This window comes from Bacteroides galacturonicus (assembly GCF_003096855.1).
Classification (GTDB): domain Bacteria; phylum Bacillota; class Clostridia; order Lachnospirales; family Lachnospiraceae; genus Lachnospira; species Lachnospira rogosae.
Map to the genome: position 1 here is coordinate 1 of NZ_QEOA01000006.1, position 57,671 is coordinate 57,671.

A 57,671-nucleotide genomic window follows, 5' to 3' on the forward strand; every position below is an offset into this window, starting at 1 on the left:
CTTCATAATAAGATTCAGAACGGGAAGACAGGAACACATTTATTTCCTTTAAAAAGTGCCTGAATTTAGAAATATCAAAATAAAAATTTTTAAAATCTGTATAGGTTTATTAAAGTACGCCAATTTTTGGAACATCCCATTCATTTTAATAAATAGTAACTTAAAAATCGTATTTTTATAGGAAAAAGAGGCTGGTACTTTAACGATTTTCAATCGTTAAAGCGACAGCCACTTTTTGTTATCCGAGAAGTGCGAGGCACTTCTCGAAACCCAACTGCTTCGAAGTTTGGGTTCGATTTCTCAGAGTGCTAAAGCACTCTTCGGTCGTGTCAGAGCAGAGGTCCACCGGACCTCTTAACACCCGTCTCGCGTGACGTACGGGAGGGATTATCAATAAGTCCTAAAACAAAAGTTAGTTCACTACCTCTAATATTCCTTGTGCATCGGCACGGGCCAGGGCATCTAGCTGGGAGTCGGTGCTGAAATGAGTTCTGTAGTCGTTCTCGTTGCTTAGGAATGAGTGTTCTATTATAATTGTTGGTATTCCGGCATATGTGCCGTTGTATATAAGTCCATAATAATCTGCTGGTGAACCGTCTGGGTAGAGTTCATTTACTGTGTTGGTACGCTGTAATATGCCATTAGTGTATTCTGTGTTCCAGTCATCTGCTATTGGAATTCCTATATTGTTAAGATTGCGGATAATTGCATTGGCAAGCATATTTTCTTTATCATATATGCTTGCAAATCTTGAATCAGATGGCTGATATCGGCTACAGCTCATTAATACCATACAGCCTCTTGGATTAGTATTATCCTGGCTTTTGCTGTTAATATGAACCGATATAACATAATCGGCGTTATTGCCTTTAGCATAGTCTATTCTTCCCCCTATGCTCACATCTGCATCAGAAGTACGTGTCATAATGACATTAAGATTATCATTCTGTTCAAGATACCACTGAAGCTTTTTTGCTATTACAAGATTAATATCTTTCTCTTTAATGAGTACACCATCATATGTTTCTTTCGTTCCCTCATTACTTCCACCGTGTCCTGCATCTATACATATAGTTGTCTTGTGCTGTGCTTCCTGAATATTTTCCTGTGTATCATCATCTTCTGCTCCACCTGATACATAAGAAAATGTGTCATTATATACAGGCTGCTGGCTGTTATCATCTACATTGTTACCATTTTCTGTATAATTATCCGTATCATAATCCGAATTATCATTACTTATACTTTCATCACCGCTGTTATTTTCATCTTCAATATCTGCATTATTTTCGTTATCCGTTACAGCAGATGTGTTATCGGCTTCGCTGGTGTTCTGGTTCTCATCTGAATTAACAGACAGATCATCTGCATTTACATTCTGCATACTATCTGTATCACTATTATTTACCGCAACAACTGCCGTATCTGCTTCATTATTAGAATCATCAGACTTACCGTCTGTCCTTCCGCACGCTGTCAGGCTCAATGTCAATATACTTACTAATAACGCTGTATTTATCACTTTTATTATATTCTTTAAATTATTGTTTCTCATTTTACTCCATTCCTATGTATTTAATGTGTATATGATATACCTTTCATTTAATAATATCTATACCTCAATTTTATTTTTAAATTTACTTTTCAATTTTGTTTCAAATTTTGTTTCAAATTTCATTTCTATATTTTATAGTGTTCTGATAATGTATTTTCAATAATATAATTTCAATAATAAAATATACCATTTTACATATCTTTTCACACACATATTATTAATATATCCCCTGTTTATGTGCCCTCATTTGTATACACATTCTCACATTTGTTGCGTCATTTTGCATTAATTTTAATATTTTTTAGTTTTTTACTTGTATATTATTCACAAAGTGTTAAAATATAAACATAAATTCAACGTGAATGGAGGTAAATATTATTATGGCACAGAGATTTATTCTTAACGGTACATCTTACCACGGAAAGGGAGCTATCAAGGAGATAGCTACAGAGGCTATTTCAAGGGGATTTAAGAAAGCATTTGTATGCTCTGACCCTGACCTTATCAAATTTGGTGTAACTAAGAAAGTTCTTGATGTATTAGACGAGAACGGACTGGCTTATGAGGTTTATTCAGACATCAAGCCTAATCCAACAGTAGAGAATGTTAAGACAGGTGTACAGGCATTTAAAGATGCTGGTACAGATTATCTTATCGCAATCGGCGGTGGTTCTTCAATGGATACAGCCAAGGCTATTGGTATTATCATTAACAACCCTGAATTCAGTGATGTTATAAGCCTTGAAGGTGTTGCTCCTACTAAGAAACCTGCCGTTCCTATTATTGCAGTTCCAACTACTGCTGGTACAGCCGCAGAAGTTACTATCAACTACGTTATCACAGATACAAGCAAGAACCGTAAAATGGTATGCGTTGACCCACACGATATCCCTGTCGTAGCTGTTGTTGACCCTGATATGATGTCTAGTATGCCTAAGGGGCTTACAGCCGCAACTGGTATGGATGCTTTAACACACGCTATTGAAGGTTACATAACTGCTGGTGCCTGGGAATTATCTGATATGTTCCATCTTAAAGCTATTGAAATCATTTCTAAGAGCCTTAGAGGTGCTGTTGAGAACACACCTGAGGGACGTGAAGGTATGGCACTTGGACAGTATATAGCAGGTATGGGCTTCTCTAATGTAGGTCTTGGTATTGTCCATTCCATGGCTCACCCACTTGGTGCCCTCTATGATACACCACACGGTGTTGCTAACGCTATTATCCTTCCAACAGTTATGGAATACAATGCTCCAGCAACTGGTGAGAAATATCGTGACATTGCCAAAGCTATGGGTGTCAAAGGCACAGATGATATGACACAGGAAGAATACAGAAAAGCTGCTGTAGATGCTGTAAGAAAGTTATCACAGGACGTAGGTATCCCAGCTAACTTAAAGGATATTGTCAAGGAAGAAGATATTCCATTCCTTGCACAGTCAGCTTATGATGATGCATGCAGACCTGGTAATCCAAGAGAAACAAGTGTTGAAGAGATAACAGAGCTTTACAAGAGCCTTATTTAACAGACAACTACTTAAATTATTGTTTATCATATTTTACACCTCTAAAAAAGAACCCCGCTATACCGGCAGGGTTCTTTTACTATTTACTATTTTAGTGTTATATAACGAAACATAGGTTATAGGACAAAACGCATTAACAGCTTAATCCCACTCATCAAGCAGTCCCTTAAATACATTTAATGCAGACTGTACAACTTCACGTTTTTCCATATCTATTCGGCATAGCTTAAGCAGGTCAATAGGGTGAAGACTGCTGCCACCTGAAAGGAACTTTTTATACCCCTCTTTAACAGCTTTATCTCCCTTTAATATTCCATCAGCTATCGCAATAGCAGCAGAATATCCTGTTGCATACTGATATACATAAAATGGAGTATAAAAATGTGGTATTCTCGCCCACTCGTATGCTATCTCATCATCAATAACACACTCACTTCCAAAATACTTTTCATTAAGCTTTCTGTATACATCACACAGATTATCAGAAGTAAGGACATTGCCTTCTTCGACCATTTTATGGGCTGTCATCTCGAATTCAGCAAACATCGTCTGTCTGAACAATGTACCCTTAAACTGCTCAAAATAATGGTTAAGAAGATACTTTCTTCTCTTATCATCTTTATCATTCTTACAGCTTTCCAACAGATAATTCATAAGAAGTGCTTCATTACAGGTTGAGGCAACTTCTGCAACGAATATCTTGTAACCGGCATATATATATGGCTGGTTGGAATTAGAATAATATGTGTGCATTGCATGACCCATTTCGTGAATAATTGTAAACACATCATCTAATGTTCCTGAGAAATTAAGGAATACATAAGGGTGAGTTCCATATGCTCCCCACGAGAATGCTCCCGTTCTCTTTCCTTTATTCTCATATACATCAACCCAGCCTGTTTCAAAGCCTTCTTTAACCTTAGCAACATACTCCTCGCCCATAGGTGCTAAAGCTTCAAGAACCATCTGTCTGGCTTCATCATAGGTAACCTTCCACTCATAGTCCGCTACCATCGGAGCATATATATCATAAAAATGAAGCTCATCAACTCCTAAAGCTTTCTTTCTTATATCAACATACCTGTGCATAAGATTAAGATTGTCATCTACAGTATTAATGAGATTCTTGTATACATCTACAGGAATAAATGAATCAGACAGATACATATGTAATGTTGATTCATATTTTCTTGCTTCAGCCTTAAATACTGCCTGTTTTACGTTGCCATAAAAGCAGGCTGCAAGCGTATTGATGTGCTGCTTATATTCCTTATAAAGACACTCAAAGGCTTCTTTTCTTACACTTCTTTGCTGGCTCTGCATATATTTTACATATGTTCCATTAGTCAGCTCAACCTTATTCCCAGATTCATCAATTATACTGCCAAAATGGACATCTGCATTGTTAAACTTAGAAAATATCTCATTAGGAACAGACATTACCTGCGATGCCTTTGCAAGAAGAACCTCTTCCTTCTCCGAAAGAGAATGTTCTTTCTGGCTTAACATATCGTCAATCATATGCTTATACAACTTAAGCCTGTCATCTTTTAAATATTCATAGAGAACATTTTCATCCATACTTAATATTGCAGGCTCAACAAATGCGTACTTCTCAGCACATTTAGCTTCTGCCGTCTGTGCCCTGCCTGACATATCCTGATACACCGAATTAGCTGTATCCTCATAATATCTCATAAATGCGTATACATATAATCTCTCAACAAGATAATCAGTATCATTCAATTCCTTTAATACATTATAAAGATTATCAGCCGACTCAGTTAAAACAGACTGATATTCACAAGGCTCGCCTGCCTGTTTAATAAGCTTATGGTAATCTTCTTCCCACGCATTATCTGATGAGTAGATGTCATTAACTGCCCATTTGAACTCATTATCAATCTCACTTCTTAAAGGTGCTGCCATTATTCTGCCTCCGGTACATAAGCTGACACTGCTATTGCCAATGAACCATATCCTATATGGCACGCAACACTGAGTGACAATGGGTCCATATGGAAATCATACTGAGGAAATGCTTCTTTTACAGCCTCAGCCCATTCCCTGGCTTCTTCTTCATTACCAGTATATGCAACTTCCATATGAAGCTTTCCTTGTTGTGCATAATCTTTAAATCTGTTATCACAGTCATCCTTCATAGCCTTAAGCATAATCTTCTTGGCTGATGACTTTCCTCTTGCCTTGGCAAATGCATCAAGCTTCTCACCCTGTATCTGTAATACAGGATTGAGCTTTAACATAGTTCCAATAGCTGCCGCCGCAGGTGTTATTCTTCCACCCTTCTTAAGATACTTAAGTGTTTCAAGAGTTATATATATGCTTGAGTCCATTTTGTGAGCTTCAAGTATATCCTTAATTTCCTCGGCATTCTTACCCTTATCTGCCAGAGCCTTTGCATCCATAACTGACTGGCGCATAGTAACTGATATACGCTGGTTATTAACAACCTGCACCTTTCCATCATAATCACCTGCAACCATAGTTGCTGTCTGGCAGGTACCACTAAGACCGCTTGACATAGGTATAAATACAACCTCATCATTGTCCTTTAACAATTCATCAAAATAGTCCTGTAATGTTCCTATTGATGGCTGTGATGTAGATATATCTGCATCATTTTTAAGCTTTTCATAGAATTCTTCCTGTGTAAGATTAATATCTTCAAGGTATTCCACTCCATCAATAAAAAAAGGCATAGGTATAACTGTAACACCCATATCCTTAGACTGTGCCTGTGTAATACCGCTATTGCTGTCTGTTAATATTGCTACTTTACTCATAATATGACCTTCCTATTATTTACTGTAATTGCTACCAATCATCACTAATATATATAGCAATTACTCTCTATCTACCCGTAGTATAAAAATGATTATCAACTCTTATTGTACATTATCTTTTAGTTTGCTACAATGATTTTTACATAAAATTTGCAACAGATTACCAATTTTACTTAAATCAGGGGGATTTAATATATGAACGCACACGCCAATACTACTTCATTCGCCAATACAGATATTATTATAGAAAATGTCTTCTCTTATGATGATGTTTTAAAGCTTTCCGAATTATGCAATTATGAACCATTCTGTGATGAACCTGAGGCTGAAGACTTAATACAACTTGCGGCTTTTACAAAGGATAGCCACTGCCTTGTCGGGTTTATTTCGTGTTTAAACCCTATTATTAACTGCAACACTGATGACTCCGATGACATAGACACTCACAATAATTCAGATACTATTAAACCGAGTATATATGATGATATGGTAATTGAATTTACCGCTATGACTGCCACTGACTACAGGCAGCAGCACATTTTCACAGCAATGTTTTATGCACTTATGTGCACCGTTAATGCTTTAATATCAGACAGCAACATAAAATACATCACCGCCATTGACGATAAAACCGCGAACAGCATTATCAGCCACAAGCATAATCCTGCTTGTAATATTTCCGGCAATATCAATATAGCATATGCCTGCAGCGAATATCTTATGGAACTTTCAATTAAACATATAACTAATAACTTTTCCACTGTCCTTCCGGACACTATTGAGTTATTAAAATATGATGATGAATATCAGCTTTTATCAAGTGCCTCTGATGAGCTTATATCATCAATATCATTTGAACATTTTAACACACATATATGTATACACGATGTATGGACTGACCCTGATATGCGCAGATGTGGCTATGCCAGATTATTATTAACAGAGCTTATTCAGGATTGGAAAAATGACAGCTTAAACAACAGCCACGATAATACTATAATTCCTCTTATACTTCACGTTTCAGGCAGTAATATGCCCGCTGTCAGGCTTTATAAGTCAAGCGGATTTGTTGTAAGGGAAGAACTAAAGTATTATAACGTAAAATAAGTCCTACAAGCAAAAGGTGTGGATAATGTAACTAACAATTCAGGCTTTAGCCCTGAATACTGCGGTTGTTACATTATCCACACCTTTAATAATTTAATCTGTTCTCTTCGTGCTATCCCATTTATTATCTTGCCGCTATAACATCTGACATATCATACATTCCTGCACTCTTACCTGCAAGGAACTTAGCTGCTTCTATAGCACCCTTTGCAAATACTGACTTAGAATATGCTGTGTGTGTGAATTCAATAACTTCATCTTCACCAGCGAATATTACATCATGTACTCCTACTATTGTTCCACCACGCACTGCGCTGATACCGATTTCTTTAGGATCTCTCTTTACTCTTTCCTGACTTCTGTCATATTTATAGTAATAATCATCACCAAGAACTTCCTTGATTGAATCTGCTAATGCAAGTGCTGTTCCACTTGGAGCATCTACCTTCTTGTTATGATGTCTTTCTACTATCTCAACATCGAAGCCTGCTGGTGCAAGAATCTTAGTTGCATCCTGTAAAAGCTTCATAAGCATATTAATGCCAAGTGACATATTAGCAGACTTAAGCACTGCAACTTTGCAGGCTGTCTTTCTTACGTGTTCAATCTGCTCATCTGTAAGTCCTGTTGTACATACTACAACCGGAATCTGCTTCTTTTCACAATAATCAAGAAGTGCATCCTCTGCCTTTGCTGCTGCAAAGTCAATTATGACATCTGCTTCTACATCACAGTCATTAACTGATGCAAATACAGGATAATCATTATGTCCATCGTCAAATGGATCAATTCCTGCTACTATCTTACATTCATCATCTTTGCTTACAAGGTCTGTAATAACTCTTCCCATATGTCCATTACAGCCATGCATAATAATTCTTGTCATTATCATAGCCTCCATACATTATTTTCTTTATTATTTCAATGTTTATGTTCGCACACTTCTTTTATCTGCCAAATTATAGATTCTTACACTACTTTATAAGTCCGTAATTCTTAAGTGCTGTCTTTAACTTATTAAGGTTAGCTTCTTCCATTTCGCAAAGAGGCATTCTGAGTGGTCCTACTTCCATACCCATAAGATTAAGAGCTGTCTTAACTGGAATAGGATTAACCTCACTGAATAAAGCATCTACAAGCTCAAGTGCCTCAAACTGTAACTGACGGCTCTTTTCAATATTACCGGCAAAGAACTCAGCACATATGTCGTGTGTCTGCTTTGGTGCAACATTTGATAATACAGATATAACACCCTTAGCACCAATAGACATAAGCGGTACGATAAGTCCGTCTTCACCTGAATACATATCAAGACAGCCTTCTGCTAACATCATTGTCTTAGATTCCTGTGAAAGATTGCCTGTTGCAGCCTTAATGGCTACGATATTATCTACTTCCCTGGCAAGCTTTACTGCTGTCTCTGGCTGAATGTTGCAGCCTGTTCTGCTTGGTACATTATACATAATAATTGGAAGGTCAATTGATCTGGCAACTGCTGTGTAATGCTCTATAAGTCCCTTCTGTGTAGCCTTATTATAGTAAGGTGTTACAACAAGACATCCGTCAACGCCTGCCGCCTGTGCTTCCTTTGAAAGTTCAACAGCTGTCTTAGTACAGTTAGAACCTGTTCCTGCAACAACAGGAACTCTCTTTTTAACATAATCAGCAGTAAATCTTATAGCTTCGATATGCTCTTTTTCTGTCATAGTTGCAGACTCACCAGTTGTTCCACAGATAACAATCGCATCTGTTGAATTATTAATCTGATAATCAAGAAGCTCTGCAAGCTTATCATAGTTGATTTCTCCATTGGCTTTCATTGGTGTGACAATAGCGACACCTGCACCTGTAAATATTGACATAACTCCTCCATTCCAACGCTTATCCGTTGTATTAATATTAATTATTTCAATTCTATTCCTGTATTGTCTAACAGAGTACAACGTTTAAATAACTCTTTTACAATAAAACAGACCGATCTAATGACAGACCGGCCTAATTAAGAATTCATTATACAAATATCATTATATAAATCTTCGCGTAGCCCTCCATCATAAGGCATCAATGCCCATAATGACAGTCATAAGATTATTAACCTTATGCCCAGCATATAACTTCCCTGAATTATATGCTTCGGCACTTTCCCCTTTCGCTGCACATCATATGCTTGGGGACATCCGTACAGTTACTATTGAATCGTGCGACCTCTACTTTGTAGAATTAAAAGTTAATTTGACTATATCACTTGCGTAGTTCATTGTCAATATCAACACATTCTTATTTATATGATGTCAGGTGTAAATAGCCATAAACTATTCGTGACTACGCAATATTTTATTCTTCTTCAACTAAATCAATCTTGCTGACAGAAACCTCATAGGCTACTCTCTTCTCAACTGACTCCTCATCAACCTTTTTGGTGTATTCTCTTGACTGTACTCTTCCACATATCTGAAGGTGGCTTCCTACTTCAAGTCCGCCTGCAAATCTTGCATTTCTTCCCCACGCAATACATGGTATGTAATCAGACTTGCCATATGGTCTGTTGACAGCTACAAGAATATCAGCTATCTCTCTTCCTAATGGAGTCTTTCTATATATAGGTGGCTTACATACATAGCCATCAAGGAATATCTGATTAGACTTTGACTGCTCCTCTGGAATATCTTCATCTTCTATAAAGCGTAATTCTCTTACAAATATTGAAAGAACGAGCTTATTCTTAACACCTTCGTGTCTGTTATAAGAACGGAACTGTCCAGATACCTCTATCTTCATTCCCCTGTAATCTTTAGTTACATCAATAAGTCTTTCACTTATCATAAGTGGAATTATATCCACCATATCACTGAGACGGTTGACAGATACATTTGCAATATAAAAGCCCTCTCCAAATACCTCGTGGCTAAATGTAAATTCTGATACCACTTCTCCGATGATACATACCCTGTTGTTTTCAATTACCTTATCAAGCATAAGTATTTCTCCCTTCTTTGACCGATATTATTGTGCCTCGGTCCTGTGCTTTATTTATTGTTCTCAATATGTATATGTTCTAACTTGCTGTAATATTACAAAAATATTTTGAAAAAGTTGTGTACAAATTATAATATTTTTGAAAACATTATAAAAATACTGTGTTTTACTGTATTTACACAAATTGTATTTTTTTACGAACATAGAAGTATACCGGTATACTTCTATTAAAATATATGTTATAGTCTTACTAGCATAATCGCAATTATTAAATATTAATATGTATATATATGTGCAATCTGCTATAAAATATATTTGATATTTTTTAATATTTTTACCATATATACTATTGTATTTTGATAGCTTTGTGATAGAATATAAAAGTTGCTAACCATAACCATTCAATGTATAATATATATTGCTGGTAAATATGTAACAGTGATTGAACATTTTGACTTATATATGAAAGGAAAACATAATGAAAACTAAACGCGAAGATATTCGTAATATCGCTATTATCGCCCACGTTGACCATGGTAAGACAACTCTTGTAGATGAACTTTTGAAACAGAGTGGTACTTTCCGTGCTAATCAGGAAGTTGCTGAACGTGTAATGGATTCTAACGATATAGAACGTGAAAGAGGTATTACTATACTTTCAAAGAATACTGCCATTCACTATAAAGATACTAAGATTAATATTATTGATACTCCAGGACATGCTGATTTCGGTGGAGAAGTTGAGCGAGTTTTAAAGATGGTTAATGGTGTTGTTCTTGTCGTTGATGCTTTTGAAGGCGTTATGCCTCAGACTAAGTTCGTTCTTCAGAAGGCACTTGATCTTAATCTTGCAGTTATCGTATGTATTAATAAGATTGATCGTCCAGAAGCCAGACCTAATGAAGTTATCGATGAAATTCTTGAATTATTCATCGACCTTGATGCAAGCGATGAACAGCTTGATTGTCCATTCATATTCGCATCAGCTAAGTCTGGTTATGCTATGGCTGACCTTGATGACGAAAGAAAGGACATGCAGCCTTTATTTGACTGCATAGTTAATAATATACCAGCACCAGAGGGTGATCCTGATGCTGATACACAGATGCTTATATCTACTATTGATTATAATGAATTCGTTGGACGTATCGGTGTAGGTAAGATTGAGAATGGTAAGATTAAGGTTAATCAGGAAGTAGCTATTGTTAACCACCACGACCCATCTTTAAGAAAGAGAGTACGTGTAACTAAGCTTTACACATTCAACGGACTTAATAAGGTAGAAGTTAATGAGGCAGGCTTCGGTGATATCGTTGCCGTATCTGGTATTGCTGACCTTAAGATTGGTGATACACTCTGTTCTGTAGAGAACCCTGTTGCTATCCCATTCCAGAAGATTTCAGAGCCTACTCTTTCTATGGACTTTATGGTTAATGACAGCCCACTCGCTGGTAAAGAGGGTAAGTTCGTAACTTCAAGACATATCCGCGACAGACTTTTCAAGGAACTTAATACTGATGTAAGTTTAAGAGTAGAAGAGAATCCTGGTTCTGAGAACTCATTTAAGGTATCAGGACGTGGTGAACTTCATTTATCTGTTCTTATTGAGAATATGAGACGTGAAGGCTATGAATTTGCTGTAAGTAAAGCTGAGGTTCTCTACCACACTGATGAACGTGGCAAGAAGCTTGAACCTATGGAGCTTGCATATATTGATGTTCCAGAAGAATTCTCTGGTTCTGTAATCCAGAAGCTCAGCCAGAGAAAGGGAGAACTACTTGGAATGACACCTATTAATGGTGGTTACACAAGATTACAGTTCTCTATTCCATCCCGTGGTCTTATTGGCTACAGAGGTGAATTCCTTACTGACACTAAGGGTAATGGTATTATTAACACTTCATTTGAAGGTTATGAAGAATACAAGGGTGATATATCTTACAGAAAGACTGGCTCACTTATAGCTTACGAAGATGGTGAAGCTGTTACTTATGGTCTATTCAATGCACAGGACAGAGGTACTCTTTTCATCGGACCTGGTGAAAAGGTGTATGCTGGTATGATTATCGGTGAGAACCCAAGAACTGAGGATATTGAAGTTAATGTCTGCAAGACAAAGCACCTTACTAACACTCGTTCTTCAAGTGCTGATGAAGCTTTAAGACTTGTACCACCTAAGATATTAAGTCTTGAACAGGCTCTTGATTATATTGACACAGATGAGCTTCTTGAAGTAACACCAACTCATCTTAGAATCCGTAAAAAGATTCTTGATTCTACAGCAAGATACAGAGCTAATAAGAAGTAATTACATTTAATCAGAATTCTTCTTATTAATATATAACAACCAATTAACAATTTATAATTATCAATGGAGGTCTACTATGGATAGCGATTTAGGAGCAAAAGTTAAAAAATTAAGAATTTCACAGGGTTTAACACAGGAAGACGTTGCTAAGGCACTTGATGTAACTCCAGGTTATATCAGTAACGTAGAAAATGGACGTAATCTTATGACATTAAGAATGCTTTCATACTATGCAGAGCTTACAGGCGTTTCTCTTGACTACCTTGCAGGAAGTGTTGATAAGAACTACCAGAGCACAGCTCTTGATAATGAAATTATGCAGTTAGTATCTAAATTAGATTCTGAGACTAAGGAAAAGTTAATCTCAACATTAAGAATCTGGATTAATAACTAATAAGATAAGTTGATATAATATATGTTCTTCGTCAAGTTAAGGACTTTGAATATCACATATAAAAGAAACCTGGTGCTAATAAATGGCATCAGGTTTCTTTTTACATATTGGCTGATAATTTATGCTGTGACTTCGTTAAAAATGCAGGCAGACCCCCTCTGTGCTTTCGGGTTAGACAGACATTATGACTGTATCTTCTTCATCTGATAGAACTCACCCTTGAGGTTCATTAATTCATCGTATGTTCCATATTCTACACAGTGGCCATCAGCTATTACGGCTATTTTGTCAGCGTCTTTTATTGTTGAAAGACGGTGGGCTACTATAAAGGTTGTTCTATCTTTGGTAAGGTTATTGAGAGCCTCCTGTATAAGTTTTTCTGATATACTGTCTAAGGCTGATGTGGCCTCATCTAACACTATAACCTTAGGATTTCGTATAAGTGCTCTTGCTATTGATATACGCTGCCGCTGACCTCCTGAAAGCTTTCCACCGTGCTCTCCTACCATCGTATCAAGTCCGTCTGGAAGTGAATTGATTAAATCTGTAAGATTAGCGGCTTTAACTATTTCATCAAGCGTTGCCTCATCAACGTTATCAACACCATATGTAATATTATCCCTTATTGTCCCTGAAAATAATATTGATGTCTGTGGAACAACCGCAAGATGCTTTCTATATGAGCGAAGGTCAATATCCTTCATATTGTGTCCGTCTATAAGCACTTCTCCGCTGTTAACCTGATTAAAACCTATTACTAGGTTAAGAATTGTCGATTTACCAGCTCCGGATTCACCAACAAGTGCAATTGTTTCGCCTTTATCCACATGAAGATTAAGGTTATGCAGAACTGGCCTGTCGATATTATTATATCTGAATGTTACATCTTTAAAATCGAACTCACCATATATGTCCTTAATTATTTCCTTACCTTCATTCTGTTCTATGTCATCTTCTAATAATACTTCACCTATTGAATTAACCGATTCAATACCTTTGGCTATTGTAGGAATAAGAGACATAAGTGATGATACCTGACTTACGATTGTAGCAAAATAGCTCTGGTAAAGTGTTATATCTCCCGGCATTACAGTTCCTTTAATTGCAAGAAAGCCTGTGAATCCAAGACATACTACCTGAAATATCTGAAATATCGCCCAGCCTACTGAACCAAATAATGATTGTATTACATCAAGTCTGTAGCCTTTTTCTGCAACAGCGAATAATTGTCCACTCATTTTCTGAACTTCTTCCTCCTCAAGTGCATGTGCCCTCGTGACAGGAATAAGCTCAACCATCTCCATTACCCTTGCAGAAGTTTCTTCCATCTCTTTTCGGAATTCATTATTACGCTTCTTCATTACATTCCTGAAAAATACCATTGTCGCAGCGGCAATTGGTGTTGTGAGCAGAAAGAATATGAATACTACAAGGCTCTTATTAATGGTTACTATAAGTGCTATAGCTATATTAAGTGCTATATTAAGTATGCTAAGAAACATCTGCGTTGACAGTGTTTCCACCGCTTCGACATCTCGCATAATCTTGGATTGCAGACGTCCTGACTGCGTTTCCTTATGATAAGATATAGATAACTGCTGCAGCTTTCTTACAAGTGCCCTTCTTAAGCCTGTCTCTGCATATCTTGTTGCTAATGATTTGTATCTTGTATACATATAATTCATAGGAATATTAAGTGCTACAAGAACAATCATAATCATCGCCTGTATAATTATGTTCTGATAAGTTTCTGGCGAACCACTCGTTATATCATTAATAATATTCGCTGTGACAATAGGCAGTACCCATACAGGTGCATGCTTTATAAAGAAGAATATAACAGCAAGAAAGAACTTATGATAGTTGCCTTTATAAAGACCTAACAATATCTGCATAGGGTGACCTTTATGCTTTTTATAACATTCTATAAACCAGCTCTCGACATCTATTCCCTTTGGTGCTCTTAAATTCAATATACTCACCCCGCTTTCATCGTTATAAAAAGGAATGTGCCGCGGCACATTCCCCTATTTATAGTTGTAATCATATGATGATAAAGTCATAAGTTCCAAATCCTATTACGCAGGTATTAACGACTTTCTGAACTTTTGACTCTGACATCTTATTATTTCTTAATTATATTATCTACATTTTCTGCGACAATTTCTTCACCGTCACAGCCTGTAACCTTAACATTATCAAGAATAAGTGTGTTGATATTACTTACAATCATACCTTGTCTGCTTGCTTCATCACAGCCTAACATCATAGCTGCAACACCTGACTTGGCATTATCTGCGTATGTAATATTAATATTCTCAAATGTAAGTTCTTCTATTTTGCTTTCTGGAAGTCCGCATATATAAGTACCTGCAACGTGGCAGTTCTTAGCATTGATATTCTTAAATGTGAACTTCTTAATTGAAGGTGTTCTATCATCTACAGGAAGCGGCTTCTTAGAACCCACATATTCTGTCTTACCATCCGGGTCACAGAAATAGAAGCTGTTAACTACAAATGGTGTCATAACATTATCCATATCTATATTCTCGAAAGAAATGTCATCAAGAACTGAAAGCTTTCCTCTTCCTCGTCTTGTCTTAACTCTTAAGCCTCTGTCTGTGTTCATAAACAGGCAGTCTTTGATATGCACGTCCATAACACCTGCGGCAATCTCGCTTCCTACTGTTACAGCTCCGTGTCCATCTCTCATACAGCACTGTCTTACTATCATATTGGTTGTTGGAACATTGTACTTCTGTGCCATATAGATTTTGCCTGATTTAATAGCAATACAATCATCTCCAACTGAAATATATGTACCAAGTACAAGTACGTCCTCACAGCTTTCTGGATCAAGACCATCTGTGTTGTGTGAGTCTGCTGGTGCTTTAATCTTTACATCTATAAATTTAAGGTGGTTACTAAAATATGGGTGAATAGTCCAGCAAGGTGAATTCTGTACTGTTATGCCCTGCATAGTAACATTTTCACAATGATTTATAAAGAAAAGGTTAGGTCTCCACGCTATATTACGCACTTTGCAGTTCTTCCACCAGTTATCGTGTGTTGTACCACCATCAATAGTACCCTCACCTGTTATAACAATATTTTTAACATTAAGACCACATATTATTGCCGAGAAAGAGTCTACCGGATTACCTTCCCATGAAGCCAGATTGTATTCTGACTTCTCATCATATGACTCAATAAGACCTGGTAATATAGGGAACTTATCTCTGTCTGTGAATGCAAGTAATGTAGCACCCTTGGCAAGCTCAAGTGTAAGGTCATCTTTTAAGAAAATGCTTGATATTCTGTAAGTTCCTTCTGGAACATATACTCTGCAATTCTTCTTAGAAGCCATAATTGCACACTGGATTGCATTGGTATCATCGTGCTCACCATCACCATATGCACCGAAATCCCTTACATTAAGTGTTACAAATTCATAATCTGTATGAAGCTCGACAGGGCCATATTCTTTACCGTCATATACCGCTGTTATCTCATAATCTGTATCTGGCTTGAAGCCATATAAAGATGTAACCTGCTTGTCTGTATGTGTGAATAATTCCCCATTAACATATATGTCATATTCTTTCTTAGAATAATACTTTCCTGCTTCTGTTAATTCTACAACTGCATTTCTGCTTGTATTAGTTACTAATACTAACTCCATAATGCTCCTCCCTTGCCACGGCCATAATCCTGATATTCTCTGTTGCGTACTGTCTCGCTGTATACTAATGCCGCCTTGCTTACTACATTCTTATCGGTATCGTCATCAGTGAATATCTCACCTGACATTACCTTATCACACACGCCTAACACAATGCCTTCGTATTTCTCTGTGTGAAGTGCCTTCATTCTACATCCCTTTAATACAGCGTAGGCAAACATAAGCTCTGACTCTTCATCAAAATCATCAAAGTCATCATAATCTCTCCCTGTTTCAAGAACAGCCTTAACTGATGCCTTGAAATAGTCCTGCATCTTTCTGTAGATTTCATATATCATCTGGTCCATAACTTCCATTGTATCAACAAGTGAAGCTGCATATACAGATAATACCTTAACCTTGGCTGTTGTATCTGATGAATACTTAGTGTCTGCAAAAAGCTCATCATTCATAGCGTTATACTGTCCGATAACGTCATTATACTGCTCTTTTCCACCGTCCTTAGTTTCATATGCCATATAAAATGGTTCATATGAATATGCCTTACATAAGCATTTCTTATCATCTGCATCTTTAAAATAACCAGCTTCATTTCTTTCAAAATCCCTAAAACCAGCCGCAAGCTTTACAGCTTCATTCTTATATTTATCATCACCTGTAAAATCTGATGCTGTATAGAACGCATTACCAATCATAAAATGCTTAAGGCTATTCTTATCGAGGCTGTCTATAACACCACTCTCTATAACCTTATCAAGTGCTTCTGTTAATGCTTTAACTGCACTATCTTCTCTTAATGCCTTACATAATGAAGAAAGTGCGTTAAGTCTTAATCCAAGAGCGTACACATCGTTACTGCTGATTAATTCATCAACCTGTGATAACTTTGCATACATATTCTTTTCCAATTCTGAATTTCTGTTAATTATCATTGCAATCTCCTTACTATATATTAAGATGAGCACTATGGTGCTCATTATTTCATAATTCACGATACTTTACAACGTTTATAAAGTTTCGTCAGAAACTTTTAAGATGAGCACCTTGGTGCTCATTATTCCGTAATTCACGATACTTTTCAACACTTATAAAGTTTCGCAAGAAACTTTTAAGATGAGCACCTTGGTGCTCATTATTTCGTAATTCACGATACTTTTCAACACTTATAAAGTTTCGCAAGAAACTTTTAAGATGAGCACCTTGGTGCTCATTATTTTATGCTTTATATCTGAAATAATCAAATGCCGCATAATAATCATCTGTTCCGTGTCTTCCCTCGCTATCAGTATACTGGCTTCCATAATCTCCAGCGTAAGCATACATTCCAATCATTGCACCTGTAAAACGCTTACCCTTACGAATTCCTTCATCACACAGATAATAGACATTATCCAGACTAACAACTTTATTATAGTCTTTATCATTATAACTATATGAAAATGTCCTTCTTAAATTGTTCGTATCTATCTTAAGGTATATGTCTTTATTATTGTTATCAACACATACACCATCGTGTGTAATGACCTCGTCACCAATCTTCTCGACTACATTAAGCATAAGTCTTGGTGTTTCCTCTAACGTAGCAAATACACCGAATTTTATATAGGTGTTCTCATCATAATAACAAGTCATACCGCAGTTCTGACCCGGATATAATTCTGGCATACAAAGCTTACATACAGCACTAAATCTGAAATGTTTCTGTCTTCTTAAAAGTATATTCTTAGCTTTCATAGTATCAAGGTCATACTTGCTTCCCTTGATATGAACCTGAGAGTCTTTTAACTTAATGCCGTCCATCTCCGGCACTCTTGGGAACCACCATTCATTACTCAGATATGAATTATTAAAATCATCATCTGACTCATCTTCCCATATCATCTCTGGCAGATCAGGCTTTACCTGTAATGCACTAGGACCTTTAAGGTTATTGACTATCGGCCAGCCGTCCATAGTCCAGCTTATAGGGTCAAGAGCAGTTTCTCTTCCTAAAATGCTGTATCCATCGCCAATCTTTCTTCCACACAGATACACCATATACCAGTCACCATTCTGTGTCTGTACCGGCTTTCCGTGACCACACCTCTGTATTATCTCATCAGGGTTGTTCTGTCTCATAATAGGATTGTATGGGCAGGGTTCATATATTCCTTTAAGCTCCCTGCTTCTGGATACCGTTATTCTGTGTCCCGGTCCTGTTCCACCCTCTGCTTCAAACAGATAATAATATCCATCCTTCTTTAAAAGATGAGGTCCTTCCGGTGCTCTCTTATTATCTCCATAGAACAAAAGCTCTGCTTTGGATATCTGTTTAGTAGCATCCTCATTAAGCTCAAATATTCTTGCTCCCCTGTTAAGGAGCATATATCTTCTTCCATCATCATCATTAAATATAGATGGGTCAATACCATCTTCATCTATAATGGCAGGCTTGCTGTATGGTCCTTCCGGCTTATCTGAACTTACAACTATCTGCTTTCTGTATACATTACCTGTATCATTAAGTCTGTATGTAGCTGTTATATAAAATCTTCCCTTATAATAAGATATATCGGGAGCCCAGTAACCTCGTCCTCCTTCAAGGTCATCAAGAGCCGCCCACTCTGGTTCTGTAATAGCATAACCTATTATCTTCCAGTGAATAAGGTCTTTAGAATGCGATACTGGTATACAAGGATAGAATATAAATGAAGAATTAACCATATAATAATCATCTTCAACCCTGACAATTGATGGGTCAGGATACATACCTGTCCTTATTGGATTGTGATACATCTCACTTAACTTATGACCAACAACACTCTCAAAATATTCTTCTAACTCTATAAAATGATTCTGATGAGCAACCTCAAAAGGTGTCTGTAAATTAATATCTCCAGACAAAGGTGACATTCCAACTCTCTCAACCAGATACCTGCAAGTAGGTACGCTTCCTGACATAGCCGCATAATGAAGCATATTCTTATTATTATCATCGTGAATATTCATACTTGCCCTTGAATATTCAACTATATACTTCACAAGCTCAAGGTTACCCGTCTTAGCGGCAAGTAATGCCATAAGTACTCCATGTTCGTCCTTCTCATCTATAAGATTAGGCTCATTCTCAAGTATAGTCTTAACTTCTGCAATATTTTCAAGATATATCGAATCTGCTAACTTTCTCAATTCTCCACCACCTTAACGTGTTTTATATAGACAATTCCTAAATATGTCCTAATTTTAACATATAGATATATGTATTTCTACATAAAAAATGCCAATACAACAAAAAAAGACGGAAATGATATTAGCATTTCCGTCTTTTTTAATAATTATAATAATTAATCTCAACAATCAGATAATAGTTGATTAATAACTATTCTTATATTCCTGATATTACTCCTTAACGGCACCTACATTAACACCCTGTACAAAGTACTGCTGGCAGAATGGGTAGATAATCATGAAAGGTAATATAGCAACGATTGTAGCCGCATTAGAGATTGTGTTAGGGTCTACTGAATCGTCGTTAGGAATATTACTATCCATAACCATGTTACGAAGTTTAATCTGGAAGTTGTATAACTTATCTGTTCTGATATAAATCTTGAAGTTAGTATAATCATTCCAGAATGTTACGGCAAACATAAGACCGATTGAAGCAAGGGCAGCCTTAGAAAGTGGTAACACAATCTTAAAGAATATACCCATTGGTGAACAACCATCAATCTGAGCAGCCTCAAACAATGATTCTGGAATACCTTCAAAGAAGTTTCTCATAAGTACAAGGTTATATACGTTGATAGACATTGGTAAAATTACTGCCCACAATGTATCAAGTAAGTGTAAGTTCTGCATAACTAAGTACTTAGGAACCATACCACCATCGAAAATCATTGTGAATAATAACATATATGCGAAGAAGTTTCTTCCTGGCATTTCCCACTGAATGAGTACATAACCACCGAGTGTAGCAAGTAATAATCCCATAAATGTACCAGCTAATGTTGTGATAACTGATACAAGGAATGGACGATAAAGAGAAGCTCTTGAAATAATCGCACCATATCCACCTAATGAGAATGTACTTGGCCACCATCTAAAACTTGTTGCTGAATGAGCATCAAATGAATCTACAATAACCTTCCACATAGGGAAAAGAATTAACAATGAAACCAATATAAAGAAGATTACATTGACTATTGGGAAGATCTTAAATTTTTTCTTTTTCTTTTTATAAACTAACTGTTCTTCACTCATCGTCTAACCTCCTATACAATTCCACGTCCACGGACTTTTTTACTTGCGTAGTTACAACCAAGTACGAGGATCATACCTACAAATGACTTGAATAAACCTACGGCTGTTGTATAACCATAATCAGAGAATGAAGCCGAGAATGTCTTATTGTAAATGTATGTCTGTAATACCTGAGAAACATCATATGTACCAGCACTCTGTGTAACGAATACTGATTCAAAAAGGTTCATAACCTTAGCAAGGTTAAGAATAAATACTGTGATGATTGTGTTAGCTAAAGCAGGAAGAGTTATATATATAAGTCTCTTAAATCTGTTAGCACCATCAATCTGAGCAGCCTCATAAAGATCTGGGCTGATACCTGATAATGTAGCAAGGAAAAGAATAGTTCCCCATCCTGTATCCTTCCAGATATTCATTACGAAGAATGTACCTGTCCAATACTTAGAGCTACCAAGGAAATCAATTGGAGAATTGATAAGTCCCATATTAATTAAAGCACCATTAACAACACCTGTGCTGTTAACAGAAAGAATTACTTTGAATACAGCAGCAACAACTACCCATGACATAAAGTGAGGTAAGTATACAATTGTCTGTACTGTCTTCTTAAATGCCATATTAGTAATCTCGTTAAGAAGAAGTGAGATAATAACTGCGGCACCTGTATTAAGTATTAACTTAACAATTGATAATACAAGTGTATTTCTGAATGCTGCCCAGAAGAATGTATCAAATTTTAACATTGTCTGGAAGTGGAATACACCAATATAATAAGGGTTAGCTAATACATATGAAGTAAAGGCGTAACGACATCCTAACATTGGCCAGTAGAAGAATAATAATACCATTACTAATACTGGCAGGAACATAAGATAAAATCCTCTGTAGTAGAACATCTTCTGCCCAATATTCTGATTTAATGTGTTAGATAAATACTTTGTATCAACACCGAGGTCTTTCTTGAATATCTTAACGACATCCCAGAACACACCAACAATAGCAACTATAAGGCCGATGATTATAACATATACACCTGAACCTACTGAATAAGAATTACCATTATAACCATTAGATAATAAATCTGAAATGTTATGGTATACATACTTTAACGCACCAGTCTTAGTCTTTCCATCAGCACTAGTAAACTGGAATGCAAACATTGAAATAAATGCAACAGCTGTAGCTGCCACAGATGTAATAATAGATAACTTTTCTTTCTTAGCAACAACTAATAAAATACCAGCAACAAGTATTAACATAAATATGTACCACATTGCAATGACGCTGATATTCATAAAGCCGAATGAATATGCCTTAGGTGTATAACCATCCATAAGAGTTTCGTTAGACTTTGCAAATGGAAGTAATCCGCCTATTAACATAATAACCATACCGATAATAGCTAAATATCTGGTATTACCAGCTGGCTTACCATTAAGTGCTCCACACTTAGGGCAAATCTTTGCCTTCTTAGGAAGCTCTGTTCCACAAGACTTACACTGCATCTTTATACCCTTCTTTCCTAATATTATAGTAACAATTGCTTATATCAAGCAAAATTCGTGCCAGAAGACCAGGTCTACTGGCACGAAATATAAAGTGATGTTTAAAACATCTTTTAACACATATTAAGTAGCATTAATTCTTTCCAGCGAACTGTGTATTTAATGACTTAAGAGCCGCATCTACCTTAGAACCAACAGTCTTTGTGTATTCCTGCATACCCTGATCAACTGTCCATTCACCTCTTGCAACGTTATCAATTACTGTGTATCTTTCTGTATTGATATCACCAACAAGCTTACCAACTTCTTCTGTCATAGCAGGTGAATCTACAAGTGTAGAATGTTCAAAGAACATATCTGAGCAAGATGTAACATTTTCTGGCTGTTCAGCCTTTCCTGGATCCTTACCGTTTGTGAAGTTAGCAAGAACTAAGTTGCAGTCAAGATGAGCCTTAGCATAAAGTGTCTTAGGGTTAGTCTTCTTACCAAGGAACTTGAATGAACCATCAGCCTGCTCTTCATAGTAGTAACCCTTAGGACCATATTCCCAAAGTGTCTGGATATCTCCACCATCTAACATTGTATCGATGAAGTACTTGAAGATTCCTTCAGCCTTACCTGTCTCAGCAGCGTGAGATGTAATACACCATGATGGTGCAAGTCTTTCTGCGTATGAACCAAGTTCCTTGATTGGAAGAAGTGGAATCATTGAATCATCAAGACCAGCTGTCTTTAAGTATCCGCTTAATGTTTCAGCCCACTGTCCAGCCCAGTATGTAAATACACCTGATTCTGTCTTAGGATCTGATGACTTAAAGTCGTTACGTGCTGTCTGAGTTGTCTTTGTGCTTGTTTCCTTATTGATAAGACCATCGTTAACAGCGTTCTGAATTCTCTGAAGAGCATCCTTCATCTCCTTCTGAGAGAAACCATCTACATATTCACCCTTCGCCTGGTCATAGTAGAAAGTAAACTGAGCATTCTGATAGAATTCTGGAAGGTAGTTAGTATAAGGTGCTTCCTTTGAATAGAAACCTGGAGCAGAAATTACATAATCAACTCCTCTAGCTTCCTTCATCTTCTTAAGCATTGTGTAGAACTCATCATATGAGAGCTGCTTGCTTGTTAAATCTGCCTTAGAATAACCAGCCTGAGTAGCCCAAGCTTCCTTTACATATGTAACACATCCGTTACCACGAGCAGGAACGAATCCGTAGAGAGCCTTCTCACCATCAACGCCTCTTACATAGTTAGCCTGCATAATCTTCTCTGCATCTGAGATAAGTCTTCCAGAAGACTTTGTTGCTGAATTATTCCAAGCATCTGTCATATCCCAAAGAAGACCCTGGCTTGCATAAAGTGCTAAATAATCAGATGAAAGAATGATAACATCTGGCATTGCACTTGCATCAAGCATTGAGTTAGCAACTGCATCATAGTATGAGTTGTGGTCAGGACGTGTAATTTCAAAATCAAGACCTGTTAATGACATAAGCTGTTCATCAAACTTCTCGCCCCATTCTTCTAATGTAGGAACTGTACCATCAACCATAATTGTGAAATGTTCTGGCTTTTCTACGCTTGCCCAATCTACAGTTTCTTTTGTGCCGTTTGAAGCATTGTTATTGCCACATGCTACAAGACCCATTACTGATGTAAGAGTTAAACCTACAGCAGTAAGCTTTTTAATTGTCTTTCTCATAACCTTGTAAACCTCCCTTAATTGGTTCTTGTGGGGCAACCCCACTTAATATGTTTTTTGACATTGATATATTACCATTTTTGTACTATTTTAACAAGACTATTTTTAACAATTCTTGTATTTTTTTTAATTTTTTTATGAACCCCAGTATTTATGCGGCTTCCCAACACTATATTTTTGAACAATTTATTAACAAAGCGCCCTTTATATATTCATTCTGTATAATTTTACATCTATTAAAAATAGATGTTTTATGTAAATTTTGCACTATTATTAAGATAATTTTAGCATTTTTTTACATCACTTTAACAATCAAATGTAATTTTTATCTAAAAACCATACTTAAATTGTGCTTATTTACCAGTGTTAATTATTTGTTCACAATTCGTCCATTTGTTACAATCATATAATTGTACGATATGTTATAAAAATATTATATTTCCAGCCATATTTCTGCAAAATTTAACATTTTCTTTATCATTAAGAACTACATTACCCGCAAACGTGTCCATCAGCTTCTTTTCAAATGTGTCACAAACTGACATTTCTGCCGCAAGTTTAATTGTGACATTTGCACCAAAGTCAGTATCAATGATATCCACATTATTATCATTACATATATACTGCAATTTGCCATATGCGTTATAATCAGTCGTTATGACAGCAGTTATTCCGTCACACACCTGTGCTATGTCCGAATTCTTAATCCCTTCTTTAGCAGCAGCCTGATATGCTCTTATAAGTCCACCTGTTCCAAGAAGCACGCCGCCAAAATATCTTGTTACAACTAAGAGGCAGTCTGTAAGCCCATATGAATTAAGTATATCAAGCATCGGCTTTCCTGCTGTCCCCTGCGGTTCTCCATCATCACTAAATCTCTGTATCTGCCCCTTATCGCCTGTTACATAAGCATAGCAGTTATGTCTTGCATCCCAGTATTTCTTCTTTACTGCAGTGATATACTCCTCTGCTTCTTCTTCGCTTTTTATTTTAAAAATGTGGCAGATGAAACGCGACTTCTTCTCCTCTATTTCTCCACTGCCGTTCTTTAAAATTATATTCATAACTCCTCCGATTGCCTGTCATTCATTTCTATGGTACAATAAGGTATCCGTGTTACGGATTATCACTTTAAATCCTTATTGGATTTTGTACCTTGCATTTGGTAAATAATATCATAGTTTTACCATTTATAACAATATGGAGGATTTACAATTATGAATTATGGTGGAAACGGCATAAGACGAAAGAAAAAGCTCCTTAATTCATCAGCAACGAAGTTTAGGACTAAGTTTAACATTTTCTTTATCAAACTACTTCTTGTTGGTGCAATTGCAGTTGTAATAAGCGGCTCATGCCTTATATTCGGTGCTGCACAGGGCATAATTGAGAGTGCACCTGATATATCGTCAATCAATGTTTCACCCGAAGGTTACGCAACTAAGATATACGATAACAATGGTGAAGAAATACAGACGCTTGCAACAACCGGAGCTAACAGAATATACGCTTCCCTTGACCAGATTCCAGTATATCTTCAGCACGCATTTGTTGCTATTGAAGATGAAAGATTCTACAAGCATAACGGAATTGACCTTCAGGGTATTATGAGAGCTGCCATGATTACTGTATCCGATGGCGAGATGTCACAGGGTGCCAGTACAATCACACAGCAGTTACTTAAGAATAATGTATTTAATGCTTACAATGAATCTACTATGGAGAAGATTAAAAGAAAGGTTCAGGAACAATATCTTGCTATCAAGCTAGAAACTGTTATGGACAAAGACAGCATTTTAGAGAACTATCTTAATACAATTAACCTAGGCAATGGTTATTATGGTGTACAGGCGGCTGCTAACGGATACTTTAATAAAGATGTATCCGAGCTTACTTTAAGCGAATGTGCCGTACTTGCTTCTATTACCAAGAACCCTTCAAGACTTAACCCTTTGAAGAATCCTGATGATAATAAGGAAAGACAGCTTGCCGTGCTTAATAATATGTTAAAGCAGGAATACATCTCTACTAATGAATACAGCGAGGCTGTTGCAGATGATGTATATGCAAGACTTGAAGGTATTGATGTATCAGCTGCTTCTTCTTCATCTAATTATTCTTATTTTGTAGATGAAGTTATCAACCAGCTTATAGATGACCTTATGCAGCAGAAGGGTTATTCTAAACAGCAGGCTACAAGTATGATATATTCTGGCGGTTTATCTGTATACACTACTCAGGATATGTCTATGCAGAACATTGCAGATTCAATACTTAATGACCCAGACTACTATCCATCCAATACAGATTTTACTATTAATTATAATCTCACAGTAAAAGAGGCAGATGGAACATTTTCATATTATTCACAGAATAATATGGAGAAATGGTTTAAAGAAAATGTTGATTCTTCTTTCAGCCTTACATTAAGAAATGAAACTACTGCTCAGGGCTATATTGACCAGTACAGGGAAGCTATGACAGCTAATGGCGGAACTGTTACTTATGAGAAGTCCTATTTTGTTATACAGCCTCAGATTTCTTTCTCTATAATAGAACAGTCAACAGGCTATGTTAAAGTTCTTGTCGGCGGACGTGGAGATAAGGCTACTGACCGAGGCTTAAACAGAGCTACAGATGATGTAACAAGACAGCCGGGTTCTTCTATCAAGCCGCTTGTTGCTTATGGACCAGGACTTGATACTGGTGCTATCACTCTTGCTTCTGCTATCGATGATGCACCTTACTATTATTCAGGAACAGATGCACGACTTGTAAAGAACTACACAGAAGGACAGTATCTTGGATATATGACAGTGCGTGAAGCACTCACACGTTCACAGAATGTACCTGCTGTAAAGGTTCTTACACAGATAACACCAAGCGTTGGTTTCAGCTACCTTGAAAAGTTCGGACTTTCAACTTTGGTATCTACCAAGAATGCAATTAACGGAAACCACGATGTTGTGCAGTCACTTGCGCTTGGTGGTATGACAAAGGGTGTATGTAATATAGATATGACAGCCGCCTATGCGGCAATCGCCAACAAAGGAACATATACTAAGCCAATATATTACACTAAGGTATTAGACAGAGAAGGTAATGTAATTATTGACAACTCAATACCAGAAACACACAGAGTCTTAAAAGAGTCATCTGCATGGCTTCTTACAAGCGGTATGGAATCTGTTGTTAATTCAGGTACCGCTACAAGAGCCAAGTTATCTAACCAGCCGGTTGCTGGTAAGACTGGTACTACACAGTTTGATACTGATATATGGTTCTGTGGATTTACACCTTACTACACTGCTTCTATATGGGTAGGTTATGATGATAACTCTAAGCGTGTTGACTCAGTCAACCATACCGGTATATGGAAAGCTATTATGCAGGAAATCCACGAAAATCTTCCTACCGGAAGCTTCACACAGCCAGATGATATTGTACAGGTTGCTGTATGCTCTAAGTCAGGCAAGCTCCCTGTTGAAGGTTTATGTGATGCTGACCCTAGAGGAAGCTGTATAATCACTGAATATTTTGCGGCTGACAACCAGCCTACAGAAACCTGTGATACTCACGTTAAGGTTAATATATGTAATGACTCAGGTCTTGTTGCTAACGCAGGCTGTACTAATGTTTCAACTAACATTTATGTTAAGAAGTCATCAACTAACACTTTAGGTGGTGAGGATACTTCTGGTTATACAACTGCTGATGCACAATATGCGATAACTGATGAGAAGCTAAGCAGGCTTTGTACGCTTCACTCAACAGCCGCACCTGTAACACCATCAACAACTACTAACAATAACAGTAACAATAACAGTAACAACAGCCAGTCAACAACTACAAAGCAGAACACGACCCCGCAGAACACAACAGCTACAACCACCACACAGAACGCTTCTAATTCGCAGTCAACAACTGCAAAGCAGAACACAACCGCTTCTACTACAGGAAGCAGTAATTAATCTGTCGGTAACAATAGCTTGTAACTGTCAGCCAGCTGATTATTTAGTTATTTAATTAGTTATTGCGTTAATTAGTTCGTTAATATTCATAACGATATGCAATATAAAAAAGCCCCTGCTTACTATATTTATAAGATCCTTCCTAAATGCCCTATAGCCTTTATGCAAGTGCTATAAGCAAACCCTATAAATTAATAAGCAGGGGCTTTTTATATATCGCTGTAAATTTTATTTCTTTTTCATCTTAGGCTCGAATATCCACGAGGCAATATAGCCGAATACAAGTGCCGCTGACACTCCCACCGCACAGGCTGTAAAGCCACCTTTGAACAATCCCAAGAAGCCCGAGTTATCAACAGCCATTTTCATTCCCTTCCATAGTACATTTCCAAAGCCTGTCAACGGAACGCTCGCTCCCGCTCCTGCAAACTGCACAAGTGGTTCATATAATCCTACCGCACCAAGAACCGCACCCGTGGTTACAAGTATAACCATTATTCTTCCTGGCATAAGCCTGGTCTTTTCCATTAAAATCTGTGTCAGAACGCATATAATTCCGCCTACAACAAATGCTTTCAAATAATCCATTTTAACTCCCAGCTCCTTTCTTTTACTGACATATAACAATCCTGTTATGCACTTTTAACTTATATCTGCCGCAATGCTGTGTTATGCACATTATACAGCCTCAAGCACAACGCCGTGTGCTATTCCCGGTATTGACTTACCTTCATTAAAGCTTACCTGCGATAACAATGCCCCTGTTGGAACAAATAATACCCTTTTTAATTCACGTTTTCTTAACTTGTCCAATACAAGAGTATCAAGAACTATCGCACTGCACCCACAACCACTTCCACCTGACTGGGTATCCTGCTCATTTTTATCAAATACTTCTATTCCGCAGTCCGTGTATATATCACTTATGTCTATTCCTTTCTCTTTAAGAAGTGTAAGAAGTATCTCTTTACCTGTATACCCCAAGTCACCGGTTATAATCATATCGTAATACCCTTTAGTCACTTCAAAATCCTTATAGTTGGCTTCTATAAGGTCTGCCGCTGCAGGTGCCATACAAGCTCCCATATTCATAGAGTCCTTAACACCATAATCAACTATTTTTCCTGTAGTTATACCCGATATAATTACATTTGCATAGCCGTTATCAACAATCCGGCATACATCTCCATCACATTTTGTTATCACTGGGGAATTAGATACAAGATACGCTCCTGCACCTGTAACCGTCCACGTTGAACTCATTGGCCTCTGGTTACCATATAATAATGGAAATCTGAACTGCTTCTCAGCACTTGCAAAATGGCTTGAAGCTATCGCCGCCACATTATCCGCGAAACCAGCATTAACACACATAGCCGCAAGCGATAATGACTCACCCATAGTTGAACACGCACCATAAAGTCCAAAAAGCGGCACATCATACGTCTTTAATCCAAAAGATGTCGCTATAAGCTGACCTAACAAGTCACCTGCATATATATATCTTATGTCCTCTGGCATCATTCCTGTCTTTTCTAACAGCTTCTCAAATGCAAGGCTCTGTATCCTGCTCTCTGCCTCCTCCCAGCTTTCACCACCAAATAAATCATCTTGCGAAACGACATCAAAGCAGCAGCCCAGCGGTCCTTTCTTTTCCTTAGTTCCCGCCACTGTAGCTCCTGCTTTGATGTATACATTATTATCAAATTTAATACTCTGTTTACCTGCAATCATACGCTACCTCTTAATATTTATTCATAATCAATCATCAATAGGTAGTATCTGCTTTATCAGGTAATTTATTCATTATTGTATTATTTCCCCAGCATTATCCGTTAATTATTCTATATTAATATTATCATATGAGTGTCAAAAGTAAATTCTGCCACTCACTGATGTATCCAGTTAAAATTACTTAACTCTTAATATATCAAGTGTATGTGCTGCCGCTCCGATTAAATCCTGTCTTTCGCACGTTGCAAGATGATACTTCACGAATTCTGCGAATTCTTCTTCTGTAAGCTTATTAAGATATGGTCTTATATAGTTAGCCGGTCCATCTGGTGATAATATTTTAATTCTCTCAAGCCCTGCCGCCTCATTAAGACTGTTAATATCTTCTATTCTCATATAATCATAGAGGTTCTCCTCACTTGATACAGTGTGATAATCCTCTGTCAGTCTGTTCCCATTAAGACATTCATTAATATGTCCTTCTTTAAACGCATATGTAATAACACTATATTCATTCATAAGATATGCCACAAGTATAATTCCACCCGGCTTGACAACTCTCTTTGCTTCATTAAGTGCCTTAAGCTTATCCTCAAATGTAAACAAATGGTACATAGGTCCAAAAAGCAGTGCCATATCAAATGTATTATCTTCAAAACGCTTAAGCTTAAGTGCATTGCCCTGATATGCCTTGACATTTGAATTCTTAGCCTTTAGAAGTCCAAGATTATGCTTTACTAGTTCCACCGCAGTGACATCGTACCCTTCCTCAGATAATGGAACGCTGTATCTTCCTGTTCCTGCACCTATATCAAGTATCTTTATATCACTGGCAATATCCATAGCCGCCTTAATATCATCAAGGCAGTTATGGATATATTTCATAGATGTTATAAATTCAACCCTTCCGTGACGTGAATCCAGACGTTTCTCCTCATTGAATTTATTATAATGCTGTTCTAATTCGGTCATTGCCATTTCCTTAGTACCTCCAAATAGTTAATCACATAAGACTTATTATCCAGTATATCAGACCTATAATCCAGCTGAAAAATATTCCATACAATATAACCGGTCCTGCTATCGTAAATATTTTACAGCCAATACCAAATACCTGTCCCTCTTTCTTATATTCAATCGCAGGAGAAGCTATACTGTTCGCAAATCCTGTAATCGGAACAAGTGCACCAGCTCCTCCAAAAGACGTGATAAGCGGATATATTCCAAAGCCTGTAAATATAACACTTAAAGCAACAAGTATAAGCGTTGTATAACTTGCTGCATCATCTGCTGTCATTCCTGTCATCTTCATAAAATTCATAATAAGCTGGCCTATTGTACATATAATTCCACCTGTTATAAATGCCTTAAAGCAGTTGTATACACACCCCGCCTTTTTCGTGACATTTTCAACATACTGGTTATAGCTTTTATTTCTTTTTTCAACATCCTGAACCATAATAATCCTCATTCCTACATATGCTTTATTAGTGACATATGTTGATATTAATAATCATATATTCCGCCTGTCTTATTGCATTATATTACTATTAACATATGTTTCTATTAGCATTACCATAAACTTAAGAATTATTCATAAATAATAATACATATCATATATGTTAAGGCATGTTATTCCCTCGCCCACATTAGGGTGCTTCTTTGTGTACAACTGGTCTGCAACAAATATCATCATAAGTGCCACACATAATGGTATAATAATCTGAAGCTTTATCTTTCTGAAATAATTATCAAGCAATGGTGCTACAAAATACACTATAGCCATTCCACCAATACCAAAGGCTAACAGGCCTTCCGCACATATACGCCCGTGAAGATTAAGGAAAAATCCTGTGTAGTCCCACCACTTCTGTCCGTTATGTGTAAGTTCCAGCACAAGTCCTGTAAAATACTCAACAACTCCACACAGAATAATCGCCAGCACGAACTCAACAGCCGGCTTTTCCCTGAACTTTTTAAGAAGCAGAAGTATCAAAAGACCGCCAACTCCGTATATTGGAAGCCAGGGACCGTGGAGCACGCCTCTGTTAGCAAATGAATGATACAGCATTAAGTGTGATGAAACTTCCCAGAACCACCCTATAAATGACATTACAAAGAATATAAGTATAAGCGATGGGATTGAGTAATTACGCATATATACCGTACTTTCAAAATTAGCTCTATGCTCCTTTAATGTAAACAGCCTTGAAGGATACATATTACCAAGTATCTCCTGTTTACATCTGTCAGCTTTTATCTGTTCCGCCTTGGCATCCTCGAACTTCTTTTCCTCACTCGTATTAAAAAGAATTACGCCGAACCAGTCAGCAAGAAACTTTCTTAATCTCCTGAAATACCTGATGTCAGATTTCATAATATTATCATCAAATCTTTCCTCTGGAGAGTCTTCATTCATATATAGATATATGTCTGCGTAAGCTGCCTGCAATTCTTCTTCGTCTGCCCGCTCATACAGATATACATCGCTTAGCATTTCCGCGCCTTCTATATTATTCTTAATAGCATTTTCTCTTATAAGAACATACAATTCTGTAAAAAATGCTGTCTTATATGGATTGGAATATAATACCCCCACAAGACCCATAGATATAAAGCTTAATATATTCCAGCCAATAAATGATAACTGGTAGCAGAAACATTTCCACTTATAGCCGTTCATCATTCTTCTTGATAAGGTTATTGCATCATTAGCCTTTATGTCTGGATTTTCGGCTATTATATATGGCACAAGCATATATGACAGCGGCTTAATAAAAGCCCCTGCTATTGTAAGCGACCATAATATGGTATACAAGTCTTTAACTAACATTGTAAAGGCTACACGCATCCACCTTTTTACTCTCATAAGAAACATAAATTTGCCGACCCCTACACTTTTATATGTCCGGCTTTCAAGAAATATTCTTCTTGATATAACAACATAAGACATTTTCACGACATATCTTATTCCAAAATAAAATATAAGTGCCAGACATAAAAGCAGGATAACAACAAGATGTCTTGAACCCGTAATTCCGTATACAACATCAACTATAGTAAATACAACCGCACCTGATGATACGTTATTAACAACTGATGATAATATTCCCGAAGTTCTCCCCAGTATGTCCCCTGCATTATCCTTTGCTTTGTCGATAAGTGTCTGCGACTGCTCTTTGCCCTGTTCCTCATTGTTCATAATAACTGATACAATTGCATCAAGCATTGCACTTTTCGTCCTGTTATCAATATCTGATGTAACAAGCGTAACGCCCTGTGATTCGTTCGTATCTGTATTATTAATGTCTGTCATCTGCATTTTAAAGAAACTGAAAGTTTCCGTAAATTCACTTCCAACAAACGCTGCTATAAGACACACAACAACCAATATCCAGAAATGCTTTTTTAATGTTCTCTTAGCTGCTTTTGCAAGCTCTTTTCTCGTAATCATATTATTTCTTCCTGTCTGTTTAGTATTTAAGGTACTAAATAGTATACCAAATGTCCCACCATCTTTCCAATAGCAATAAACAAAACTACAAAGCCAAGACATTTTTTAAGCTTAACCCTGTGTGCTAATATAGGCAGTACCTTGACTGTTTCTGCAAGACATATTAAAAATGTACCTATAAATATTCCAGATACCGCACCATACAATATAACACCTGCCACGCCAAGCTTAATCGGCAGTTCAAATATATACCATATATTCCCAATCCCTGCACCAAATATAATCATTTCCTCATAAAGCATTATTGATTCTGTTGTGTTGGTCACATCTGCGTATCTGTTAATAAGACCTATGCTTGATATTAGGGCGAACAGTCCTGTAGCCGTAACACCTCCGGCACTTAACCCGATAAGTATGATAAATAATATTTTAATCAGCATTTTGTTGCCCCCGGATAATTGTTTCTTACGCATCTTGGCATACACTCTACAGAGTCAATCATAGCCTGATTTTCATCTTTGACATACTGGTTCATAGACACCTCTATAGGGGTTGGTGCTTTACTCATCTTCTTTCCAGCAAAATGGTCATAAAATACTGCTATCCCGGCAAACAACCCTATTGCATAAGCTATCTCACACACATTGTATTCCATAAGCCAGTCCACACCTGACATCCGGTATACTTTTTCAAATATCTCTATTGTGCTGACATCATTATTATACGCCATTATCGCATAAGCACTTCCTATAAATATTATTATGCACACGATAATCTTAAGAATAACAGATAACCACACCGGCTGCTGGTTCTTTCTGTAATCGATTATAAAATCACTCTCGCCTATATTATTAACGTCAAGTGTATCATCAAGCTGCTGTATCGCTGATATAACCTGCATTGAGCTTATACATATCCTGTCCTTTTTAGTCCTGTAAAATGTTGCCAGCTTTATGCTTTTTATCTTAGGAAGCAGCTTTTTTTCAGCATACACTTCTGCCACATCAGACAGATACACATCCTGCTTGTCTGTTTTAGTAAGCTGTCTTATCTTTAAATATACTGTTTTTGACATAGTAACCTCCATTTCACAGCATTTTATGCTGATTAAATAATGCTGTTAGAAGTATTGCCAATATTGCCCATATTATTCTATATCTATCTGGCTTCGCATACGGTTTAATATTTTCTTTTCGAGACGTGATACCTGAACCTGTGATATTCCTAATACCCTGGCGGCCTGTGTCTGTGTCATATCCTCATAATATCTCATTCTTATAAGCTTCCTGTCCCTCTCGCACAGGCTGTCCACAAGCTCATTAATCATTATATTATCAATAATGCTGTCGCTTCCGCCATCCTTGCCCTCTAACTTATCTATAAGACATACCTCATTGCCATCCTTCTGGTATATTGTCTTATAGATTGACTCCACGCAGTCGCCAGCCTCCATTGTAACGATTATATCCTCTGTCGCTATTCCTGTTTCCCTGGACAGCTCCTCAATAGTCGGCTCGCGGTTAAGAATACCCTTTAACTTCTGGGAAGCCATAAAACATTTGTATCCATTTTCCTTAATACTCCGGCTTATCTTTATTATGCCGTCATCTCTAAGAAATCTTTTAATCTCACCCGTAATCATAGGAACTGCATAAGTTGAGAACTTCACATCATAGTCCATATTAAAATTGTCTATTGCCTTTATAAGCCCAATACAGCCTATCTGGTACAAATCCTCCATCTCTGCACCCCGCCCTGTAAATCTTTTAACTATGCTCCACACAAGTCCGCTGTTATCAATAACAAGCTTCTCCCTTGCTGATTTATCATTGTTGTGTGCTTTAATGATCAATTCTTTAGTATGATCGCAAGCATACACATCCATTCTACCTGTTACTTTCTCCTATTCTTTTCTTCATAATTACAGTTGTACCCACATTTTTTCTTGAATACACATTAAGCTCGTCCATAAATGCTTCCATAAATGAAAAGCCCATTCCTGACCTTTCAAGCTCTGGCTTTGTTGTATACAAAGGCTCCATTGCTTTATGGACATTTTCTATTCCTACGCCCTCATCTTTTATCTTTATAATAATCTCCCTATCCTCTAAAGAAAGTGTCATATATACCTTGCCGCCTTTTCCCTCATAGCCGTGCACAATACTGTTGGTAACTGCCTCTGATACTGCTGTTTTTATATCTGATATTTCCTCTAAGGTCGGGTCTAATCTTGTCACAAAAGCTGCAGCAACCACTCTTGCAAAACTCTCATTCTCTGATATTGCATCAAATATTACATCCACATTATTCTCCTGCATTTTACATCCCCCTCTTATTCTGCTTTCTGACGGCATCGCACAGATTATCATATATATCTACTATTTTATGAAGTCCAGATATAAGCAGTATTCTTTTAATGCTCTCATTAATTCCGACAACACATATATCACCTATATCACGTATCTTCTTATATCTTCCCATTATAAGCCCTATTCCAGCACTATCCATAAAATCAACCTTGGAAAAGTCTATAATAACCCTGTCCACTCCCCTTTTATCGATTATATCGTCTATTACCTCTCTCATCTCATCTGCCAGATGATGGTCAAGTTCTGCATTAAGGCTTATAACAAGATTATTCCCGCTGACCATATATATGTAATCGGTTCTTTTAATATCCTCTGCTGTATCATAGCTGTCTAATTCACTGTCTAATCCATTATTAAGAAGCTGTGTATCATCTCTCATAACTATCCTCCTATCCTCTATTCAGGGTATCGGCACCCTTGTGCTAAGCGTAACATATAATTATATCAGAATTTCCTGTTACACAAAAATATCCCTGACGGACTAATTTCCGTCAGGGATTTATCGTGTGGTAATTAATGTGATGTCACATAATCATTAGCTTCTTTATAATATCCACTTGTCTTAAAGTCATTTACAATGTACTGATAGTACTTCTTAGCATTGTCTGTCTGTGAAAGTGCGACATAACATTTAGCCGCATAATAAGCTGCATCTACCTTAGTGGCGTCGCACTTAAATGCCTTAACATAATCATCAACTGCTGTAGCATAATCTGACTTATAGTATGAAGTCTGAGCCTTGCTGTAGAACTCATTAGCTGCCTGTGCCATAACAGCAGTCGAAATTGTATTATATAAAGTCTTGGCTGAGTCTGATGGAAGTGCACTTACATCAACGTCAATAAGCTTCTCAGCAGCTTCTGTCCTTTTATTGGCTATATAAGCATTAGCAGACTCAATAACTGATATTAAAAGCTTATTGCCACCGCCAGTTCCATTAAGTTCACTTAACTGCTGTTCAAGTGATTCTTTCTCTGCCTTTACAGTCTTTAATTCACTTTCCATACTGTTAAGCTCTACATTGCCTGATGAAAGCTGTTCACTGTATTCTGCCAGACTTCTGTTATAATCTTCTGTTATACCCTTGTATCTTGATGGCATTACTAAGAACCATATAAGTGCCGCACCAATCACAACACCTACAAGCACATTGACTATTGTAATAGCACCATTGCTTGGTTCTTTGTATGATGACCTTGGAAGTATTACATCATTACCATTAAGAGGCTTGCTTTCTTCTTCCTTTACCTTCTTCTTAGGTAAGAAGCTTCCAGATATATCATTATCTTTAATATTCTGGCTCTGGTTTATCTGTTCAAGGTACTTACTTGCAAGAGTATTATTCCTGTCTATCTTAAGCACTGAATTCAGGAGCTTTCTTGCTCTTTGATATTCATTATCTTTAATATATATAAGCGCAAGCAACAGATGTGCCTTTATAAAATGCGGATTAGATATAACAATCTTCTTTAACTGTATTACTGCCATATCTGTATTCTTATCCTTGGCATACTGAAGCGATACGTTATATTTCTTAATAGCATTAGTAACTGATTCAAACTTATTCTGATTAGACTGGATTTTCTTTATATAACTCTCTGCAACATTATCGTCCGGGGCAAGGTTCTTGCTCATTACCCACTGTGATAATGCCTCAACCACTTCTCCCATCTCACAATATATAAGTCCGAGAAGATTTCTTGCATTAATATTATATTTGTTAATCATAAGACTTACTTTTAAAGTTTCTATTGCTCCTGATAAATCCCTCACACGGGCTTTCTCAAGACCTTTGTTGTAATATATATCTGAAACCCTGGCAGTCTTTTTGTATATAGAGACATCTGTACCACACTTGGCACATGTGTCATTTGCTGAAAGGACACAGCCACATTTGTAACATCTCATAATTACTTCTCACTCTTTCCTTCGATAATCTTGTTAATTAAATCTGTTATATCTGGTACATCATTCTTGTATATTGCATCTTCTGCATCCTCAACTTCCAGACTTGGCTGGAACTTCTGGATTTCCTCATCAAAATCTAACATATCTATTCTCCAATCTTTATATTATTCCAAAACTTTCCTTATATCTGCTACAAGATAAAGTGAACCTGTACAGAATACCATCGGCTCATTCTTTAATGCAAGAACCGCCTCTTTCGCACTATCATACACTTCCACTTCAATATCTGTATGTCTTTTAAATGCCGCACTTATGTATTCCTTATCCAAGTGCCTTATGCCGCCTGTCACAGTAATCGCTATTCGTGCAAATACCTTACAGCCGCACAGTATGCTTATCATCTGTTCAAAATTCTTATCACTTACAACTGAGAATAATAATGCCGCTTTATCAGTGCTGTCAGCATACATTCCGTTAACCGAATTAACAAAACTCTGTATTCCCTGAGGATTATGTGCACCGTCAACATATATGTTATCCGTAAGCTTCTCCATTCTGCCCTGCCATATGTGGCTCCCTGCCGAATCTACTATGGCACTGTCTTTAATATCAATATGATATAAATGCTTTAAAAGCCTGCATACTGTAATTGCTATTGACACATTTTCCACCTGATATATGGCAGGAGTAGCCAGTCTTAAGCAATTATTAATATAATACTCATTATGCAGTGAAAAATCAATACAGCCATTAAAGTTTTTAATTATTTGATATTGCTGTGGTGATACTCCGTAACAATAGCTGTTCTTGCTGTGTGCAATATCCTCTATCACACCAGAAGCCTCATTGTCATCTGCATATACAACAGGCACGCCCTGCTTTATTATTCCTGCTTTCTGCTCTGCTATTTTCTTAATCGTATCTCCCAGTATTGCTGTATGTTCAAGGCTTATTGTCGTAATTACACAGCACAGTGGATTATGTACTGCATTAGTCGCATCAAGGCTTCCACCAAGCCCTGTTTCTAACACTACATAATCGACCTTGCATTTATCAAAATATAACATAGCCGCACCGAAAAAAAAGTCAAAATATGCAAGCTTAAGATTATTCGCCCTGGCTGTTTCATACACCTTATTAAAGTACTGTGTAAAATCTTCTCTTGATATAAGTTCACCGTCAACCTGTATGCGTTCCCTTATTGTCACAAGATGGGGTGATGTAAACAGACCTGTCTTATATCCTGACTTTTTTAAAATATCATCTATATAAGAACACACAGAACCCTTGCCGTTAGTTCCTGCTATATGTATTATCTTTAAATTCTTATCAGGATTTCCAAGAAGCTCTAAAAGCTTCCCAGCCCTTTCTACTCCTGTAGTTTCACCATACTGCGGCGTATCATTAAGAAACGCTTTTATCTCTGAATATTCCATTAAACACTCCATTCTCATATATGAACACTATCGGTTTCCTGCCGCCTGTATACACATTAAGCTTATCACCATCAAGATATATGCTGTAATCACTGCTGTCGTGCATTTCCTTAAGCATTTCCTCGATAACTACGATATGCTTTCTGTCGTAGTTCTTTACAAGCTCTGTAAATATATCATCACTAAATCTGAATTTATAATAATAAGCACTCCAGAGACGCTGTAAATTCTGCTTTCTTTCATTCGTCTGCTCATCAAGCTTATTATGATAAGTCTCGGTCTGGCTCTTTGTCATCTCCATTTTCTCTTTAGTAAGATATATCTGGTTAAGAAGTTCCTGATTTTTTTTCTCCCTTACACCAGCTTCTTCTGATGCCCTGTCTAACTGTCTTTTAACCTCATTAACCCTTGCATAGTAGCTTTTAGTTTCCTGCTCGGTATGCGAACCACTCATATATTCGTTCTTCTTAGCTTCAAGCTCTGAGAATTCTTTATCTACTTCATCTAAATGTTCTTTGGCTTTTTCAAGCTTTTCCTCTGCATCTGCCTGCCTTTTTTCTATTCCTTCAAGTTCTTTTATAAGCTTGTCTGTTTCACCATCTATCTCTTTTACCTGATTGATAAGTGCTGCATATTCCATATCCTGCTCAAGCTTTGCCTTATCATCTTCTGCCACATAGGAAGGCATAAGTTCATCTTTAGCATATAACGGCTTATTGTACCTTCTTACAGCTATATTAATCATTCTTGCAAGCTGTAGCGAAGATACCTTATTGAAGGTTCTAATTGCCTGATACATAGTCTTTATCTCTACTGTCTTATAATCAAATGCTTCAACTCCAAAACACTCTATAACAAGTCTTAGCTTCTCCTGTGTCTTCTGCTTTCTTAAGCTCTTTAACACACCCATTCCATTAAATGCGTCTGGCATAAGTTCTTTATGTACTACCCTCTTCATCTCAATATCTGCACTGGCAATTGCTTTATCCATAATGGCTGACCACTCCCTGAACTGGTCAGGTGTTATATTCTTAATGCTCTGGTACAGATTATCCATAAATGCCTCGTTATATTTGTCACTTATAATCTGCATTTTATGGGCTGGTGCTATGTACTGGTTAATGGAATATCCTGCTCCTGCCGCATTAACAGCAAGCATTAAAAGCTTATCCCTCCCTGCCACTGTGCTGACATCTATGCTGCCCTGTGCTCCTGCTATCTCAAGCAGTTTAAGTTCTAACATTGACATTAAATGTGTCCTGTCCGCTGTCTTAAGCTGCATATATTTGGCTTCCACCATATCTGACACTTTCTTATAATCATATTCGACTTTTAACTTACTGCTGAATATCTCTGCAAATGAATTCGCCATATCTGCAAGTCCGGATATGATACGTGAACCTGTCTCCTTCGCTGCATTTCCTATTGTCACACTATCAAAAAATGCAAGCTGCAGCCTTATATCATCATCTGTTAAATTATTAAGAATACTGTATAAATCTGACATTAATACTCCTCTCCAAGTGTTTTGTCATATTTTTTTAGAAAAATACCATTTTCTCCCTGATAGATCATTAATGGGCAGAATACTATCTGGCACCTACATCTTAATGTTTAATTATATAAGTTATGCAGACAAAATACAATGTGCTATTTATTAAAAAACTGCCCTTATATATGAATTATCTATTACACAAAAAGAGCCGCCGCATAAGCCCAATGTTAACTTAATAACATTGCACTTAAGCAGCAGCCCTCATATATTAATTCGTTATAATTATGGGATAATTAGCATACACCCTGAGCAAGCATTGCATTAACAACCTTCTCGAAACCAGCGATATTAGCACCAGCTACATAGTTGCCTTCCATACCATATCTCTTAGCAGCATCATCAATGTTGTGGTAGATATTAACCATGATGTTCTTAAGCTTAGCATCAACCTCTTCGAATGTCCAGCTAAGTCTTTCACTATTCTGGCTCATTTCAAGAGCTGAAGTAGCAACACCACCAGCATTGGCAGCCTTACCACAGATGAACATTACACCATTGTTCTGGAAGTACTCTGTTGCATCAAGAGTTGTAGGCATATTAGCACCTTCACAAACAGCCTTAACACCGTTAGCTACTAACTGCTTAGCATCCTCAAGGTCAAGTTCGTTCTGAGTAGCACAAGGAAGAGCGATATCACATTTAACTGACCATACACCATGCTCACCATTCTTCTTCTCATGGTATTCAGCTGACTTTCTTGCAGCAGCATATTCTGTAAGTCTTGCTCTCTTAACTTCCTTAACTTCTCTAAGAAGTTCTACATCAATTCCCTCTGAATCATATATCCAACCTGTTGAGTCAGAGCATGTAACAACCTTAGCACCAAGCTGCTGTGCCTTCTGGATAGCATATATAGCAACATTACCAGCACCTGAAACAGCGATTGTCTTGCCTTCAAGTGAATCACCATGACACTTCATAAGTTCTTCTGTGATGTAAAGAAGACCATATCCTGTAGCTTCTGTTCTTGCAAGTGAACCACCATATGTAAGACCCTTACCTGTAAGAACGCCTTCAAACATACCTCTGATTCTCTTGTACTGACCGAACATATAACCGATTTCTCTTGCGCCTGTTCCGATATCACCAGCTGGAACATCGACATCAGCACCGATATACTTGCAAAGTTCTGTCATGAAGCTCTGGCAGAATGCCATGATTTCTCTATCTGACTTGCCCTTAGGATCGAAGTCTGAACCACCTTTACCACCACCGATTGGAAGGCTTGTAAGTGAGTTCTTTAAAATCTGTTCAAAACCTAAGAACTTGATAATACCTAAGTTAACTGATGGATGTAATCTTAAACCACCCTTGTAAGGTCCGATAGCGTTATTGAACTGTACTCTGAAACCTCTGTTAACCTGTACCTGGCCCTTATCGTCTACCCAAGGTACACGGAACATTAATACTCTGTCTGGCTCTGTAATTCTTTCAAGAATTGCATTGCTTCTGTAAAGCTCCTCGTTAGCATCAACAACTGGTCTTAATGAATTAAGAACCTCTGTTACAGCCTGTAAGAATTCTGGCTGATCTGCATTTTTCTTAGAAACTAATTCTAATACTTCATCAACATATCCCATAATCGTTTAACTCCTTTGATTTAATATTCGTACGCTTTAGTACGTTACCCAAGTGATATTATATTAATTTCACTTAATTTATGCAAGTTTTTTATGTGTTTCACATAATTAAATTGAACAAAAATGAATATTATTAAGTTTAATTAGGTTTATCTTTAATTTTCCGCTTTATTTTCTTTATATTATTAAGTAAAACATACAATACCAATATGTTTGTATACTGCATACAGGCATATTTTTACATTTTTCTATATTTAATACTCTATTTATTTATTTTTTTTTAGTAATATGTTATAGTATTTTTGTTATGTTAAGCTTTTAATTGAATATATTTCACATTTTTTAGCTTGACTTATACATTTATTCTATGAATATTAACAGGAGATAACATTATGTCAGGATTCTTTGACAAGACCAGAGAAGATATGCAATATATCTTCAAAAAGGGGAGCACTCTTTCCCAGAGTGAGAAGAAGCACAAGCTAAGAGCATGGGCGACAGTTATTGGTATCGCACTCGTTGTTGTTCAGCTTATATTCACTGTATTGACACTATTGAAGCTTTACAAACTTGATATTCTTCCACTCAAGTATATAGCAGCTATTGATGCCGTTCTTGTGCTTGTGGCAATATACGACTTCCTATCACAGTTTACTAAGACACATATTATAGGAAAAGTAATATCTGTACTTTTATCCGCTGTACTTTTATATACATTCCTTTTCACATCAAAGGTTGATACAACTCTTGATAAGATAAGCAGTAATGGTAATAACATACAGGAGATTACAGATGTAGTTGATGTAGTTGTATTAAAGAAAGATAAAGCACAGTCACTTTCTGATACTCTATCTTATACATTTGGTTATAATTCTACTGTAGATGCTGATGATAATCAGGATGCCATACAGAAGATTAACTTTAATAACAACGCTGACATCAAAACCAGGGAATATACAACCTGGGAAGATATCATTCCTGCATTAGAGGCTGGAACTGATATTCAGGCTATGCTTATTAATGACAACACATTGTCATCATTTGATGAGGAATATGAAGAATTCCTTAACTCAATAAGAATTGTAGGAACTATTGAGCTTAAGAGAACTGTTGAATTGAGCGAGTCTGACAAAAAGGTCAACGAAGAACCTTTTGTAATATATATATCAGGTAATGACGAAGAAGGCAAGATACTTTCAACAGGACGAAGCGATGTCAACATTTTATGTGTCATCCACCCAATAACAAGACAAGTGCTTCTTATCACTACTCCAAGAGATGCCTATATCAACCTTACTAATCCTGGTACGGGTGCTCAGGGCTATGATAAGCTTACACACGCCGGACAATGGGGTATAGAGGGTTCTATACTAAACCTTCAGAATCTGTATGACCTTAATATTGATTACTATGTTAAGATTAACTTTACCGGCTGCGAGACAATTGTAGATGCACTTGGTGGTGTAACCATCAATTCATCTGTTGACTTTGTCAATGGACTTGAGGCAGCTCCAACAAGATATCACTATGTAATAGGTGATAATGAATGTAATGGTGAACAGACCTTAGCTTTCTGCCGTGAAAGAAATGCTTTCTTAGATGGTGATTACCAGAGAGGCCGTAACCAGCTTGCAGCCCTTACAGCTATTATCAATAAGCTTACATCACCTGCAATACTTGCAAAGTACAGTGCATTACTTGATTCTGTCGGTGATATGCTCTACACTAATATGCCTGTATCAGATATTACATCACTTGTAAAAGGGCAGCTTGCCAACAGCCGTTCATGGAATATACAGACATACAGCACAGGTGCAGAACCTGACAGCAGACTATGCCAGCATTTCGGTTCTTATCGTTCTGTATCACTTCTTTATCAGGCTGATGTTGATATTGCCAGACAGCTTGCCAAGAAGATAATTAATGGTGATATATTCGATGCACAGGAATATTATGACGAAGAGATCAGCAAGGTTTCTAACCCAACTGGTTTGATGTCTTTACCTAATACTTCAAAATCATCAAGCACTAACAAAGAAGAAACTTCTGCTGCCACATCAACTAAGAGTTCATCAACAACTAAGCAGCAGCAGACTACAACTAAAGCAACTGCCGCACCTACAGAAGCAGCAACAACTACAGCAGCTCCTACACAGACCCCTGCTCCTGATAACAATAGCAATAACAATAACAACAACAACAGTAACAACAACAACAGTAATAACAATAACAGTAATAATAATAATAACAGCAATAATACCGGCAGTAACGGCAATAAGACAGAAGCTACAACAGCTCCTACACAGGCGGCTGCCGCCCCTGCCCAGGCAGATAGCAATTCCAATGCTAATCAGGCTGCAGCTAATTAACTATAAAATATTGCTCAAAATACTATTAATAAAACACTATTAACAAAATACTATCAAGTATTAGAAAAAGGCTTCACATTATGTATATCGTAATGCGAAGCCTTTTTGACCTTTTAAATAGTTATTAAGTTAATATGTCAATTAGCTGTTTATAATATTATATGTTATTTACGACATAACCAGCCACCTATTTATTGGCATGTTCTCCATACTTGCCATAGTATTTGCCATAATACTTACCATAGTATTTGTTATCGTCCATATCGACCTTATTAAGTACCACTCCAAGAAGCTTGCAGTCTGTCTTTTTAATCTGCTCCAGACCCTTCTGGGCGTATTTGTAGCTTACATCATTAGCCGCCATTACATAGGCAACTCCGTCACACTCCTGTGCCACTATGGCACTGTCTATTACACTTCCTATAGGTGGTGTATCAATTATTATATAATCATACAAATCCCTTAATACTTTTATAAGTGTCTTAAACACCTTATTGCCAAGAAGCTCTGTAGGATTAGGTGGCACCGGACCAGAAAATACTACATTAAAATTCTCAACATTAGTTGCATACATAACTTCTTCAAATTTATTAATTCCTGATAAGAAATGTGTAAGTCCCTTAACAGACGTATTAATCTTATAACGTCCTACAAGCACCGACTTTCTTAAATCCGCATCAATAAATATAACCTTCTTGCCTGCTTCTGCAAGTGATACCGCAAGATTAAATGATACAGTAGATTTACCTTCTCCCGGTGTCGTACTTGTGAGCATAATAACCTTGATATCCGAACCGCAAAGCTGGATATTCGTTCTTAAATTCTTATATGCCTCATTAGCCCTGTAATCAAGCTTTCTTAATCGTTCTATATTGATAGTCTGCATATTATCTTTTCACCTGACTTTTACTTTTTATTCTTGTTCTTTTTGTTCTTCCTGCTCTTTTTCTTGTTCTTTGGCAAGCCATCATCCATTTCTTCTGAAATTGGAATAACTGCAAGTGTACTGAGGTCAAAATATTTCTCCACATCTTCTGTAGTCTTTACAGTATCATCTAACATTGACTTTATTACTATAACCGCCGCTGACAGCACAATACCTGCAAGAGCACCTATAATTGTCCATTTCTGGACAACAGCAAATGCTGGTATCTCTGATAATGAGCCTTCCTCAATAACATTTACCTGTTCAATCTTCATAATATCACATATCTTCTGTGATGATACTTTAGCCACGCAGTCAGCTATCTTCTTAGCCTGATAAGGATCATCACTAACAACTGTTATCTGCAATACACGTGTATCCGAAGGTGTATCAACAGATATGCTTGAAGCAAGCTGTGAGGCTTTCATATCAAGCTTTAATTCCTTGATAACTTCATTCATAACCGGAGCACTTGTTACAAGTATCTTATAATCTTTCGTAAGCTGTGTAGATAACTGGACATCTGATAAAGTAGTCGCACTGTCGTTAGCTCTGTTTAATACATACAGCTTGGTTTCTGACTCATACTGTGGTGTTATAAAAAACTTTGCCACAAGAAATGCACCAAGTCCCACTATTATGCCTGTTGCAATAATAACCATTATCTTATCCCATAATATAGATAAAATATGTCCAATATCAATTTCTATTTCTTCATTCTGAACATTATCTCTTCCCATTGTCAATCTCCATAATTATTTATCACTTAATCACTCTAAGCATTTAATATAAATCTTTTAATTATATCGGCAACTCCCGATTCATCATTAGATGGTGCGATATAGTCTGCATACTTTTTCACTTCTTCATACGCATTATCCATAACAGCCGCAACACCTGCTATCTTTAACATTGGTATATCATTCATTCCATCTCCACAGGCTATAAGCTCATCTTCTTTGATAGACAGCTTACCTAATAACTGCTGTAATGATTTATCTTTGGCAACCCCCTTTGGTACTACCTCAAGGAAATAATCTTCTGAATAAAATGCATCAAGCACGTCAGAATAATGCTCTAATAAAGCTTCCTGCACTGGCACAAGCTTATCGTGTCTTCCTACAACAAGGAACTTATTAACTGGATAATCTACATATTTCTTTAAATCATCTGTCTTAATTATTGTTGTATTATTGCAAAATGCTTCTTTTAACACATACTCATCATCATCACTCTCTGCTGCTATCTTTCCGTCCGAATATGTAAGTGCATACACATCATTAGCTCTTGCATAATCACATATATCGTCTATACACTGCCTTGGAAGCTCGTGGCTTACAATTACATCTCCATTCAGGCAGTTAATTATCTCACCACCATTGTAAGCTAATATATATCCGCCTCTCTTATCTAACTCAAGCTCATCTGCTATCGGTGTTATCCCAAATAATGGACGTCCCGAAGCCAATATAACTGTAACATCTTTATCAATTGCAGCCCATACAGCCTCCTTATTAGCCTCCGGAAGCTTCTTATTATGGTCTGTGAGTGTTCCGTCAAGATCGAGTGCAATCGCTTTATATTTCATTGTTAAATACCTGTCCTTTATAATTCTTATATAGGTGTCGGGGATACTTCCCTTACATATGCCAATTAATTGCTTCACTATTACATCACCCTGCAATTCCTGACAATATATCCGCATACATAGTCACTTTATCATATGTACTTAATAATTACAATAAGCTAAGCCTTAAGCTTTTATTAACTTATCCTCATCTGGTCAAATGCACCTGCTATATTCAATCTGCCATAGCCATATTCAACATTTGGATAAGCAATATCCCCCGGTCGGTCTGCTCCCCTTATTATATATGACTTAATCTCGCTATTACTTATAACTGATCTGTTATTGTTAGTAACTCCCCAGCTAAAAAATAATGCCGCTGCCCCTGCAACGTGTGCCGCAGCAATGCTTGTTCCTGATCTAACTGTATAGCCTCTTACGCCTCCAACACCATACACATTAACTCCTGGTGCTGCTATATCAGGCTTAACCCTGTTATCCGCCGTATAACCCCTGCTGCTGTTCACGTCGCTTCCGTTGGTATTATGATTATATGCACCAACAGTAATAAGCCTTAAACCGCTGGCAGGCTCTACAAGCGTTACATCAGCATCTGAATTAAGAAAATAGGCATCACAGTCCATAAGCTCTTTTAAAGTTATCCACGCATTAAAATATCCAGGAAGATTAGTAAGACTATATACATCTATCTTCCACAGTCCCTCTGCCGGACGTTCAAATCTCATAAATATAACTTCCTGCCCTGCAACAGTTTCTGTAATCTGGTAATCAACATATATCCTTGAATTCTCCAAAAGAAATGAATATTGTGTACTTGAGCCTATCCTTGCTGGTATTCTTGGAATAATCTCGCCTGTCGGTGATATTATTGATACCGACAGTACATCAAGACTTTTTGCCCATATTTCAAGCACAAAGCCTTTTCCACGCCTCTCAACATTTATCTCCATTTCCTTATATTCAGGAACAACAGAAGCGTAACCGCTAAAATGTGTCCTTTTGACTGCCTCATTGCCAGCAGGAACAACAACACATGTATTAACGTGCATTGTAAGTGAATCAAGAACATTTGATAAAGGACTTCCGCCTGTTCTTGAGCCCAGACCACTACCCAGTCCCATATATATGACAAGAGGCATTTTCTTTAACCCTGCATAATCCTTTAGAAATCTTGCGGCAAGCATAATATCCGTTTCCTCAAAACACACTGCATCATCCCTTATGTAGAAGTAATCCCTTAAATATTTCTTTGCATTTTTTAATTTTACACATACTATGCTTGCCTCTGGTGCAACACCTATGTAATCATCAATTTTTCTTGAAGCAATTACTCCAGCCATAAATGTTCCGTGCCCTGTAATATCGGTTGTTCCCACATAATCGTAAGGATTTAGTCCATTGCGGTATGCTTCAAGTGCTGTATTAATCTCTGCCTGTTCATATATACGACCATAATTAACATATAAATTCTGCCTGTACTCAAGGGTCTGATCCCATATAGCCATAATACGCGTATTACCAGCCGTATCACAGAAGTTCTCACTAAGATAATCAATTCCTGTGTCTATTATCCCCACGATAACACCCTGCCCTTTTGAATTTAAAAAAGGCTGGCTTGTTATGTTGGTGGCATTTACCGCATCAATGCTTGATGTATCCATAAGCCCATACAACTTGGGAATTGTATAATATCCCAAGTCACTTATATTAAAATCCCTGTCATCCGGAAGCCTGCTATGTGCAACAAGCCATTGGTCATCAACCTTCTGTATACATACATCAGGGTTGCTTTGAAGCATCTTATTAATTCCCGGAAGATTGACAACTATATAATCATATATATCCTCATCTGTTATCATTTCACTGCATAAAGGCATAAAAAATGTCCTTAAAGATAATCTTTAAGGACATTATATGATTAATATTTTATAATAATACTAATATACTGACATACTGACATATACATAATAACTTCTGCAAAATAACATCAGCAGAATATCTTGTGCATAATGGCTTGTGAAACTGACAGCATTAAGCTTCTGCATTATTCATTGGAAGTCTTTCCTGTCCACGCATCATAATAAGCGGTGTGCCCTTCTTCTCGATGTAATCTGCTGTTATTGTGACACTTCCGATATTATCATCTTTAGGAATTTCATACATTATATCAAGCATATATTCTTCTATTATAGACCTTAATGCTCTTGCTCCTGTATCTTTTTCCATAGCTTTCTTTGCAATCTGTCTTAAAGCATCATCATCAAATTCAAGCTTAACCTCATCAAGTTCTAATAACTTCTGATACTGCTTAAGTATTGCATTCTTAGGCTCTTTCATAATCTTAACAAGCATATCCTCTGTAAGACCCTCTAAAGAGAATACTATAGGAAGTCGTCCTAAGAATTCAGGAATCATACCAAATTCCCTTAAATCCTCTAATTCAACCTTTGATAATATATTCTTGTCATTATCATATTTATCTTTAAGGTCTGAGTTAAAACCTATTGATGACTGCTTATTAAGTCTTGCCTTTATTATATTCTCAAGGTCTGGAAATGCACCACCGCATATAAATAATATGTTGCGTGTGTTAACTGTAACCTGCGGAACCATAGCATTTTTGCTTGTAGCACCTACTGGAACTTCTATATCACTTCCCTCAAGAAGCTTTAACATTCCCTGCTGTACAGATTCACCGCTTACATCACGGCTTCTTGTTTCTTTCTTCTTGGCAATCTTATCTATCTCATCAATAAATATAATGCCTCTTTCTGCCTTCTCCACGTCATTATCTGCTGCCTGTAAAAGCTTTGATACAACGCTCTCTATATCATCACCTATATAGCCAGCTTCGGTAAGTGAAGTAGCATCTGTAATTGCAAGAGGTACTTTTAAAAGTCTTGCCAGTGTCTTTACAAGATAAGTCTTTCCGCTTCCTGTAGGTCCTATCATAAGCATATTAGACTTTTCAATCTCAATATCGTCCATAGTTCCTGTGGCAACTCTCTTATAATGATTGTATACAGCAACTGACATAACCTTCTTGGCATAGTCCTGACCTATTACATATTCATCTAACATTGCCTTTATCTGATGAGGTGCTGGAAGATTAGCCAAATCAAGTGTATCGTCCTTTTCCTTATCTGTAGGCTTGTTATTATCTTCTTTCTTTTTCTTGACTTTCTGCCTGTTGGAAATGTCATTACCCATCATATTAAAGCCGCCGAACATTCCCATATTAGGCATATTATTCATAAGGTCATCATAATTGATATCACTGTTATTAATTGTATCAAAGGTCTTCTGCATACAATCTGCACATACACATAAACCACCTGGCATATTAATCATTTTACCAGCCTTAGACTCTGACCTTCTGCATATATAACACACCTTTTCGTATTCATCTGTGTTAGCAGTTGTATTGTTCTCATTATTATTATCGTTGTTACTCATTTAATCCTCAATTCTGTGTTACGAGGCTTATTAGTTCTTCTTTCCTAATGTAACCTCCACACTCTTTAGTACATATTCACTACCTTCAAGATGATAGTAGTCAACCTTTACTGTCTCTCCTGCTGAATAATACTGCAGAAGTGACTGTAAGCCTGACATTGTTGATATTGACTGGTCATCAAAACCGACAATTATATCGTAAGCTGAAAGTCCTGCCTTCTCTGCTGCTGAGCCAGATGCTACTGTACGAACCATTATACCCTGTGGGTAACCATACATAGAAGCATATGTGCTTGTTATATCTATAGCAACAATACCAAGATATCCAGCATTATCTGAATCTACCTTCTGTCTTGTCTGCTTGCTCATAAGTGAGCTTATAAGTTCCTTAACATTAGATACAGGTATTGAATATGCCATACCCTCAACACCATCTGATGATGTCTTAGCAAAGTTAATAGCAATTACCTTGCCGCTTGCATTAAGAAGTGCTCCACCACTATTACCTGAGTTAATAGCTGCGTTAGTCATTATAAGTCCTGAAAATGTAACATTGTTAACTGTTATTGATCTGTCAAGGGCACTTATAATACCATTAGTAACTGACTGTCCTTCTCCAAGTGCATTACCAATTGCCACTACCTGCTGGCCTACTGCAATTGTATCAGAATCTGCAAGTTCTGCAATAGCTATTTTACTTATTGTGTCAGACGGAATATCTGATAATGATACAGCAACTACTGCTATATCCTGATCTGACTTAGAACCCTTTACCGTTGCACTTACTGACTGGTCATCCACAAATACACATTTTAAGTTGGATACATTATCTACAACATGTGCATTAGTTACAATAAGAAGCTCTGTATCATTCTTACCAACAATAATACCAGTTCCACTTGTTGAAGCCTCGTACTGCTGCTGTCCCCAGCCATACATTGAAGATGAACTGCTTACTGTAGTTGTACCATTAAGGGCAACCATAGCCGGAAGTGCTGCCTGTGCCACACTTTCTACATTCATTGATGAATATTGTGAAAGATTAGTATCTCCATTAGCATTAATATCATCGCTTGTAACTTTATCAATATTGCTTGTCACAGTTGAAATTGTATAGTTCTTAGTATCATTACCACCTAAATATTTCTTCTCAATATGATAAGTTCCATACATTGCTGAACCAGCTACAACACCAAATACCACTGCTGCAAGCACACCACTTATATACTTCTTAGCCGTGGAATTCTTAGAAAACCAATTGTTAAATGACTTCTTTCTTGCTTCCTTCTTAGCCTGCTTAGCCGCTCTCTGTGCATTCCTATAAGAATTATTCTGATCACTGCCTATATTATTATTAACATATGAATATCTATAGGTTGAATTACTGTTATCTGATGCATTATGAAAGCCTGTATTAGCACCATTATTATATGCTGTGTTATTATATCCGGCATTAGTTCCTGTGCTATTGTATGATGTATTAGCACCATACTGTGAATTATTCATACCACCCTGATTATATCCATAACCATTATAGCCATAATTATTACTTCCGTTAGAATACTGGTTCTGTCCATTATTCATACCAGCACCACCTGCACTGTTCTGATTATAACCTGTGTTATGGCTGTATGTTGTATATCCAGTTGTTCCTGTACTCTGATTATTATCAGGCTCTACATTCTCATAATTCCTAGAATTATTATCAGAATTATTGTTCATATAATCGTTATCTTCATTATTATACATATCCAAACACTCCTTACTTATGTCATTTCAACGAAAAAATGAACACATTTCGTTGTTGATACTGTTAGTATATTCACGAAATGTGTTCATATTGTGTATTACTTGTTAAGAAAATCTGAACTTATATAATTATGCTATGTAAAACATATCCATCAAATAATACTTACTGATTACTGCCCAACAAGCTCCATAACAGCTTTCTTTAAAGCTTCTTCTTTAGCTGCTGCATCTTCTATGCTGCTGCCCTTAACGCCCATATAGAACTTAATCTTAGGCTCTGTACCAGATGGTCTTGCACAGCACCATGCATTATCTGATAAATCATAATAAAGTACATTAGAGTTAGGAAGTCCTGTGCTATGCTTATCGCCTGTAACCATATTGACACATTCGTCCTTCTTATAATCTCTTGCTTCAAGAACTGTCCAGTTACCAATCTTAGATGGTGTATTATTTCTAAGGTCATCCATCATCTTAGCAATCTTTCCAGCACCCTCAGCACCCTTCATTGTGATAGCAACCTGTCCTTCTTTATAGTAGCCATACTTCTCATAGATGTTAATCATCTGATCCCATAAAGTAAGACCTTTATTCTTATAGTAAGCTGCTGCTTCACAAAGTGCCATAACTGCAACGATAGCATCCTTATCTCTTGCGTGTGTTCCTACAAGACAGCCATAGCTTTCCTCAAAACCAAATTCATATTCATATGTACCCTGCTGTTCAAAGAACTTAATCTGCTCACCGATGAACTTAAAGCCTGTAAGAACTTCAATAAGCTTAAGGTTATATTCCTTAGCAATGCTGTCAGCCATATTAGTTGAAACTATTGTCTTAACAAATGCTCCGTTCTTATGAAGAAGTCCCTTTTCCTGTCTTTGTGAAAGGATATATTCTGCAATAAGCATAGCAGACATATTACCTGTAAATGACTGGTATTCACCTGTCTTAGTATCCTTAGAATATACACCAAGTCTGTCAGCATCCGGATCTGTTGCAAGAACGATATCTGCATCAACTTCCTTAGCAAGCTTTAATGCTAATGTGAATGCCTTAGGATCTTCTGGGTTAGGATATTCAAGCGTTGTAAAATCTGGGTCTGGCTTTTCCTGTTCTGGAACAACATATACGTGCTTAAAGCCTAATTCCTTAAGAACTCTTCTTACTGGAATATTACCTGTACCATGGAATGGTGTGTATACAATCTTAATATCATCCGCTACTTTCTTAATGATATCTCCATTAATACTCATCTTCTTTAATGCGGCCATATATCTGTCATCCATATCGTATCCGATCACATTGTAAAGACCGCAAGCCTTAGCTTCATCTTTATCCATAGTCTTAACTGTATTGTAATCTGTTACAGCCTTAACTTCTGATATAATCTGTGAATCCTTAGGTGCTGTAATCTGTGCACCATCTTCCCAGTACACCTTATATCCGTTGTATTCTGGTGGGTTGTGGCTTGCTGTTACTACAATACCAGCTATGCAGTTAAGGTCTCTTAATGCAAATGATAATTCTGGTGTTGGACGAAGTGAAGGGAATATATATGCCTTAATTCCGTTAGCATTAAGACAAAGTGCTGCTTCATCAGCAAATTCAGGTGACATTCTTCTTGAGTCAAATGCAATAGCTACACCTCTGTCTGCTGCACCTTCCTTAATAATAAAGTTAGCAAGTCCCTGTGTTGCCTTTCTTACAGTGTAAATGTTCATTCTATTAGTACCATTGCCAATTACACCTCTTAAGCCTCCTGTTCCGAATTCAAGATCTTTGTAAAATCTGTCTTCAATCTCCTTCTCATCATTAGCGATCGACTTAAGTTCATCTCTTGTTGCTTCATCAAAATACATATTGTCACACCAAGACTTATAAACTTCCATATAACCCATACTCTGTACCTCTTTCCTTGTTATTTAATAATGTCGGGGAAAATGGTATTTTTCCCTGACTGATGTACACGTATTGCTACATCATTTTATTTAATTATAATTCAATCCGTAGATTAAATCAATCTTTAAGAGCTTCTTTAAACTTTTCTGATACTGTCTTTAACGCTTCTTCTTCATCGCTTCCATCAGCTATTAAAGTTATCTCATCTCCACATTTAACACCTGATGCAAGTATTGATATTACACTCTTTGCATTGGCTGTCTTACCCTCTGCATATTCAAATGATATATTAGAATCAAATTTAATTGCCGCATCACACATAGCACCCGCTGGACGAAGATGTATTCCAAGCTGGCTTGTGACAATTATATTCTCCTTTACCATTATAATCCCTCCTTAAATGGCAGTTCTTAACAAATTACCTTGTCGCCGATGTAGTGCTTTCTGTCGCTTTGGTACTCTCTGTAGTTGTTTCCTGCTGTATTGCCGTTATTGTAACATTAACAGTAACATTACCTACTACAGTTATTCCATCAGGCAGTGATAACGCCACTGTGACATTATGAGTTCCTGCCCCAAGATTCTTAAGGTCAATGCCTGCCTTTACATCTGATGCACTGACAGCCGATAACACATTATCATTACCTGTTACAGTAAATGTAATACCCTGCATTACCTGTGCATTAAACCCTGTCTGTATATTATTAAGTGTTATCTCTGAAGCTGAAAGACTTATCTGCTTTGTAGCCTTCTGTGCTATCTTAACTGTAACAGTAAGACTGCTGTCAGATACAAATTTAATTCCTGATGGAACATAATCTGATAATCTGAAAGTATATGTCTTATCAGCACTCAATCCATCAGCATTAATATTCTGCGATGGAATTGTTATTGTATCTACTTTACCCAGCAAATCATCTGAACCTGTTATAACCGCAGATGCCTGGCTTAATATTGTATCTGTTATAATATATCCGTCTGACGGCGTTCCACTTGTCTTTGCTGTTATTGACACCGTCTTCATTCTTGCTATATCAACATTGATATCTGCTTTAGTACATGACAGTTCAAGTGCATCATTTACTATTTCATTACCATCTTCATCTAACATCTTAACATCTGCACTTGTGCTTATGTCTTCCTTAGCACCTGATACATCTACATTTACTGATAATGTTGCTACACTCTCAAGTAAAGATGTAGGACCTGTAACTTTGATATATGTTGGTGATGAACTTGTCGAAGCAACCGTATATCCTGAAGCTGTCGAACCTGTCGTATTAACATCTAATGACAAAGTCTTGGTATCCCTGTTCTCTATGCTTAGCTTAAGTGCTGATGTTCTTGGAACAGCCTCTACATTATTAAGAACCTGTCCATCTTTAATTACCTGAACCTGTATATCTACATAATCTGTAAATGCAGTAACCTTGCTCAAATCTGCGGTTGCACTTATATCACTTGTCTTAAGGTCTGTTACGACACTCTTTGGACCGCTTACTGTAACTGAAATCTTGCCGCCATCAACAACTTCATAACTGTAATCTTTGTCTGTAAGGCTCTGTGTATTAATAAGCTGTACAGTTATATTACTGAATGTATAACTCGTGTTAGGGTCATATATATTAACAATAACTGTCCATAGAACAACTGCAAATACAGCGGATAATAACTTCAGGCTGAAATTCTTAAATATCTTCTCTTTCATGCTTCAACCTGCCTCTCCATATCCTGAAAGACTTAACATCTATATTCTTTCTACGGATATATTCCAGTTTATTCTTTAAAGAATCTGCATCAATATCGTGTATTAATTCACCACCAAAAGCTACAGAAACCTTACCCGTTTCCTCTGATACAATAATTGTCATACTGTCTGTAGCTTCGCTTATTCCGACTCCGGCACGGTGTCTTGTTCCTAAAGCCTTGCTAAGATTAACATTATCTGTAAGAGGCAGATAACAGGTAGCTGCAACCACCCTGTTACCTCTCACTATAACTGCACCATCGTGAAGCGGTGTATTATGCTCAAATATATTAATAAGAAGCTGGCTTGTAACAATACCATCTACAGGTATTCCTGTCTTTATATATTCTTCCAGAAGCATATCCTGTTCTATAACTATCAATGCACCTGTCCTTACCGCTCCCATCCTGTAGCACGCATCAACAATTTCGTCAGCTGTCTTAACACTAAAACGCTCATCTTTATTGCTGTTATCACCAAAATTCAGGAAATTAAGAACAAATTTCTTCCTTCCTAACTGCTCTAACGCCCTTCTTAATTCGGGCTGGAATATAATAACAAGTGCTATAATTCCAACACTTATCGTCTTTCCTGCTATCCACAATATAGTCTTTAAGTTAAGCAGATATGCAACTACCGCGAATAAACCTACTACTATAATTCCTTTAAGCAAAGCCCACGCTTTAGTATTCATTATCCATAACAGAATATTATAAAGAACAACCGCAATAATAATTATCTCTATAATATCTGTCCATGTAATCCTTGGTATATATAATCTTGAAAAATAATTCTGCAACAGATTACCTGATGTAGTCACATTCTCACCACCCTTTTAATTTCTATATGATAAATATACTATTATTTATCAAAAAATATCATATCTTCGTCTTCTTCTGTGGCAGCAGTTGTTGATTTAGCCTGTCTTACATCACTTATATCTGAGGCTTTTCTGGTCTTTCTTGCATTAATCTGCTTAACCTTTACATCCTCACCTGCTACATTAATCTTAGGCACAGCCTTTACATAATAATAGTATTCGTCATCTTCATACTGTACATACTCTGTTCTTCTGAAATCAACTGCAAAGAACATAACATTACAGATATAACCTGCAAGTGCACCTAATATAACTCCGATTACAATAAGAACTATATTAAATTCAGTCTTAAATACAATCTCGCATACAACAAGAATTATGAACTGTAATACACTTCCTATTCCTATAGCGTAACCCCATGCATAGTCAATCTTAAGTCTTCTTATTATGTATACAACAATTACTGTAACTGCAAGTGCTGCAATTAACACTATCATCTGCTTGTCCTTAACAAGACTTTCTATTAAATAAGAAACCTGTAACATACTCTCTGTTAAAGATTTGTTAGTAACTGCTGCTTCGTAAGCACTGGCTGTATTAATTATATAATAAATTATTACACCAAAGCTTACAGGTATTGCCGCAAGAAATGATGAGCATAAACCTACAGCAACCGGTATAACATAAGGTATCTTAAAACCACACATAATTACTGTTAATATTAGCAGATATCCAAGCTTTGGTGTAAATCTGAAATATAACAGATACATAAGAAGCACTACGCACAATGCAATAAGTGCAAATTCTACTGATATTGCATACAAGTGTGCAATCATAAATATCGAAAGCATTACTATTGTAAAGCCATTAGGCAGAAATGCACATATAACTGATACTAATACTGCTATTATAGGACTATTAAGCTTATCCATATAGCCGATAGAGGCATTAAGCATAAGAAATGGAACCAATGCTGCTATAAACTTAGCCACCGGTACAATATATATATCATATTTGTTGTAAAATCTTTTAAAATTCTCTTTTAGTTCTAATAAAACCGCCATTATATCCTCCATATTTACTTTCTTTTCTTCTGGCTGTTATAAAATCTTTCAAGCTTATTAAGTCTTGAAAAATATTTCTTAAGACCTTTTCTTGAACGTTCATACTGGACATTATATACAACAGCTGCTATTACTGTAAATATAACTAACATTCCTATATAGTATATTGCCACTCTCCTGCCAAATGCAAGATAGTCCATTGAATTAATATTCTCAACAAGTCCCTCTGCATTGCATAAT

Annotated in this window: 47 protein-coding genes and 1 riboswitch (1 of these 48 running past the window's edge); of the genes, 6 read left to right on the forward strand and 41 right to left on the reverse strand. The window is 36.9% G+C overall.

Annotation, left to right across the window (positions count from 1 at the left end; all coding sequences use genetic code 11):
- Positions 1-412 precede the first annotated feature (412 nt).
- Entirely contained in the window at positions 413-1,555 is a 1,143-nt protein-coding gene (locus C7390_RS08760) for an N-acetylmuramoyl-L-alanine amidase family protein (protein WP_318295639.1), read from the reverse strand.
- 380 nt (positions 1,556-1,935) lie between these two features.
- Here C7390_RS08760 and fucO point away from each other — a divergent pair, with 380 nt between their 5' ends.
- On the forward strand, positions 1,936-3,084 hold the full coding sequence (gene fucO / locus C7390_RS08765; protein WP_022501879.1) for a lactaldehyde reductase: 1,149 nt from the start codon (positions 1,936-1,938) through the stop codon (positions 3,082-3,084).
- 141 nt (positions 3,085-3,225) lie between these two features.
- On the opposite strand, the gene pepF is transcribed toward fucO, so the two are convergent.
- Both pepF and C7390_RS08775 read right to left on the reverse strand, forming a co-directional pair.
- The gene (gene pepF / locus C7390_RS08770) at positions 3,226-5,013 is read right to left on the reverse strand and encodes an oligoendopeptidase F (RefSeq protein WP_116444032.1); all 1,788 of its coding nucleotides are present in this window, start codon (positions 5,011-5,013) and stop codon (positions 3,226-3,228) included.
- Complete coding sequence (locus tag C7390_RS08775; RefSeq protein WP_022501881.1) at positions 5,013-5,888, reverse strand: DegV family protein; 876 nt, start codon at positions 5,886-5,888, stop codon at positions 5,013-5,015. The genes pepF and C7390_RS08775 overlap by 1 nt, the downstream gene beginning before the upstream one ends.
- Positions 5,889-6,083: 195 nt before the next feature.
- Between C7390_RS08775 and C7390_RS08780 the strand changes: the two genes are divergently transcribed.
- Positions 6,084-6,995 (forward strand): GNAT family N-acetyltransferase, encoded by a 912-nt coding sequence (locus tag C7390_RS08780; protein ID WP_116444033.1) that lies wholly within the window; start codon positions 6,084-6,086, stop codon positions 6,993-6,995.
- Positions 6,996-7,119: 124 nt separating this feature from the next.
- Here the strand turns inward: C7390_RS08780 and dapB are convergent, their stop codons facing one another.
- The 3 genes from dapB to C7390_RS08795 form a co-directional block, all read right to left on the reverse strand.
- Positions 7,120-7,881, reverse strand: coding sequence for a 4-hydroxy-tetrahydrodipicolinate reductase (gene dapB, locus C7390_RS08785; RefSeq protein WP_022501883.1), 762 nt, complete (start codon positions 7,879-7,881; stop codon positions 7,120-7,122).
- Positions 7,882-7,969: 88 nt separating this feature from the next.
- A complete protein-coding gene (gene dapA, locus C7390_RS08790) occupies positions 7,970-8,857 on the reverse strand; it encodes a 4-hydroxy-tetrahydrodipicolinate synthase (RefSeq protein ID WP_022501884.1) in 888 nt (295 codons plus the stop codon).
- 171 nt (positions 8,858-9,028) lie between these two features.
- Positions 9,029-9,213, reverse strand: a riboswitch (Lysine riboswitch).
- Between the two features lie 116 nt (positions 9,214-9,329).
- Entirely contained in the window at positions 9,330-9,971 is a 642-nt protein-coding gene (locus C7390_RS08795) for a single-stranded DNA-binding protein (RefSeq protein ID WP_022501885.1), read from the reverse strand.
- 478 nt (positions 9,972-10,449) lie between these two features.
- Between C7390_RS08795 and typA the strand changes: the two genes are divergently transcribed.
- Together typA and C7390_RS08805 are read left to right on the forward strand one after the other, a co-directional pair.
- On the forward strand, positions 10,450-12,279 hold the full coding sequence (gene typA / locus C7390_RS08800) for a translational GTPase TypA (protein WP_022501886.1): 1,830 nt from the start codon (positions 10,450-10,452) through the stop codon (positions 12,277-12,279).
- A 76-nt stretch (positions 12,280-12,355) separates the two neighbouring features.
- The gene (locus C7390_RS08805; RefSeq protein ID WP_022501887.1) at positions 12,356-12,673 is read left to right on the forward strand and encodes a helix-turn-helix domain-containing protein; all 318 of its coding nucleotides are present in this window, start codon (positions 12,356-12,358) and stop codon (positions 12,671-12,673) included.
- A 182-nt stretch (positions 12,674-12,855) separates the two neighbouring features.
- Here C7390_RS08805 and C7390_RS08810 read toward each other — a convergent pair whose 3' ends face one another.
- The 8 genes from C7390_RS08810 to C7390_RS08845 form a co-directional block, all read right to left on the reverse strand.
- On the reverse strand, positions 12,856-14,646 hold the full coding sequence (locus C7390_RS08810) for an ABC transporter ATP-binding protein (protein ID WP_116444034.1): 1,791 nt from the start codon (positions 14,644-14,646) through the stop codon (positions 12,856-12,858).
- A 152-nt stretch (positions 14,647-14,798) separates the two neighbouring features.
- A complete protein-coding gene (locus C7390_RS08815; RefSeq protein ID WP_116444035.1) occupies positions 14,799-16,355 on the reverse strand; it encodes a glycoside hydrolase family 28 protein in 1,557 nt (518 codons plus the stop codon).
- Complete coding sequence (locus C7390_RS08820) at positions 16,346-17,287, reverse strand: glycoside hydrolase family 88 protein (protein ID WP_116444036.1); 942 nt, start codon at positions 17,285-17,287, stop codon at positions 16,346-16,348. The genes C7390_RS08815 and C7390_RS08820 overlap by 10 nt, the downstream gene beginning before the upstream one ends.
- A 283-nt stretch (positions 17,288-17,570) precedes the next feature.
- Positions 17,571-19,523 carry a family 43 glycosylhydrolase gene (locus tag C7390_RS08825; RefSeq protein WP_116444037.1) on the reverse strand — a complete coding sequence of 651 codons (1,953 nt, stop codon included), beginning with the start codon at positions 19,521-19,523 and terminating at the stop codon, positions 17,571-17,573.
- Between the two features lie 210 nt (positions 19,524-19,733).
- Positions 19,734-20,597 carry a carbohydrate ABC transporter permease gene (locus C7390_RS08830; RefSeq protein ID WP_022501892.1) on the reverse strand — a complete coding sequence of 288 codons (864 nt, stop codon included), beginning with the start codon at positions 20,595-20,597 and terminating at the stop codon, positions 19,734-19,736.
- 11 nt (positions 20,598-20,608) lie between these two features.
- Positions 20,609-22,105: an ABC transporter permease subunit gene (locus C7390_RS08835; protein ID WP_022501893.1), complete on the reverse strand. Its 1,497-nt coding sequence runs from the start codon at positions 22,103-22,105 to the stop codon at positions 20,609-20,611.
- A 133-nt stretch (positions 22,106-22,238) separates the two neighbouring features.
- Positions 22,239-23,807, reverse strand: coding sequence for an extracellular solute-binding protein (locus C7390_RS08840; RefSeq protein ID WP_116444038.1), 1,569 nt, complete (start codon positions 23,805-23,807; stop codon positions 22,239-22,241).
- A gap of 422 nt (positions 23,808-24,229) precedes the next feature.
- On the reverse strand, positions 24,230-24,871 hold the full coding sequence (locus tag C7390_RS08845) for a YigZ family protein (protein WP_022501895.1): 642 nt from the start codon (positions 24,869-24,871) through the stop codon (positions 24,230-24,232).
- Between the two features lie 153 nt (positions 24,872-25,024).
- Between C7390_RS08845 and C7390_RS08850 the strand changes: the two genes are divergently transcribed.
- A complete protein-coding gene (locus C7390_RS08850) occupies positions 25,025-27,778 on the forward strand; it encodes a transglycosylase domain-containing protein (RefSeq protein ID WP_116444039.1) in 2,754 nt (917 codons plus the stop codon).
- Positions 27,779-28,006: 228 nt separating this feature from the next.
- Here the strand turns inward: C7390_RS08850 and spoVAE are convergent, their stop codons facing one another.
- The 15 genes from spoVAE to gdhA all read right to left on the reverse strand — a co-directional run bounded on the left by spoVAE (position 28,007) and on the right by gdhA (position 41,814).
- Positions 28,007-28,366, reverse strand: coding sequence for a stage V sporulation protein AE (gene spoVAE / locus C7390_RS08855; protein WP_055306200.1), 360 nt, complete (start codon positions 28,364-28,366; stop codon positions 28,007-28,009).
- 90 nt (positions 28,367-28,456) lie between these two features.
- The gene (locus tag C7390_RS08860) at positions 28,457-29,512 is read right to left on the reverse strand and encodes a stage V sporulation protein AD (protein WP_022501898.1); all 1,056 of its coding nucleotides are present in this window, start codon (positions 29,510-29,512) and stop codon (positions 28,457-28,459) included.
- Between the two features lie 177 nt (positions 29,513-29,689).
- The gene (locus C7390_RS08865; RefSeq protein ID WP_022501899.1) at positions 29,690-30,490 is read right to left on the reverse strand and encodes a class I SAM-dependent methyltransferase; all 801 of its coding nucleotides are present in this window, start codon (positions 30,488-30,490) and stop codon (positions 29,690-29,692) included.
- A gap of 25 nt (positions 30,491-30,515) precedes the next feature.
- Positions 30,516-30,971 carry a stage V sporulation protein AC gene (spoVAC, locus tag C7390_RS08870; protein ID WP_022501900.1) on the reverse strand — a complete coding sequence of 152 codons (456 nt, stop codon included), beginning with the start codon at positions 30,969-30,971 and terminating at the stop codon, positions 30,516-30,518.
- Between the two features lie 135 nt (positions 30,972-31,106).
- On the reverse strand, positions 31,107-32,966 hold the full coding sequence (locus tag C7390_RS08875; RefSeq protein ID WP_318295640.1) for a DUF975 family protein: 1,860 nt from the start codon (positions 32,964-32,966) through the stop codon (positions 31,107-31,109).
- 26 nt (positions 32,967-32,992) lie between these two features.
- On the reverse strand, positions 32,993-33,406 hold the full coding sequence (locus C7390_RS08880) for a stage V sporulation protein AB (RefSeq protein ID WP_022501902.1): 414 nt from the start codon (positions 33,404-33,406) through the stop codon (positions 32,993-32,995).
- On the reverse strand, positions 33,400-34,041 hold the full coding sequence (locus tag C7390_RS08885) for a stage V sporulation protein AA (protein WP_055174027.1): 642 nt from the start codon (positions 34,039-34,041) through the stop codon (positions 33,400-33,402). Before C7390_RS08885 ends, C7390_RS08880 begins: the two co-directional genes overlap by 7 nt.
- A gap of 72 nt (positions 34,042-34,113) precedes the next feature.
- Positions 34,114-34,851, reverse strand: coding sequence for a SigF/SigG family RNA polymerase sporulation sigma factor (locus tag C7390_RS08890; protein WP_022501904.1), 738 nt, complete (start codon positions 34,849-34,851; stop codon positions 34,114-34,116).
- 1 nt (position 34,852) lies between these two features.
- A complete protein-coding gene (spoIIAB, locus tag C7390_RS08895) occupies positions 34,853-35,284 on the reverse strand; it encodes an anti-sigma F factor (RefSeq protein ID WP_022501905.1) in 432 nt (143 codons plus the stop codon).
- A gap of 1 nt (position 35,285) precedes the next feature.
- Complete coding sequence (locus C7390_RS08900; protein WP_022501906.1) at positions 35,286-35,714, reverse strand: STAS domain-containing protein; 429 nt, start codon at positions 35,712-35,714, stop codon at positions 35,286-35,288.
- 134 nt (positions 35,715-35,848) lie between these two features.
- The gene (locus tag C7390_RS08905; RefSeq protein WP_055174025.1) at positions 35,849-37,243 is read right to left on the reverse strand and encodes a tetratricopeptide repeat protein; all 1,395 of its coding nucleotides are present in this window, start codon (positions 37,241-37,243) and stop codon (positions 35,849-35,851) included.
- 2 nt (positions 37,244-37,245) lie between these two features.
- Entirely contained in the window at positions 37,246-37,386 is a 141-nt protein-coding gene (locus tag C7390_RS13745; protein ID WP_172677765.1) for a hypothetical protein, read from the reverse strand.
- A 21-nt stretch (positions 37,387-37,407) separates the two neighbouring features.
- On the reverse strand, positions 37,408-38,679 hold the full coding sequence (locus C7390_RS08910; protein WP_055174024.1) for a bifunctional folylpolyglutamate synthase/dihydrofolate synthase: 1,272 nt from the start codon (positions 38,677-38,679) through the stop codon (positions 37,408-37,410).
- Positions 38,648-40,186: a coiled-coil domain-containing protein gene (locus tag C7390_RS08915; RefSeq protein ID WP_116444041.1), complete on the reverse strand. Its 1,539-nt coding sequence runs from the start codon at positions 40,184-40,186 to the stop codon at positions 38,648-38,650. The genes C7390_RS08910 and C7390_RS08915 overlap by 32 nt, the downstream gene beginning before the upstream one ends.
- A 281-nt stretch (positions 40,187-40,467) precedes the next feature.
- Complete coding sequence (gene gdhA / locus C7390_RS08920; RefSeq protein ID WP_116444042.1) at positions 40,468-41,814, reverse strand: NADP-specific glutamate dehydrogenase; 1,347 nt, start codon at positions 41,812-41,814, stop codon at positions 40,468-40,470.
- Between the two features lie 392 nt (positions 41,815-42,206).
- On the opposite strand from gdhA, the gene C7390_RS08925 reads away from it, so the two are divergent.
- Entirely contained in the window at positions 42,207-44,183 is a 1,977-nt protein-coding gene (locus C7390_RS08925; protein WP_116444043.1) for an LCP family protein, read from the forward strand.
- A 187-nt stretch (positions 44,184-44,370) separates the two neighbouring features.
- On the opposite strand, the gene C7390_RS08930 is transcribed toward C7390_RS08925, so the two are convergent.
- From C7390_RS08930 to C7390_RS08985, 12 genes are all read right to left on the reverse strand, one after another.
- Positions 44,371-45,069 (reverse strand): polysaccharide biosynthesis tyrosine autokinase, encoded by a 699-nt coding sequence (locus C7390_RS08930; RefSeq protein WP_022501912.1) that lies wholly within the window; start codon positions 45,067-45,069, stop codon positions 44,371-44,373.
- A 20-nt stretch (positions 45,070-45,089) separates the two neighbouring features.
- Positions 45,090-45,848 (reverse strand): YveK family protein, encoded by a 759-nt coding sequence (locus tag C7390_RS08935; RefSeq protein WP_022501913.1) that lies wholly within the window; start codon positions 45,846-45,848, stop codon positions 45,090-45,092.
- A 35-nt stretch (positions 45,849-45,883) separates the two neighbouring features.
- Positions 45,884-46,774 (reverse strand): Cof-type HAD-IIB family hydrolase, encoded by an 891-nt coding sequence (locus C7390_RS08940; protein WP_242858612.1) that lies wholly within the window; start codon positions 46,772-46,774, stop codon positions 45,884-45,886.
- A gap of 98 nt (positions 46,775-46,872) precedes the next feature.
- Complete coding sequence (locus C7390_RS08945) at positions 46,873-48,573, reverse strand: S8 family peptidase (protein ID WP_055174021.1); 1,701 nt, start codon at positions 48,571-48,573, stop codon at positions 46,873-46,875.
- A 154-nt stretch (positions 48,574-48,727) separates the two neighbouring features.
- Positions 48,728-50,152 carry an ATP-dependent Clp protease ATP-binding subunit ClpX gene (clpX, locus tag C7390_RS08950; protein ID WP_116444044.1) on the reverse strand — a complete coding sequence of 475 codons (1,425 nt, stop codon included), beginning with the start codon at positions 50,150-50,152 and terminating at the stop codon, positions 48,728-48,730.
- Between the two features lie 30 nt (positions 50,153-50,182).
- Entirely contained in the window at positions 50,183-51,901 is a 1,719-nt protein-coding gene (locus C7390_RS08955) for a S1C family serine protease (RefSeq protein WP_242854083.1), read from the reverse strand.
- A 170-nt stretch (positions 51,902-52,071) separates the two neighbouring features.
- Positions 52,072-53,799 (reverse strand): phospho-sugar mutase, encoded by a 1,728-nt coding sequence (locus C7390_RS08960; protein WP_022501918.1) that lies wholly within the window; start codon positions 53,797-53,799, stop codon positions 52,072-52,074.
- A gap of 118 nt (positions 53,800-53,917) precedes the next feature.
- Positions 53,918-54,184 (reverse strand): HPr family phosphocarrier protein, encoded by a 267-nt coding sequence (locus C7390_RS08965; protein ID WP_022501919.1) that lies wholly within the window; start codon positions 54,182-54,184, stop codon positions 53,918-53,920.
- A 34-nt stretch (positions 54,185-54,218) separates the two neighbouring features.
- On the reverse strand, positions 54,219-55,508 hold the full coding sequence (locus tag C7390_RS08970) for a CdaR family protein (RefSeq protein ID WP_022501920.1): 1,290 nt from the start codon (positions 55,506-55,508) through the stop codon (positions 54,219-54,221).
- Positions 55,489-56,367, reverse strand: coding sequence for a diadenylate cyclase CdaA (cdaA, locus tag C7390_RS08975; protein WP_022501921.1), 879 nt, complete (start codon positions 56,365-56,367; stop codon positions 55,489-55,491). The genes C7390_RS08970 and cdaA overlap by 20 nt, the downstream gene beginning before the upstream one ends.
- 41 nt (positions 56,368-56,408) lie before the next feature.
- The gene (locus tag C7390_RS08980; RefSeq protein WP_116444045.1) at positions 56,409-57,431 is read right to left on the reverse strand and encodes a hypothetical protein; all 1,023 of its coding nucleotides are present in this window, start codon (positions 57,429-57,431) and stop codon (positions 56,409-56,411) included.
- A 14-nt stretch (positions 57,432-57,445) separates the two neighbouring features.
- Positions 57,446-57,671, reverse strand: the 3' portion of a protein-coding gene (locus C7390_RS08985) for a hypothetical protein (protein ID WP_022501923.1). Its footprint extends 176 nt past the window's final position; only the last 226 of its 402 coding nucleotides appear in the window; the start codon falls outside the window, past its right edge; it ends in the stop codon at positions 57,446-57,448.

Coding starts and splice junctions, on each gene's coding strand:
- C7390_RS08885 (WP_055174027.1), bottom strand. CDS start 34,041: ATGTCAAAAACAGTATATTTAAAGATAAGACAGCTTACTAAAACAGAC.
- C7390_RS08840 (WP_116444038.1), bottom strand. CDS start 23,807: ATGAGAAAGACAATTAAAAAGCTTACTGCTGTAGGTTTAACTCTTACA.
- spoIIAB (WP_022501905.1), bottom strand. CDS start 35,284: ATGCAGGAGAATAATGTGGATGTAATATTTGATGCAATATCAGAGAAT.
- C7390_RS08955 (WP_242854083.1), bottom strand. CDS start 51,901: ATGTATAATAATGAAGATAACGATTATATGAACAATAATTCTGATAAT.
- C7390_RS08960 (WP_022501918.1), bottom strand. CDS start 53,799: ATGGGTTATATGGAAGTTTATAAGTCTTGGTGTGACAATATGTATTTT.
- C7390_RS08875 (WP_318295640.1), bottom strand. CDS start 32,966: ATGATTACGAGAAAAGAGCTTGCAAAAGCAGCTAAGAGAACATTAAAA.
- C7390_RS08930 (WP_022501912.1), bottom strand. CDS start 45,069: ATGCAGACTATCAATATAGAACGATTAAGAAAGCTTGATTACAGGGCT.
- spoVAE (WP_055306200.1), bottom strand. CDS start 28,366: ATGGATTATTTGAAAGCATTTGTTGTAGGCGGAATTATATGCGTTCTG.
- C7390_RS08775 (WP_022501881.1), bottom strand. CDS start 5,888: ATGAGTAAAGTAGCAATATTAACAGACAGCAATAGCGGTATTACACAG.
- dapA (WP_022501884.1), bottom strand. CDS start 8,857: ATGTCAATATTTACAGGTGCAGGTGTCGCTATTGTCACACCAATGAAA.
- C7390_RS08865 (WP_022501899.1), bottom strand. CDS start 30,490: ATGGCAATGACCGAATTAGAACAGCATTATAATAAATTCAATGAGGAG.
- pepF (WP_116444032.1), bottom strand. CDS start 5,013: ATGGCAGCACCTTTAAGAAGTGAGATTGATAATGAGTTCAAATGGGCA.
- C7390_RS08915 (WP_116444041.1), bottom strand. CDS start 40,186: ATGTCAGATTTATACAGTATTCTTAATAATTTAACAGATGATGATATA.
- C7390_RS08880 (WP_022501902.1), bottom strand. CDS start 33,406: ATGCTGATTAAAATATTATTTATCATACTTATCGGGTTAAGTGCCGGA.
- dapB (WP_022501883.1), bottom strand. CDS start 7,881: ATGACAAGAATTATTATGCATGGCTGTAATGGACATATGGGAAGAGTT.
- spoVAC (WP_022501900.1), bottom strand. CDS start 30,971: ATGGTTCAGGATGTTGAAAAAAGAAATAAAAGCTATAACCAGTATGTT.
- C7390_RS08820 (WP_116444036.1), bottom strand. CDS start 17,287: ATGATAATTAACAGAAATTCAGAATTGGAAAAGAATATGTATGCAAAG.
- C7390_RS08890 (WP_022501904.1), bottom strand. CDS start 34,851: ATGGATGTGTATGCTTGCGATCATACTAAAGAATTGATCATTAAAGCA.
- C7390_RS13745 (WP_172677765.1), bottom strand. CDS start 37,386: ATGTTAGATTTTGATGAGGAAATCCAGAAGTTCCAGCCAAGTCTGGAA.
- C7390_RS08760 (WP_318295639.1), bottom strand. CDS start 1,555: ATGAGAAACAATAATTTAAAGAATATAATAAAAGTGATAAATACAGCG.
- C7390_RS08835 (WP_022501893.1), bottom strand. CDS start 22,105: ATGCAGTGTAAGTCTTGTGGAACAGAGCTTCCTAAGAAGGCAAAGATT.
- C7390_RS08805 (WP_022501887.1), top strand. CDS start 12,356: ATGGATAGCGATTTAGGAGCAAAAGTTAAAAAATTAAGAATTTCACAG.
- C7390_RS08905 (WP_055174025.1), bottom strand. CDS start 37,243: ATGAGATGTTACAAATGTGGCTGTGTCCTTTCAGCAAATGACACATGT.
- clpX (WP_116444044.1), bottom strand. CDS start 50,152: ATGAGTAACAACGATAATAATAATGAGAACAATACAACTGCTAACACA.
- typA (WP_022501886.1), top strand. CDS start 10,450: ATGAAAACTAAACGCGAAGATATTCGTAATATCGCTATTATCGCCCAC.
- C7390_RS08925 (WP_116444043.1), top strand. CDS start 42,207: ATGTCAGGATTCTTTGACAAGACCAGAGAAGATATGCAATATATCTTC.
- C7390_RS08935 (WP_022501913.1), bottom strand. CDS start 45,848: ATGGGAAGAGATAATGTTCAGAATGAAGAAATAGAAATTGATATTGGA.
- gdhA (WP_116444042.1), bottom strand. CDS start 41,814: ATGGGATATGTTGATGAAGTATTAGAATTAGTTTCTAAGAAAAATGCA.
- C7390_RS08815 (WP_116444035.1), bottom strand. CDS start 16,355: ATGGAGTTAGTATTAGTAACTAATACAAGCAGAAATGCAGTTGTAGAA.
- C7390_RS08945 (WP_055174021.1), bottom strand. CDS start 48,573: ATGCCTTTATGCAGTGAAATGATAACAGATGAGGATATATATGATTAT.
- C7390_RS08850 (WP_116444039.1), top strand. CDS start 25,025: ATGAATTATGGTGGAAACGGCATAAGACGAAAGAAAAAGCTCCTTAAT.
- C7390_RS08830 (WP_022501892.1), bottom strand. CDS start 20,597: ATGAGTGAAGAACAGTTAGTTTATAAAAAGAAAAAGAAAAAATTTAAG.
- C7390_RS08910 (WP_055174024.1), bottom strand. CDS start 38,679: ATGGAATATTCAGAGATAAAAGCGTTTCTTAATGATACGCCGCAGTAT.
- C7390_RS08860 (WP_022501898.1), bottom strand. CDS start 29,512: ATGATTGCAGGTAAACAGAGTATTAAATTTGATAATAATGTATACATC.
- C7390_RS08845 (WP_022501895.1), bottom strand. CDS start 24,871: ATGAATATAATTTTAAAGAACGGCAGTGGAGAAATAGAGGAGAAGAAG.
- C7390_RS08980 (WP_116444045.1), bottom strand. CDS start 57,431: ATGGCGGTTTTATTAGAACTAAAAGAGAATTTTAAAAGATTTTACAAC.
- C7390_RS08900 (WP_022501906.1), bottom strand. CDS start 35,714: ATGAGAGATGATACACAGCTTCTTAATAATGGATTAGACAGTGAATTA.
- C7390_RS08965 (WP_022501919.1), bottom strand. CDS start 54,184: ATGGTAAAGGAGAATATAATTGTCACAAGCCAGCTTGGAATACATCTT.
- fucO (WP_022501879.1), top strand. CDS start 1,936: ATGGCACAGAGATTTATTCTTAACGGTACATCTTACCACGGAAAGGGA.
- C7390_RS08780 (WP_116444033.1), top strand. CDS start 6,084: ATGAACGCACACGCCAATACTACTTCATTCGCCAATACAGATATTATT.
- C7390_RS08795 (WP_022501885.1), bottom strand. CDS start 9,971: ATGCTTGATAAGGTAATTGAAAACAACAGGGTATGTATCATCGGAGAA.
- C7390_RS08970 (WP_022501920.1), bottom strand. CDS start 55,508: ATGAAAGAGAAGATATTTAAGAATTTCAGCCTGAAGTTATTATCCGCT.